The following is a 47,039-nucleotide window of genomic DNA, read 5'->3' as shown; positions in this document are numbered from 1 at the left end:
GTAGGGGCAATTCATGAAGCGGCGGTTTTATTCTGGGGTTCCCCCAGAATAAAAAACCGACAAGACAGCGGCTCGCGCTCGTCGGGTTCCCCGACGGTTGAGCGAGACAAGACAGCGGCGGTTTTATATCTCCTGTCGGAGCGACCCAAAACACGCGGAGGTTCCCTCCGCATGTGTTTGGGTCAAGACAGAGGCTCCGCCAACGGAGGTTCCCTCCGAATAAAAAAACCGACAAGACATTGCCCCTACCCTGAATTTTGCCAGAAAATAGCGATCGCCAAATATCGGCTACAGAGTTAAAGATTGAGTATTGGTTTCGAGTAATAGAGCCAAATCCTTGAGGAAATTTGCCGCATCCGCACCGTAAATAACCCGATGATCGGCGGTCATATTTACCTGCATTTGACGACGGATGGCAAATGTTCCCTCCTCACTGGCGACAACTGTCGGTTGGGATGCCCCAACTGCTAGAATCGCACCCGTACCTGGGGGTAGAATCGCGTCAAACCGATCGACTCCGAGCATTCCGAGGTTGGAGATGGTAAAGGTGCCAGAGCTGTATTCCTGGGGCTGCAATTGCTTGATCCGGGCGCGATCGACTAAATCTTTCCACATCCGGGAGAGGGAGTAAAGATCGAGTCGATCGGCATTTTGCAGTACGGGGGTAATCAAACCGCCATCGGGCATGGCAACAGCGACGGCGATGTTAATGCCGCCGGGATGATTGACTCCAGCATCTGAGTAGCAGGCATTGACGATCGGATGTCTGGCGAGTGTCATGGCGACTGCTTTGGCTAGCAGTGCCGTCATGGTGACACCTTTAGATTTGACTTGCTTATAAAGTTTATCGAGGTGATTAGTTTCGATCGTGTAACCGACGCGGAAAGTGGGGATTGCCAAACTCGCCACCATATTCCGGTTGACGGCAGCTTGGAGCGTATTGAAGGGGACGACTCGCGCACCCGCCGCAACTGTCGGTGCGACTGGGTGCGTAACTGCGGGTACGGCGGCAACTGGAGTTGCTGGTTGGCTCTGGATGACGGGAATTGGTGCTTTACCTGCGGCGGTACTAACATCATCGGCGGTAATGCGACCGTTAGGGCCAGTACCCTGAAGCGTTTCGATGGCAATACCGTATTCTTTGGCTAATTTCCTGGCGCGCGGCGATACCACAGGTCGATCGCTTCTGAGGGTTGTGGTAGTTTGCGCTACAGGTGCGAGATCGGCATTCTGGATGGCTGCGGCTGGTGTTGGGGCTGCTGTCGTTGGTGCCGCAGATGGCGATTTACCTTGAGCTTGCTGTTTGGCAGTTTCAATTTCGGCTTCGGTTTCAGCAACTAGGGCAATTGCCGATCCGACAGGCGCGGATTCTCCAGCTTGGACGATGATGGTAGCGATAAAGCCGCCATAAAAGGTTTCTACGTCCATATCTGCCTTGTCGGATTCGACCACGACAACGATTTCACCTTTTTCGACTTTATCACCGGGCGATTTCTGCCAGGAGACAATCTTGCCTTCAGTCATCGTAGAACTCAAAGCAGGCATGAAAACTTCGCGTATTGCCATGGGGAATCTTCTCGAATCAAACAATTAGGTTGAGCTTGCAGCTTCCCATCTTAGCCTAATTAGGGGACGGGGGGACGGGGGGATGGGGAGACTGGGGGACTGGGGAACTGGGAGAGGTGTAGGGAGTAGGGCGTAAGGAGTAATTCTTAATTTCCTTCACCCTTCTTCCCTAAAACCTAAAACCTAAAGCCTAAAACCTAATCTAGATATTTCCCCGAATCTCCATGACGACTCCATCATGAAGGAGGACTTCGACGTTCATTTTAGAAATCAGATTGTCGCCGAGTTTGACTGAGAAGTAGCCTTCCACTTGACCTTGACTGACTTCTTGTTTGAGTTCGAGAAATTGAACTTGTTGAAGTTGTTGAAGAGCCATATTTTTCTGTTCCAGCAATTCGCTTTTCTGCTGATTTACTTGCATTTGAATGCTTTCGATCTGCTGGACTACTTGAGGTCCAGGCGGTTGCAGATTTTGTTTTTGAATTTCGGCGACTGCTCTTTGTCCCTGAATTTCTAGTTGTTGGAGTTGTCCGTCGAGTTCGCTAATTTGGGTTTGTAATAGTTGCTGAGTTTCGTCTTTCCAACGTTGAGTAACGACAGCTTTGATACTGACGACACGTTTGAGTAATAATTGAGAGTCTGGTAGATCCATGATTAGGTAATTTTGGTGACTATATAGTTGTCGATCGACTGTGCGGTCGATCGACAGAAGATAACGAGCAGTTACTGAAGAAGAAACAAGGTACAAGATATCGCCCTTTGCCGCTGTCCCATCATTAGCTCGAACGCAGGATCGTCGCTCTGGCGTTTGGGTGAGTAGCTAGCGGCGTTACCCCGTAACCTATTTTCCCATTCAACGAGCGAACATCTCGTCAATCATAGCGTGATACCGCTCCATCACAACTGGACGACGAATTTTCAGGGTTTGGGTGAGCAGTCCATTTTCGATGCTAAATGGCTCGGCAATTAGTTTAATTGCCGCAATCCGATCGTCAACTCGATAGCCAGGGCGGTTTTTGACTTCGCGGTTGAGTTCGTCGCGATAGAGGTCGATAATTTGAGTGTTATCGAGAGTGGTGGCATCGATCGAGGGTAATGGTAAGCCTTGACTATCCGCCCAAGCTTGTAAGGCTTCGGAATTGGGGACGACTAATGCGCCGAGCGATTTTTGGTCTTGACCGACGAGGACGATTTGACTGATATACTGGCTCCGCAGGCAAGCATCTTCGATCGGGGTGGGTTCGATATTTTCGCCATTGCTCAACACGATCGTATCTTTGGCACGTCCGGTAATAGTTAAATCGTTATTAGGGGTGAGCATTCCCAAGTCGCCACTATTAAACCAGCCTTCAGGATCGATCGCTTTGGCAGTAGATTCCGGATCGCGGTAATATCCTTGCATAATCTGAGGGCCGCGAATTAATACTAATCCTTTTTGACCGATCGGTAGCGGCTGGCGAGTTTCAACATCGACAATTTTAATTTCGGTACCGGGTAAGGGTTTCCCAGAAGAGAGGCGGAGGTTTTGCCACGGACGACGGACGTTGGTAATCGGTGCGGTTTCGGTTAATCCATAGCCGACAAGGATATCTACGCCGATAATCTCAAAAAATAGATCGAGATGTTTGGCAAGCGAACCGCCACCGCTGATGATATTTTTAATTTTGCCGCCCGTCGCCGCCCGGATTTTACTGTAAACTAGCTTATCGGCGATCGCGTGAATGGGAGCTAGCAGTGACATCTGGATGCGCGCAGTTAACTTTTGACCAGCAGTAGGTTCCAGACATTCTAAACTCAATCCTTGGACGATCCGGCGCGCTTCGATATATTTTTTGCTAGTATCTAGCAGCGTATCGACTAGCTTTTGTTTGTTAGCTGGCTGTTCCCGAAATTGTTTCTGAATGCCCTCATAAATCGACTCAGACAGTCTGGGAACTGCGACGAGGTATTCTGGCTGATATTCTTTTAAATCTTGCTTGAAATAGCGAATATTGGTGTAAGTCTGCGTACACCCTTGCGAGAGCAGATAATATTCGCACGATCGCTCGTAACTATGCCAAGAAGGTAAGATACTCAACACGCGCGATCCTGGCGTGGCGGGAATCACCGTGCCGCAGGTATTGACCTGATGGAGTAAATTACCGTGGGAGAGCATGACACCTTTAGGATTGCCCGAAGTACCAGAAGTGTAGATTAGGGTCGCCAGATCGGTTTTTTTGAGAGCTACGGGTGTAAACTCGGCACTTCGACCCAGCTCGATAATATTACTAAAGTTGACGAGTTTAATCGGCAATTCAAGATCGGTGCGTTCGTCAGATAAGAGTGCGATTAACTCGATTGACAAATCGCCGATTTTATCGCTTAATTTATTCAGAGTTTTCAGATCTTCGACTACTAATATTTTTGCCTGACTATTAGCTAAGATCGATATTAACTCAAGAGTTTCAGCTTGCGAACTCCGGACGGCATTAAACGCACCCATTAACATGATGCCTTGATCGGCAACCAACCAGCGCGGACTATTATCGGCAAATAGGGCAACCGCCTGATATGGCTGGACTCCCAAACTTTGCAGCCCAGTCGCAAATAGTTGAATTTGAGTAGCTAGCTCTCGATAAGTAAAGCTAATTTCTGGCTTGCTATGCGGCGCATTAACAGCCACTATGTCTCCACATTTCGCCGCCACGATCGACCAAATTTCGGGAATAGAATTTATCTGCGTATAATCGATCGTCCGTTCGATATTTTGCCGCTCGCGATCTGCAAGCGCATAAGGATAATTGGCAAATTTAGCAGTTGTCATAATAATTACTCACTCAATTTTTATAATGCCAGGTTTAGTAAAACAGCTAGCGTTCGATATATTTATAGATTAACTGTCGATCGACCCCGATCGGCAATCGATTGTGACAGAACGTAAGGTGGTCGATCGCTCCTTTGGGGAATCGCTTAATTTATGGGAGCGCATCTCCCGCGATGCTGATGGCAAAGTTGCTAATGTATTTGAGATCGCCCCTGACTGGACGATTGAGATTCTCTCCCCCGACCAAAGCCAAACCAAAGTCGTCCGCAATATCTTATACTGCATCAGCAACGGCACCCAAATGGGCTGGCTCATCGATCCAGCCGAAGAACTAGTATTTGTCTATCGAGCCGATTACCTACGGTAGGCTTTGCCAACGAACGATCTCTGTCTTTGAAGAGCCGGACGAGCTATTACCCGTTCCTGAATTTGCCGCATCATTTCAATTAACTATCGGGAAACTATTTAGTTGGCTAGAAGATTAAGCCGATCGTCACTGAGATTTTTGACTCTGAGATCGATGAGTGACACAAAATTTGGACGTATTTACAGCGTAATTTGCAAAATGCAAATTACGCTGTAAACAACCTACTCGCTGGCATAAACGATAAATAACCGCCACGATCGCTTTTAAGTTGATGATAAAGATAAGATCGGGAAGGTCATCTTATCTCCAAGCTCATGAAACAAGTCAAATCCTGCGGTTTTATATTATTTCGCGGAGATCGATCTCAGCCATCTTTTTTGTTGATGAAACACCCCGATCGCTACGATCTTCCCAAGGGACATATAGAACCGGGCGAAACCGATTTAGAATGCGCCCTCAGAGAGATGAATGAAGAAACGGGTATTCCGGTTAGTGCCGTGCGTGTCGAGCCAGATTTTCAGTATCGATCGGTCTATTATCCTCAATATTCCCGATTTGATAACGAGGTTGTGGAGAAGACTCTGATTATTTTCTTGGGCTGGGTAGATTCACCAACTGTAATTGCCTCCAGCGAACATCTCGGTTTTGAATGGATCGATTGGCAGCCGTCTCACCGAATTCAGGCTCAAACGATCGATCCGCTACTCGCAGAAGTTGATGTTTATTTTGGGGCTGAATTGACATCTAGTTAAACTAAATGTTAGTATTTTATTCACATCCCCAGGGCGATCCCAAGGGATTACTGTAAGTAATTTTAGATTTTAGGTGCCTTTTATCGATCGATACAAAGTTGTCATATAGTGTTTAACATTGTTTCAATCGAGCTAACACCACCATAATCTCATCGATAACTTTCGTCATTTGCGATGTAGGTCGATCGTGTTGATTTAAAATGATACTAAATACTAAAGGCGAGTATTGAGGTGGATTGATATAGCCAGATAAACTGGCAACACCGCTAAGGCTGCCAGTCTTAGCGCGAACTATGCCCTGCGCGACAGTGCCTTTCATCCGATTTTTCAGACTACCGCTCGTGCCCGATAAAGGAAGAGAATCGCGGTAGATTTGTCCCATTGGTGTTGTCGCCATTGTGGATAATACTCGCACGAATGCAGTCGGCGCGACTAAATTATGTCTGGATAAACCAGAACCATCGCTGAGACGATAAGCTTGGGAATCGACACCTATTGATGTGAGATTTTGTTTGACTAAAGCGATACCTAAATTACTGGTATCTTCATTACTCGTATAGTGTTGGGGATGAGTGCGCCCGATCGATTTGAGTAAAACTTCTGCGTAGATATTATTACTGCGCTGATTAGTTTCGGTAATTAACTCGCTAATTGTCGGCGAATTAATAGCTGCTAGTTCTGGTAGATTAATCGTACTTTGCCCCGATATCGATCGGACGCTATCGATCTTGATGCTCGATCGAATCAAAGTTTGGCGAAAGGCACTAATAAAAGATTGCGCGGGATCTGCTAATGGTAAATCGATCTGAGTCGGTGGGGCATCGATCGCGAGTTTACCAGTCAACCGAATTACTGGTTTGCCAAAAATTGCGGTCGCACTAATGTTACCTTCTTGACTGGCGAGAACCGTTATACTTTGATTATCTACCAGCCAAGTATTTAAACTCGGATCTTTCCAGACATATTTTAATGGCATCCCGACTTGCTGAGAACTTACCGTTAATGGATTGGAATTTTGATTCAACATCAAACCATTAATCGCAGGCGCGTAATCAGTCGATAAATCGCCCCATTCCCAATCGCCATTAATCTGTTCCCCTCGAAAATAACCATCGTCGAAACTAATTTGCCCGATCTGTTTTATCCCCCGCTGCTGGAGTTGTTGACCGATCGATTGTAAGCCACTCACCGTCAGACTAGGATCGCCCCTACCAACAACTAAGAGATTGCTGAGATTCCCATTACCGGGCAGTTGATATACAGAAGTCCGCAGCCGCGTCGTCGCCCCCAGTTGGCGCAGAGCCACTGCTGTGGTAATTAACTTGACATTAGAAGCTGGAATGAATAATCGATCGCCATCCCGATTATAAAGTTGCGTATTCCCATCTAAAGTCTGGACGACAATGCCCCACCGATAGCGGCGCAATTCCGGTCGATCGATTATCGCACTGATAGCTGTCGAAATTTGGCTGGTACAGACAGCGGCTAATGGTGCTGGTGGTGCTGGCGGGGCTACTTGTGGTTGCTGCGCTCGTACCGATAGCATCGTGAATAATTGCACCAATAACCACCCGCAGGTTATCGCGATGGTTTGACGAAAGAGAAATAATTGCGGCACGATCGACTTACACCTGATTTTTTCGATCCTCAGTCTACTAGATCGATCGCCAGTTCGATCGCATCTGGCATCAACGACAAAATCTCTAGAGGAATAGGGAATAGAAAATAGGAAATAGGGAATAGGGGAAAGGATCGGACTGACGCTCGGCATTCAAGCTGCGATCGAGAATGGTAGTTTATGAGTTTTTAAAAAGTTTTCGTCTCAAACCTATTGGTTTCGTAGATCGGCACCGATGGTAATCTGGAACGAGAAGATCGACCGTCGATCGCGAAGCATCGCTCCAGACAATTTACCATCTAGATTAGATGGCGTTCTTAGTTCGCAGGCTTACTGTTTGTTAGAACCTTGCGCTAAACTGAGGAATCAGAAGGTAATTCTAATTGAGCTAGTCTCTAATATCTCCCCAATCCTCGGACTCGATTATGACCAATGTGCCTGTTTCGCGAATTCGTAACTTTTCGATTATTGCCCACATCGACCACGGTAAATCTACCTTAGCCGATCGATTGTTGCAGGATACAGGTACGGTCAGCAATCGAGAAATGAAAGAGCAGTTTCTCGACAATATGGATTTAGAGCGTGAGCGGGGAATTACGATCAAGCTCCAGGCGGCACGAATGAATTATACCGCCCTAGACGGTCAAGAATACGTCCTCAACCTAATCGATACTCCCGGACATGTGGATTTCTCTTATGAGGTGTCTAGGAGTCTCTTAGCTTGTGAGGGAGCCTTATTAGTAGTCGATGCATCCCAAGGTGTGGAAGCGCAAACTTTAGCGAATGTCTACCTGGCATTGGAGAGTAATTTAGAGATTATCCCCGTACTCAATAAGATCGATCTCCCTGGAGCCGAACCAGAGCGGGTACGCGCGGAGATTGAAGAGATTATTGGATTAGATTGTAGTGGGGCGATTTTAACTTCTGCCAAACAAGGAATTGGGATTCAGGAAATTTTAGAATCGGTAGTTTTATTAGTCCCACCACCTAGAGATACAATTAACGAACCTTTACGCGCCCTAATTTTCGATAGCTATTACGACAGCTATCGCGGTGTGATCGTTTACTTCCGCGTCATGGATGGGAGTGTTAAACGCGGCGATAAAGTGCGGTTGATGGCGAGTGGCAAAGAATATGTCATCGATGAACTCGGCATCCTTTCACCCACGCAAGTACAAGTAGACGAGCTACACGCTGGGGAAGTAGGTTACTTCGCCGCATCGATTAAAGCCGTCGGCGATGCGCGGGTGGGCGATACGATTACGATGGTGAGCAATCCAGCAGCTACAGCTCTCGACGGCTACGCAGAAGCCAAGCCGATGGTATTTTGTGGACTATTTCCGACGGATGCAGATCAGTATCCAGAATTGCGCGATGCGTTGGATAAATTACGGCTTAATGATGCGGCTCTCAAATACGAGCCAGAAACTTCGAGCGCGATGGGGTTTGGATTCCGGTGTGGATTCTTGGGATTACTGCACATGGAAATCGTCCAAGAACGCCTCGAACGAGAATATAATCTTGACTTAATTACCACCGCACCTTCGGTAGTTTATCGAGTCACCGATAATCATGGTACAGAAACTTATATCGACAATCCCAGTACGCTCCCCGATCCCAATCACCGTCAGAAAATTGAGGAACCCTACGTCAAATTGGAGATGATTACCCCGGAAGAATATGTAGGAACATTGATGGAATTGTGCCAAAATCGACGTGGTGAGTTCAAAGATATGAAATATCTCACCAAAGGGCGAACCACGGTAATTTATGAAATGCCTTTAGCTGAAGTCGTGACCGATTTCTTCGATCGGATGAAGTCAAATACGCGCGGTTATGCGAGTATGGAATATCAACCGATCGGTTATCGCGAAAACCATCTGGTTAAATTAGACTTGATGATCAATGGCGATCCCGTCGATGCCCTGGCGATGATCGTTCACCGCGATAAGGCTTATAATGTCGGTCGAGCGATGACTGAGAAGTTAAAAGAATTAATTCCCCGTCACCAGTTTAAAGTACCAATTCAAGCTGCGATCGGTAGTAAGATTATCGCTAGTGAAAATATTCCCGCACTGCGAAAAGACGTATTAGCAAAATGCTATGGCGGTGACATTTCGCGGAAGAAGAAACTGCTTCAAAAGCAAGCTAAAGGTAAAAAACGGATGAAAGCTGTCGGGACGGTAGATGTACCGCAAGAAGCATTTATGGCGGTGCTGAAATTGAATAAAGATACCTAAAGCACCGATAGAATGAGATGGTGCGTTACGCTTGGGCGATAACGCACCCTACAAGAAAAAATGACCCAAACCATTAATCTCAAAGTATACGGACAGCTTGTGGCTGAAGTAAAGCCAAAAGTAATCGAGACAGAAGATGAATACGAACAGTTTTTAGCTGTAGCAGAACGGTTGACTTTTAAGCAAAATCAAACACCTGAAGAGTCAGCATTGTACGACTTGGTGACGATGTTGGTCGAGACATACGAGGCAGCTCACTATGAGATCGATCGAGCTTCGCCATCTGACGTATTGCAGCATATCATTGAATCTAGTGGGATCGATCGAACAGAATTAGTTAGTATTTTTGGTTCTAGTGAATCGGTGGAGCAAGTTTTGGCAGGAACGAAATCGATCGATCCAAGTTGGGCACAGGCTCTAGGTAATCGATTTAAGTTATCGCCTAAAATATTCTTACAATCATAATTAAATTAGGTAATAGTGCAATTACATAAATTTGACTCGATCGATAAATTCTGGGATAAAACGCAGGCTTACTTGCTACAGTATGAAGCGGAAAATAACCTGTTGTTGGGAATTATCCATACACTGCGGCATAATCCAGATCGCTATCCAGAACCGCCTTATTTAGCAATAGTTGAAATTGATGGAGAGATCGTCGCAACTGCCATCCGTACCCCTCCTTACAAACTTTTATTATCCAAAGTTAGCAATCTGGATGCCTTAACTTTAATTGCTGAAGATTTACGTCAAGAACGATTACCTGGCGTGATGGGATTGCTGCCAGAGGTAGAGAAATTCGTGCGATCGTGGCAAGCAATAACGGGACAATCTTCTCGACTGTCAACAGCCATGAAAATTCATCAGCTCCAAGCCGTAAAACCTGTGGCTAATGCGACTGGATCTTTAAGATTGGCAACTGAAAGCGATCGCGCCCTATTATTAAAATGGTTGCCTGCTTTTAATACCGAGATTGGTTTTGGGGTAATTGAAGATCCCGAACTTTTAGTTGTTAATCGGTTAAAGGAGCGGCATACTTACATTTGGGAAGATAACAGTACCCCTGTGGCACTAGCAGCAGGTAGGCAATTTACAGACACGGCGAGTCGGATTGGTTCGGTCTATACGCCACCAGTATATCGTCGGAAAGGTTATGCTACTGCCTGTGTCGCAGCTTTAAGCCAACAGCTACTAGATGAAGGATGCGATCGTTGTTTCTTGTTGACAGATTTAGCAAATCCAACATCTAACCATATTTACCAACAGATCGGTTACATTCCAGTCTGCGACTGGCATGAATACTCATTTATCTTTGAATAGAATGACTGATAAATATTCATCAGCAGACTTTAAAACCGATCGAATTGTTTGCATCGATCGAGAGAATTTACATCTGTTTGCTGAAGTTATCGATATCATCGAGCTATCGTCTCGCTGTTGGGTGAAACCGCTAGCGATAGCAAAATCTAATCCCGAAAGTTTTAACTTAGAATTTCTTCACGATCTACGCGATGCGGCGCAATTAATTTTACCGACATACTTATTTCGAGATGCTTTAGATACGGAAGTTTTACCGCTGATTTCTGAGTTATTTCATCCAACTAAAGATTCAATTCGATCGACAAATGCTCAAAGAATATTATATCAATTTATTGCCGACCTCTATCGCCCATCCTGAAGCTCTATCTCGATCTCAGTAGCACGGTTGGCAATACCTAGCTATATTGTACTAAGTAGCGATCGCTAAAGCGGATCGACTGAAGATTTTATCCAATATTGTGATGGCGATTAGAAAAGATACATTGTGGGAGCAATTTCTCTCGCCTGTGATTCAGAGTTTACTAGATAAAGAGCAAATGATGGCAGTGCGCGATCGGATCGACTGGCAAGGTACGATCGATCGATATCAAGCCCCAGAATTTAGCTATCCCAGCTATTATTACACCCAAAATTATCACGGGATTGAAGGTGGCTATCTCACTCAAACAGCCGCAATTACCTACGATCCGATTACTCAGTACGTTTTGCCCCCGCACGAACCGTGGGTGCGTCAGGGTTTAATCGATGGCATCCGCACTCAGCCGCGCAAAATCCTCGATTTGGGCTGCGGTACTGGTTCGATGACTATTCCTCTCAAACAAGCCTTTCCAGGTGCGGTGGTGACGGGTTTAGACTTGTCTCCGTATATGTTGGCGGTGGCGGAAGATCGCGCTAAACAAGCAGGTGTCGCGATCGAATGGGTACATGGTACGGCAGAATTGACTCAGTTTGAGGCTGGTAGTTTTGACTTGGTTACGGCTGCATTACTATTCCATGAAACCCCGCCAGCAGTGGCTCAAACTATTCTCGCCGAAAGTTATCGCCTCTTAGCTCCAAGCGGCGAAATCGCCATTCTTGATGGAAATCAGCAGACGCTCCGCAATCTGGCTTGGTTGAATAATGTCTTTGAAGAACCCTACATCCAAGCCTACGCCGCAGGTAATCTCGATGCTTGGCTGGGCAAAGCTGGATTTGACGAGGTGCGTACCAAAGATGTATTCTGGCTCAATCAAGTCACCTGTGGGGTTAGGCTTTAGGTATTTAAAAACCAATTATCAATTATCAATTATTAATTCTCAATTAATTAAGCGTGGTTTTAAAAGCGGTTCTGTTCGATTTCAATGGAGTAATTATTAAAGATGAATCAATTCATCGGGAGCTAATTGACGAGTTATTATTAGCCGAAAATTTACCGCCTCAAGGTAAGGAATTCTGGCAAATATCGGTAGGTAGGAGCGATCGCGTTTGTATTAAAAAATTATTAGAATTGCGCGGGCGATTCGTGACGGATGAGTATTTAGATAAATTAATAGCTAAAAAAGCGATCGCGTATCAACAGCGGATGTCTCAAGTTGCGACATTACCGATTTATACTGAAGTCGTCCAGTTTATTCAACAGATGTACGATCGCGGTTATAAATTAGCCATAGTGACTGGCGCAATTCGATCGGAAGTCGAGTTAGTATTACAGCAATGTGGAATTGCCCGCTATTTTGAAACGATCGTGTCTGGAGACGAAATCGAGCAAAGTAAGCCAGATCCAGAGGGGTATTTGTTAGCTGTAGATCGATTGAACAAATTAGATTCAGATCTAAATTTATTACCATCTGAATGTCTGGCGATTGAAGATACTTTTGCCGGATTAGAAGCTGTTAAAGCTGCGGGTATTCAAGCAGTGGCGATCGCGCACACGTACCCATTTCATATGCTGCAACGCCGCGCCAATTGGACGATCGATCGATTTGCCGATCTGGAATTCGATCGAGTCACTAAATTTTTTGAATCTACCGATTCTAGAATTTAGAGCAATTTATGGTGTTGCCGATCTAAGGTACGGTTTTCTGTTTTAGCAACAGAATTATCTGTCTTTTACCCGCTCCCCGCTCCGATCTCCCCGCTTACATTTTCATAGCCCAATTCAGCAACGCCATTTTTTGAATCTACTAAATCCAAAATTTAGAGCAATTTACTTGGCAGCTTTAAGACTCGCCCGATAAGCTCGATGTACTTCTTGCACGCTATATTGATTCAGGAAAATTCGGGCAAGTTGTTCGGCTAATTGGGGATTGCCAAGATCGATCGACAATTTTAATAATGGTTTCATCGTCCGTTCGTTAAGTGCCCCGCCGAGCGATAAAATATTCCAGAGGATGCGATGAAATATCGTCATTTGAATCGTGATTTTTACATCTAAAGTGGGATGCTTTTGATAAAAAACCACGCCCATTTGACCGCGTTCTAATTCTTGTTCGATGAGGCGCGGAATCCGATCGAGAGAAAATGCTGGATGCCAATGATAACCAACCGCTTCGGGACATTTAATCATTTTAATACCCCGATTTTTAAGCCGAACGCCTAACTCTAAATCTTCCCAACCGTAGAGATCGAAACCGAGATCGAACAAGCCAACTTCTAGCAACCAATGTTTGGAGATCGCGACATTAGTAGTGGCAAAATAAGCATTAGAAAAATCGAGTAATTTATATGGTTCGCTCGTTGGCGATTCAAAATTAGCTGTATTAATTACTGCCCCATAAGTAAAAATGCGATCGTCGCCGCGTGCTTTTTGCTCTGCTACTAATACATCAGCATGACACTGTAAAAATGTGGGCGTGACGACAATATCGCTATCGATAAAGACGATCGTATCGCCCTGCGCTCGCTCTACGCCCATATTTCTGGCGGCGGATGCGCCTTTATGCGCCTGCTCGTAAATTTTGAGATGGGGTAATTCGGCGGTGCTAGCTTGCAACCACTCGATCGTACCATCGGTCGAACCATCATCGACAACGACAATCTCGTAGCCCGTCACGATTTGAGGGTCGATAGTTTGCACTTCCAACGCTCTCAAACACTTTTGCAGAATGGGCAGTCGATTGTAGGTAGGAATTACAATACTAAAAAACACCGTTATTGTCCTCAAAGATGGAGACTATCGATCGACAGCGATTGCGCGCCCCGACTTTACACTATTTTAAGACACGATCGACCCTCAAAGAGTTTCCCGATCGGGATAACCGATCGAAATTAGCGATCTGCGGCTGGCTGCTGGCTGCTACGGCAATCTGTACGGAATTACCAGGTTAACTAGTGATGATAAAATAGTGGCTCGTTAGGCTCGATCCTACCGTGCTACTCAACCTCGAACTTTGATGGGGTTACCCTAGTGTCTTTGTACCGCCTCAGCTCGTCACAAACTGTCACAAACTCCAGAACGATTGTGGTATCTGTAACGACAACCAACCTAGTCGTTCGCTCGATCCGATCTTACGTCAAAATACTCAAAATCTCCGAACCCACTGCACGATCGTAAATTTGACTGGCTAAAATTAGGGAACGAAAGCTCCACCATCTGGAGTGCGAAATTGTAACCACTACCAGGCGATAACCAAGCTTGGATTTAATAACTTTATACAGCGTAATTTTGGCTGGTGTGACCCTATGGCAGACGCAGATCGTATATCCAATAGAACTTTGAATCTTACCGATGAAGAAATCCAGATCGTTGGATATTTTGCTCAAGGTCAAAAACACTTCATCACCAGCCCAAACTTGAAGTTAGAATATACCGATACTTCGATTAGGTTGAGCGATCGCGATGGTAAATTACTAGGCATTAGCAAGCAAGTAAATCAGTGGCAGCGGAAAGTTTTAGTTAGTAACAACTCAGTCTACAGACCGAGTATGACTGAAGCTTTGATAAAACTAGGATTCATTGATAAGCAAAAATCTTCGCATCCAGAATTTAGCGAACACCATCTTTATCAAGTTCCCAATCTTTATAAATTAAACTATACCGAAGTAATTAAGTTGTGGAAAGTTTGGTGGAATAACAAACGCTATCAACTAGATCGACCCAATCCACCGATCGACGTACTCACCTTTACTAAAGGTAATTGGTATCTAGTTAGAGATTTACAACCCAAACAGGGAAATTTTGTAATTCGGACCGAACGGGGCGAAATGACGATCGAGCCAGAAGAATATGTAGTTTGGCTCGATGCGATCGACGATCGGCACAACGAGCCAAAACCAACCAGTTCTACGCCATCATTCACACTAGAACCACCTCGAAATTTATCTGCAAATCTAGCAGTACCGATCGATTCAAATATTCTATCTAGCACGAGTTTGACGACTACAGGTAGCCCGAAACCTCCTAGTTTTAGCAATTATGTCGAACCGATTGAAGAACTAGATCTAGAATCATATTTGAATACTTTTAATACCGAAGATAGTGAAGATATCGATCGGATCGAGGGCATCTATAATATCGGTGACTTGCTCAGTGGCAACACCATTGAAGAAAACGTGCTCCCACTAGCATCGCTACCGACACCAGATCTACCCGTCGAGCCAGCACCCGCAGTTGAGTCGCCTATTCCCACTAAACCAGTTATGTCAATGGCACAGCGTCAAGCCGAACTCAAGCGTAAAGCAATGACCGTACTGGCTAAGTATCTGCAAGAAGGCGATCGGATTACCCATACCGAAGTATTAAAAAATGCTCAAGGGCAAGAACTCAATCGCAAAATTACTCAAATTCAGCGGGGTTGTCCCAGTTGGGCGATCGACCAAATTCAAAAACTTCAAGAGTAATTTTAGCCGATCGCGGTAGTGAGATCGGTTGCTCGGTAAATCTCCCAGTAGATTTGCGGCTGGTAGGTTGTCAATTTGCGTACCAATTTGGCGTTAGTAGTCATCGCTACAAAATGCCAAGTATCTCGTCAATTAGTCAAGAAGAAGGGTAAAGTTGAGGTATCTGAGGAGATAGGTTTATTAGAATGATCGGTCAGTTACTAGCGGGACATTATCGCGTACTCCAAATCTTAGGTGTTGGGGGATTCGGGCAAACTTATATTACCGAAGACTTGCATCTACCGGGAAACCCTAAGTGCGTACTCAAACATCTCAAGCCAGCTAGTACGGATCGCACGGTACTAGACATCGCGCGCAAATTGTTTGAGAAAGAAGCCATTGTGATGCAGCAATTGGGAAATCACGATCGGATTCCGCGATTACTGGCTTACTTTGAAGAGCAACAGGAATTTTATTTAGTTCAGGAATATGTCCCCGGACATCCGCTATCTGCCGAACTTAAAGATAGTACCAAGTGGGGCGAACAAAAGGTCATCGAACTACTGCAAGAGATTTTGGATATTTTAGTGTTTATCCATTCTCAAGGCGTAATTCATCGCGATATCAAGCCCGATAATATCATGCGCCGCCAAGTCGATCGGCGGTTGATTCTAATTGATTTTGGAGCGATCAAACAAGTCCGCAATCAGCACGCCCAGAACGCACAACAGACGATGACAGTTGCCATCGGGACTCCCGGCTATATGCCGATCGAACAAGCCTCTGGCAATCCTCGCGCTAGTAGCGATCTCTTTGCCTTAGGATCGATCGCCATTCAAGCTCTAACTGGTGTCAATCCCTACGATCTCGCTAGCGACGATCGCACGGGCGAACTTAAATGGGAACATCTAACTGCCGCTAATCCCCACCTAATTGCCATCGTGCAGCGGATGACGCGCTATCACTTCAAAGATCGCTATCTAACCGCTACAGAGGCTCTCCAAGCCCTTGCAGGGCTAATGGGGGGTGAATCCTCGCAGTCTAAACGAGTTATGCTTGCAGGTGCCGCCCCACAGACTTACGTTCAGACACCGCCACCGCGAGAATCGCAGGCAAAGACTGTCGCGCCTAAAACCAAGCTTGCCACCCCAGCAGGTTCGCAGGCGCAGGCTCTAGCACCACCACCCACCCGCAGCTACTTTCCGATCGTTGCTGGAATTGCCACCATCGCCGCCGCAGTCGCCAGTTTTGTCTGGTTTAGCACCAGAATCATCACCCAGCGAGATTTTGCCACAGATGTTAAATCCGAGCTGTGTCGGATCGCCACTCCCACAGATTTACCTTCGACGCGAGTGCGATCGCAACCGCAGCGGGATGCCAAAATTCAAGTCAGCCTCGCACGGGGTACCAAAGTTGTCTATTTAGCCGAACAAGATGCTTTTATTCAAATCCAGATGGCAGATCGATCGACTGGGTGGGTATTCAATAATCAAGTTGGGAGCTGTAATGCACCCGTGGCAACACCATCACCAAAACCGACTCCAGCAGCAACCAAGCCACCCACACCCATTCCCGTGCCCACGCCGAAAGTCGAACGCCCGCCCGCAGTTGCGCCAACTCCAACAATAACGCCAACCCCAACCCCTTCAGTTACACCGACACCCAACCCATCAGAGTCGCCAACACCGATCGAAGTACCGACACCATCATCCTCACCAACACCAACGCCGACTACGACACCATCATCACCGATCCCAACACCTACACCTACTCCATCGCCAACGCCTTCAGTCATTCCAGCGGGAACTGGAAAACCATCCGAAACTAACAGTAATCCCGATCGTTGTCTGGCAAATCCACCACCCCCGGATTGCTTATGGTAATGAGAGTTCGATGACAATCTACAAAACCGATTTTTAGAAAAATTCGGTTTTGTGTCTCAGCGATGCAGTCAATTGATTACACTTATAAGTCGAGGATGAATCTGATGATTCAGACAAACCCAGAACGCAAAAAAAGTTTTTCGAGTTTTTCTTATAAAGAAGCCTTTAAACAATTGGGATTGCTGGAGCTACAGCGGTGGTCGATTGAGGCTGAACCCCTACCGATTAGCGATTTTTTCAGGCAGCGACTAGATCGCCTAAACAGGTTCGATCTGGAGAGTTTAGAAGTATCTAAGACATTGCTAATCGATGCAATTTGTGAGGAGGGATTAGAGGGATTCGATCGATTGAAGGTGTGGAAAGGTGCTTACCTAGAGGGTGAGAAAACTTGTGGTAATGCAGACTATTTAATTGCCGAGCGGCGGGGCTACTTAGAAGCACCTTATGTATGTGCGATTGAAGCGAAGAAGGATGACTTCGAGCAGGGGGCGGCACAGTGTTTGGTAGAAATGCAGGCTTGTCAGTGGGTAAATCGACAGTTGGGGCGAGAGATCGCAATTTATGGAATTGTTACCAATGGTGAGGGTTGGAAGTTTTATCGGCTTCAGATAGATGGTGTGGTGTCGGAATCGCTATTACACGGGATTGGGGAAATGTCGATCTTATTGGGGTTGTTAAGAGTTTTCTTTGGATTGTGCGAACAGAATTTAAACTAGGCAATAATTTCAGCAACTACAGCCATAAAAATAGCAGAAGGGGCAATTCACGAATTACCCCTTCTGCTGCGGATAAATTAAAGAAAACTCTGTCGATTATTCTAAGCCAGCATAAATCGCCAGATCGCCTAATTCATCTTCGATTCTTAACAGGCGGTTATATTTTGCCACCCGTTCGCTACGACATAACGAACCAGTCTTGATTTGTCCCGCGCGAGTCGCGACGGCTAAATCGGCGATGGTGGTATCTTCAGTTTCACCAGAGCGGTGACTGATAATCGATTTAAAGCTATTGCGAGTAGCCAGATCGATCGTTTGCAGGGTTTCGGTAAGAGTACCGATTTGATTGAGTTTAATTAAAATGGCATTCGCCGATTTTTCCTTAATGCCTTGACGCAAGCGTTCGGTATTAGTCACAAATAAATCGTCGCCGACTAGTTGGACTTTCGAGCCAATTTTCTGGGTGAGTAATTGCCAGTTTGCCCAATCGTCCTCATGCAGTCCATCTTCGATCGAAATAATCGGATACTTGGTAGTTAAATCGGCTAAATAGTCGATAAATTCACCAGGAGTATGGCTGCTACCGTCGTAGATATAGCTACCATCTTTATAAAACTCACTTGCCGCGACATCTAGCGCGAGGGCAACTTGTTCCCCCGGTTTGTAGCCTGCGGATTCGATCGCCGCCATTAGCAACTCTAATGATGCCTGATTGGACTCCAAATTGGGCGCAAAGCCACCTTCATCGCCCACACCAGTCAGGAGACCCTTTTCATCCAAAACTTTGCTCAGAGAGGCAAATACTTCGGCTCCCCAGCGGAGAGCTTCTTTAAAGGAAGTCGCACCCACAGGCACGATCATAAACTCTTGAAAATCAATATTATTAGCAGCATGAGAGCCACCATTGATTACATTCATCAATGGTACTGGCAGTAAGTTAGCCAGTGGGCCGCCTAAATAACGGTAGAGTGGCACTCCCAGGGCATTAGCGACAGCTTTGGAATTAGCTAAAGATACCGCTAGAATAGCATTAGCCCCTAGTTTAGATTTAGTCGGCGTACCATCTAATTCAATCATCGATCGATCGATCGCGATTTGATCGAAACCATCCATCCCTTCCAGAGCTGGCGCGATTTTATCCTGAATATTGGCAACAGCCTTGAGGACACCTTTACCCCCATAGCGACTGGGATCGTCATCCCGCAATTCATGAGCTTCAAAACTGCCTGTCGAGGCACCACTGGGGACTTGAGCTAGCCCAAATCCACCATTGGCTAAGTATACTTCGGCTTCTACTGTCGGGCGACCGCGAGAATCGAGAATCTCTCTGGCTCGAATTTCCGCAATCGCCATATCTGGCATATTCATAGTCATTCCCTCATCCTTACGATCGCGATCGATCCTTCCTTAACAATGTAGCTTGACACCCTAATTATCCGTTCCTCGGCAACAATCGGTGCCAACAGGTAATCATACGTCCTGACGACACCTTAAATAGCAAAATTAATCACCAAATTTTTAAATAAGGCGATGCGGTTATTACATACAATGCTCCGAGTCGGCGATTTAGCCGCTTCAATCCGGTTCTACTGCGAGGTTTTAGGCATGGATCTAATCCGCAAACAAGATTTCCCCGATGGCAAGTTTACCCTAGCTTTTGTCGGCTATGGGGCAGAATCTGACAACACGGTCATCGAATTGACCCATAATTGGGATACCTCAGCCTACACGATCGGCGATGCCTACGGTCATATCGCGATCGGGGTGGATGATATCTACGCCACCTGCGATGCAATTGCAGCTAAAGGTGGAAAAGTCATCCGCGCTCCAGGTGCGATGAATCATGGGACGACGGTAATTGCTTTTGTTGAAGATCCGACAGGGTATAAAGTCGAATTAATTCAAGTCGGGAAATAAACGTAGGGTGTGTTATTGCGTAGTGTTAGCTTTTGTTTATCACCCGCCCGCGACTGAAGTGCGGGCTAGTAGCTCAAGTCCACTTCAGTGGACTATCAGATTCTTTAGTCCACTTCAGTGGACTTTTATGGTTAGCCTGGGGATTCATCCCCAGGTGGTGCCCAAACGAAGCCAGTAGTCTTTGATTGAGATCCTTAACTGACATTAAGTACATGCCATCGTGAATTAAAGCATCAATTATGTCTCAAATACCGAACACAGTCGAAGTAGAAAGACATCGCGCCGCCATGACGCGGGTAGAATTATCTCGTCCGGTGCGGTTGGCGATCGAGTCGGGTATTATTACGATAGAGACAACTATTTTTGACTATGGTTGTGGGGTTGGGGGCGATGTTAAAAGATTGAAATCATCGGGTTATAACTGCGAGGGATGGGATCCGTATTATTTTCCAGATGATGAGATTCGATCGGCTGATGTTGTTAATTTAAGCTATATTATTAACGTCATCGAAAATCCGATCGAACGAGATCGAGCATTAAGTCATGCTTGGGAATTAACTCAAGGAGTATTAATTGTTGCCGCACAGATTTTAGTCAACGATCTCAGCGGAATGTTAGCTTATAGCGATGGAATTTTAACTAAGCGCAATACCTTTCAGAAATATTATCAACAAATCGAATTAAAAGAATATATCGATCGCGTTTTAGCTGTTGACTCTATTCCGATTGGTTTGGGGATATTCCTAGTATTTAGGCATGAATCTCAAGCCGAAAGTTTTCGAGCCGCACGACTATATATGCGGATGAGTACGCCGCGCGTGCGAATTGAGAGCAAACGATTTGAAGACTATCAAATTCAACTCGCGCCACTGATGGAATTTGTGAGTCAACGGGGACGGATGCCGATTAAAGGCGAACTGGAAGCCGAATCAGATTTAGTCGCAGAATTTGGCAGTTTAAAACGAGCATTTCAGATTATTTTAACGGCTACCGACGAAGCTGAATGGGATGCGATCGCCTATCAACGATCGTTAGATTTACAAGTATATTTAGCTCTATCGCAGTTCGGGCAAAGACGCAGTTTGCGGAATTTATCGGCATCGATTCGGGCAGATATTAAAGCCTTCTTTGGCAACTATGAAGAAGCCTGCGAAGTTGCCGACAGATTACTATTTAAAATTGGCGAACCGGGCGTAATTAAAAAGGCTTGCCAGCAGAACAAAATCGGCAAATTATTACCCGCTGCGCTCTACGTCCATATTTCCGCTCTCAACGAAATCGATCCCAAACTGCGATTGTATGAAGGTTGTGCCAGTCGGAATATCGGCGGGACGGAAGATGCAAATATTATCAAATTTCATACCGAAAAGCCCTGTATTTCTTATCTGTACTATCCTGACTTTGAATCGATCGCCCATCCAGCCTTACAATGGGCAATGTTAATCGATCTCAGAGATTTGAGCCTAACATTTCGCGATTACTCAAAACAAGAAAATTCCCCGATTTTGCATCGTAAAGAAACATTTTTAAGTGAAAATCATCCGCTTTACGCGAAGTTTTCTAAGTTTACTAAGTCTGAAGAAAAAGCAGGATTATTTAGTGAAACTAAAACGATCGGCAATCGACAGGGGTGGGAGCGACGACTTAAAGAGTGCGGAGTTCAAATTAAAAATCATCGCCTAATTCGGCAAGTATGAAGCAGCCAAAATTTCACCTACTCAAATCTCCCAAGATCGGAAAGATATCTTTGCTTGCATTGATTGTTTATACGTTGTTAACGATTGCTGGAATTGGAGGCATCTTATTCTATTTTGGGATCGTTAGTATTAATTATCCAGATCGCAACCGATTTCCGATTCGTGGCATCGATATCTCCAGTCATCAACAGCAGATCGAGTGGGAGCGGTTAGATCGATCGACAATAAACTTTATTTTAATGAAAGCAACTGAAGGGGGGAATTTCAAAGATGCTCGCTTTCAAACTAACTGGCAACGGGCTAGTCAGCAAGGCACAATCGTCGGTGCTTACCATTTTTTCACATTTTGTAAATCGGGACGCGAACAAGCTCAGAACTACATCGATACAGTACCGAAACAAATCGGGACATTACCGCCAGTTATCGATCTAGAATTTAGCGGCAATTGCCAATCTCGACCGACACAAGCCGAATTAGAAACAGAATTAAATACATTTATTGCGATCGTCGAAAAGTATTATCGCAAGCGACCGATTTTGTACGTTACCTACGAATTTTACGATCGATATCTCCACAATCGTTATACCCAGCAGCCGATTTGGATTAGTGATTTTTATAGCTTTAATAAGCTACCCAAATTAGCCGATGGGAAACTCTGGTTATTCTGGCAATACAGCGAACGTGGTAGAATAGCTGGAATTCCGACGCTAGTAGATCTCAACGTTTTTAGTGGCGATAAAAATCAATTCGATCGATTAGTAAACGCAGAGGTTCCGTAGAAGCGATCGGCATAAGTCTAACTTACCTCTGGATGCTAATATCATCGCAATCGATTAACTATCGATCTCACTTAATCTGTAGTTTAAAAATTTTCGGGTGCGACTAGCATTAAGATTGAATAGGGTAAATAACCACCCCGACAAACCAGCAATATTTTTGTCCTAATTGTGAAACTATATACTTACCACACTCCCGAACGCACCCCCACAAACGAACTTCCTGTCTGTGCGATCGCGATCGACGTACTACGAGCTACCTCGACGATCTCAGCAGCACTTCACGCTGGAGCCGAGGCAATTCAGGCTTTTAGCGACATGAATACGCTCATGCAAGTGAGTGACAAGTGGGCACCTGAATTACGTTTGCGCGGTGGAGAGCGGGGTGGTGCGAAAGTCACTGGTTGCGATTTAGGAAATTCGCCGTTAGACTGCACGCCAGAAGTAGTCAAGGGTAAACGTTTATTTATCAGTACCACTAACGGTACTCGTACCTTGCAGCGCGTACAAGACGCGAAAATTGTCCTCGCCGCAGCTTTAGTCAATCGTCAGGCGATCGTCGATTACGTCATCTCTCAGCAGCCAGAGACAGTGTGGATGGTAGGATCGGGATGGGAAGGAGATTACTCTCTAGAAGATACCGTCTGTGCGGGCGCGATCGCCGATAGTATTATTACTAAGTTGGGCGTATCTTTGGCAGATGTAGCAGGCAATGATGAGCTAGTCGCCTCGATCGCATTGTACCGCCAGTGGAAAGATAATCTTTTGGACTTATTTTATATCGCCAGTCACGGACAAAGGTTGGTAAGACTCGAATGCTTTGACGATCTCAAATTCTGTGCGACTCCCGACACGTTAGATATTATTCCGATTCAAACCAGTGTAGGTGTGTTGCAAGCACTTTCTCATTAACAATACTGTGATGTTATGTTCCCAGCTTCTTGGAGGAAGTTGGGTTCTATAATTGAGCGAATTTTTCAGCTAAAATTTAAGAGTATCTAAAGCGGCGTAAGGTCGCCAACTTAATTATGACGCAAGCCACAGACATAGACATGAGAGAGTTGAAAAGTGCGATCGAAGCTAATAGTCGTCAGATTGCTGAGTTAACAACGGAAATGCGAGTAGGCTTTGCAAATATTGATGCCAAGTTTTCCAATGTCGATACCAAGTTTGCCAATGTCACCGCAAATGTTGATGCCAAGTTTGCTAGTGTCGATACCAAGTTTGCTAATGTCGATACAAAGTTAGCTGAAGTTCGAGGCGAAATTACAGAGGTTCGAGGTGAAATTAAAGAAGTTCGAGGTGATATAAAAGCACTCGACAGCAAATTTGACGAACGGACTAAGGGATTTGCACAACGGTTGGATAATAAGGAGTTTATTATTCGTAGCACGATCGCGGCAGTACTGAGCGGTTTATTATTAACTTTTACTAAATTTCTGTTTTTTGGACTTACACCTTAAAGCGGTAGGGTAGACAGAGCCAGCCCTTCTAACGCGAACGCTTGCTATAGCCTATTAATTGTAAACTCTAGATATTCATGTCTCAATTAATTAACACGCTGAATCATATAGAATCGTTAATACAAAAATACAAGCCAGATGAATTAGAACGGGTGAAGGCACGTCCAGATTTAACACCTAAGCAGATTGAAGAAAAACTTTCCTGCTTACCTTATCAAGTGCCTGTCGAAATTGTAGATCTTTATAGATGGCATCATAGCGGACATAAATGTTTTGTTCATCTATTGAACATCTGGCAATTTTTAGACTTAGATGAAGCCATCTCGACTGCTCTAGACTGGAATAACAGCACTTTCTTGAATATGAGTGCATTTCCAGTTTTCTCAGTAGAAGATGTTATTTATTGGACTGTTGGGAATATAGAGCAACAAAATCTAGCACCGATTTGGAGCAATGATGAGGCTACTTTTCCACCTAATCCTGATGCTATTAGCTTGACTGTATTTTTTGAAGAGAATATCGAGCAATTAGGCTTCAAGTAAAACGAGCATCAAAGTAGTTGCGGTAGCAGTAAGTTGGGCAGTATCCATCATTTAAATTATCGGCGATGTTCATTCAGTCTTGTCAATATTTAAACCCTAATTGGTGGGCTACATAAGTATGGTAAATACAAAACATTTAGTTTATATTTTACCTTATCTAAATCAGGGTGGCACCGAAAGACAGGCATTAAGTCTCGTTAAAGAATTTCAGCATCGTTATCGGGTGACATTACTCGCGCCGACAGGGAAAGGGTTACCACCTTTTCTAGACCAACAACTCGATTACTGTGAATTTACAGCCTGGGAACGCAACTTCTTCAAAGGTTTGCGAGAACTAACTGCCGGAATTAAAGCCGCTCAAAAGCGTCAACCGATCGATCTAATTCACGTTCATGGCGCACACGAATTAATGATTCCCGTGCGGTTACTATTTCCCAAACTGCCGATCGTATTTACCGTACATGGCTATCATGGAGCCAGCGCAGATGTTAGCTATCGCCTCGCCTGTTTGTTTGCTAACTTCTGGGCAACTAAAGTAATTTCTGTCTGTCAAACCGAGTCCGATATTCTATTAAAATTTGGTATGAAGCCCGCCAAACTACAGATGATTTATAACGGCGTACCGACACCAATACTCGATCGATCTAAAGTCACATCGCTAGCTAATCAATTCAATTTAGATCCTACCACCCAAACAATTATCGGTACCGCAGCCAGACTATCTGAAGCTAAAGGATTGACTTACTTATTACAAGCATTCGCTAGAGTGGCACAAGGTAAATCAAATTTACGTCTGGTAATTGCAGGCGTAGGTGAATTAGAGCAACAACTAAAACAACAGGCTCAAGATTTAGCAATTGCCGATCGCACTATTTTTGCAGGATATGTTAACGATTTACCCGAATTAATGAGCTTATTTAACTTCTTTGTTTTACCCTCGCTTCAAGAAGCATGTAGTTTAGCATGTGCAGAAGCAATGGCTCAACAAAAAGCAGCAATCGGTACCACAATCGGTGGTATTGTCGAACAAATTGTCGATGGTAAGACGGGTTTTCTAATTCCGCCTAAAGATGTAGATACATTAGCTAATAAAATGCAGTATTTAGTCGATCGACCAGAATTAGTCGATGAATTTGCGCGAAATGGAAGGGCAAGGTATGAAGAATATTTTGCACTCGATCGAATGCTAGTTAAAACCGAAAATTTATACTCTAAACTTCTAACTTAGTCTTTCTCTCTGCGCTCTCTGCGCCTCTGCGGTTAAAAAATGAACAGCTCAGACTCACAGCAACCAACTAAAAAAGTTTTATTTATCAGTAACGGACATGGTGAAGATCTCAATGCAATTCAAATTGTGAAAGCCTTACGCCAACAACAACCTCAAGTAGAAATCGGCGCAATGCCGATCGTTGGATATGGGAATGCTTATCGCAATTTAAACATCAAGATTATTGGCCCGACCGAGCTTTTACCTTCCGGGGGTTTTGTTTATACTAGTACTTTTAAATTATTAACAGACATTCGATCGGGTTTATTTACATTATTATGGCGACAGATCCAAGCTATTCGTCAATATGGTGCCGATTGTGATGCGGTTTTTGCAATTGGTGATGTCATTGTCCTAGTCGGTGCTTATCTATCTGGTAAACCTTACATGGCGTTTACTTCGTCTAGTTCGGCATATTATGAAAATCGGATGAAATTCGATCTGGTGACTAATTGGCTGCTGAAATCCGATCGGTGTCGGCAGATATTTACACGCGATCTTTACACGGCACAGATGTTAAATGCTCAAGGTTATAGTAAAGCAATCTGTGTTGGGTTGCCTGCGATGGATGCTTTGGAAATAACCAATAAAGATTTACAATCGCAACCTAACTTGCCTTTTATTGCCTTATTACCAGGGAGTAGATTACCAGAAGCTGGTACTAATTTACAGTTACTATTAGATTTAGCGATCGCCACAACACCTTTATTTCCAGAGGGTGTTCAGTTTTACGCAGCGGTAACTCCCAATTTATGCGCTCCCGATCGAAATGGGATCGTTCCATTGCAACAATTGGCAGAGCAACACGGTTGGGAATATCACTCCGCTGGTTACTTAATTCATCCCAAAGATCGACTAAAAGTCCGGTATAGATATGATGCTTTTGCCGATATCTTAGCTCAAAGTGATTTGGTGGCAGGGATGGCTGGCGCAGCGATCGAGCAAGCGGTTGGTTTGGGTAAACCAGTGATTCAAATCCCCAGTGCAGGGCCACAATTTACCTATGCTTTTGCTGAAGCTCAGATGCGGCTGCTGGGGTCATCAGTGCAAACGATTGGGACTAAGCCAGCTACGATTGAAACTATAACCCAAGCGGCGCAAGTGATTCACCAGACGTTAGCCGATGCAGAATATCTCGAACAATGTCGGGTAAATGGATTGGAGCGAATTGGCGGTGCGGGTGGTGGCGAAGCAATGGCGCGGATTTTTGCCGATCTATTTTTAAAAACCAATTTATCCTGAGAACTATATCATAAAAACGATGTTTGATTTCTTAATTGTTGGAGCTGGTTTTGCTGCTTGTACTTTGGCAGATTGTATCGCGACAAAGTTAGGACGTAAGGTTTTAATGATTGATACTAGAAATCACATCGGTGGTAACGCTTATGACTACTATGATAATGCTGGAGTATTAGTTCATCGCTATGGAGCGCATATCTTTCACACTAATAGTAAAAAAGTTATTAATTATCTATCGCAATTTACAGAATGGCGAGTCTATCAACACGAAGTCCTAGCAAATCTTGACGGGGATCTATATCCGATTCCAATTAATTTAAATACGATTAACAAACTATATGGATTAAATATAAGTAGTCAAGAACTTGAAGGCTTCTACGAACGAGTTCGACACAAATATGACAGAATTGAGAATTCCGAACAGGCTGTGATTGGTAAAGTAGGCGAAGACTTGTATGAAAAATTCTTTAAAAATTATACATATAAGCAATGGGAATTGTGGCCCCACGAACTAGATGCTTCCGTATGTGCGCGAATTCCAGTCAGAACCAACAGAGATAATCGTTATTTTGGTGACAAATATCAATTAATACCAGCACATGGATATACAAAGATGTTTGAAAAAATGCTCTGTCATCCAAATATTAAAGTCATGCTAAATACAAGCTTTGAAGAGGTTGAAGGGTGGATAAAATTTGACCATTTGATCTACACTGGTCAAATCGATCGATTCTTTGACTATCAGTTTGGTAAACTACCCTATCGCTCACTGAGGTTTGAGTTTGAAACCCACGATACTGAGTACTTTCAACCAGTCAGTGTCGTCAATTATCCCAATGACTATGACTTCACTCGCATTGTGGAATCTAAGTATATTACTGGGCAAAAGCATCCTAAAACAACTATCTACTATGAGTATCCAGAAGCCGAAGGAGATCCGTATTACCCAGTACCGCGACCAGAAAATCGTGAATTATTCCAAAAATATAAAGCTGAATCAGAAAATCTTCAAACAGTTACTTTCGTGGGTAGATTAGCTCAATATCAATATTACAACATGGATCAGGTTGTTGCTGCTGCTTTAACTGTATTTGAAAATCGAATTAGTCAGCTTTAAACTAGCAAATCTACAAACAGTTACTTTTGTGGGCAGATTAGATCAATATCGATGTTACAACATGGATCGAGTTGTTGCTGCTGCTTTAACTGTATTTGAAAATCGAATTAGTCAGCTTTGAACTAGCAAATCTACAAACAGTTACTTTTGTGGGCAAATTAGCTCAATATCGATATTACAACATGGATCGAGTTGTCGCTGCTGCTTTAACTGTATTTGAAAATCGAATTAGTCAACTGAGCCGATCCTAAATTTCTTGACTGAATTGTCTAGCATAAAACTGAGCATATCGTCCGGTTCGATCGAGTAATTCGCTATGCGTTCCAGCTTCGATAATTTCGCCATTTTCAATGACTAAAATTCGATCGGCTTTGCGGACTGTTGCCAAACGGTGAGCGATAATAAATACCGTGCGATCGGCCATGATTCTTTCTAGTGCTTCTTGAACTAAGGCTTCAGATTCAGAGTCTAGCGCGGAGGTTGCTTCGTCGAGAATCAGAATGCGCGGATTAAATAATACGGCTCTAGCGATCGCAATTCGTTGTTTCTGACCGCCGGATAATGTCGTCCCTTTTTCGCCGACATAGGTATAGTAACCTTGAGAAAGTTGAGAAATAAATTGATGAGCATTGGCGATTTTTGCGGCCTCTTCTACTGCTTTAATATCAAACTCAGTTTGACCGAAAGCGATGTTTTGAGCGATCGATCCAGATAATAACACTGTATCCTGAGGGACGATCCCAATTTGCCGCCGCAGACTTTTAAGAGTGACATCGCGAATATCGATACCATCGATCGATATACTGCCAGATGACACGTCATGAAAACGATTTAGTAAACTTAGAATTGTACTTTTGCCTGCGCCAGAAGCTCCGACTAGGGCGATCGTTTCACCCGATCGGACATTTAGGTCAAATGATTTGAGAATCGGTTTATCGGGTGTATAACCAAAGCTGACGTGATGATAGTCAATCCGACCCGTGATGCGGGGTAATTCGATCGCGTCAGCTTTTTCAGTGATGGAGATTGGAATATTAAATAATTCAAATATTCGATCGACTGAAGCCTCTGCCTGTTTAATATCATTAAAATTACCAGTAGTCATTGAAATCGGATCGATTAATAAAACGATCGCGATTAAATAGCTCACAAAATTACTGCCAGTGAGATATCCCTGAGAAATCTGCCAACCAGCCAGCACAACTAAAAATAGAATGCTGGCAGCTTCAATCAAGCTAATAATTGGAATTTGAAAAGCCTTGAGATTTTCAGTGCTATATTTTGCTTGATAATTTAGTTCGGCTTCTTGTCCAAATCGGAAACTAGCATAATCTTCTGCTGCAAATGCCTGAATCGATCGCATATTGCCAGTAAATTCAGTAATTAGCGAAGCTAGATCGGACGTGCGATTTTGACTACGGAGCGAAAATTTCTGCAATTGTTCGCCAAACCAAGCAACAATCGCTGCGATAATTGGTGCGAGGACAAATACCGCAATTGTTAATTGCCAGTTAACCCATACTAGATATCCCAAAATTAGGATTAGCTGCAAGCTACAAGGAATAAATTGATGAAAAATCTTATAAATAACTTCGGCGACCCGATCGATATCTTCCGTCAGTCGATAGGCTAAATCTCCAGTTTGTAATTTCTGGGTGTATGCCGAACCTACTTTCAGCAGATGTGTATAGACTCGTTTGCGTAAATCTAATGTCACGGCAAATGCGACCTTTGCCATGAGTGAATCTTGCCCATACTGCACGATACCTCTAATTAAAAATACCCCACCACCGACTAGTGCATATTGAGTCAATAATTCGACTTTGCCTGCTCCTAGATATTTAGAAATATCACCTGCTAAAGATGCCATTAGCGGCGAAAACAGACTAAAAGCAATGACACAAAATAAACCGAGGCTAATCGTCTGCCAATGAGGATTGAGATAAGGGAGAAGTTGCCAATAGTTAGAACGCTGTTTCAAAAGACTCACTCGATCTCTAGATAATTTATTAATTCGACGCGATCGGATTTTAATTTGTTCGCAAAGTCAAGATCGCATGTAGAAAGATCCTAGCTTAGATCGGGTCGGTAAAATAGACTGGCGCAGAGCGACGACGCAATGACGCGGATTTTTGCCGATCGGTTTTTAAAAACCACTGAATCTGCCGTCAATTTAACTTAGCGATCGAACCCTGCTTCACCAACACCCGATTAGTCAATAAATCCGTTACCGTAACGACTAAAATTCGCTGCTCGGTTACTGCAAATTCGATCGCAATCCGATCGATCCCTAATTCCCCTGGGGGTTCTAATCTCGCCAAGCAAACAGAATTACGATCGCGTTCTAACGATCGATATTGAGATTGTTTATTTACCGGAATACTATTCATCCGCCCCTGCGCGTCATAAGTGACTTCTGCGGTGCTAATTTCGGCGATTTCACCGATATCTAAGCGAATTTCGGTTTGCCCTTCCAAGGCAACTTGAAGGGTAAGCGGTTCCTCGCGTTGACAGGGGTATTTAATCCCCGCTTCAAAAAGGGGAAAATAATTATAAGTCCGAGTATAAGGTTCCCACAGCCGGATGCAATATCCATGTCGCAGATAATCTTCCAAGCCCGCAATTTGGGTGAGTGCTAAGGCTCCATGCGCGACGGCTTCAAAGGGTTTGTGGAGTTGCACCCGCTGTTTGCCAAAGTAAGAGGTAAATAGTTGTTGAATTGCCTGAAGCTGACAGCTTCCGCCGACTAATAATATCTGCTCGATATCGACTTTCTGCACGCCTTTTCGCAAGCCCAGAGTCAGGATTTCATCGATCGCATCGCGAAATTGTTCGAGTAATTGTCTTTGTTCTAATAACTCCTCTAATTGCGATCGATCTAAAGTCAGATCGTAGGACATAAAAGTATCCTCATCCAGCCAACTTTCGCGTGCTTCGGTATCGTTCGTCAATCTAATTTTCAAGCGTTCGGCGATCGCAAGTAAATTTTGCCAACCGACTTCGCCGATAGTTTCTCTGTCGCTAGTTAACTTTACCAAATAATCTTCAATAATCCACCGATCGATATCTTCCCCGCCGACATATACATCCGTTTTGGCTAATACCTCCGCTTGCAATTTAAGATCGTCAATTCCCAAAGGTGACGTTCTCACCAAACTTAAATCCAGCGTGCCCCCACCAAAATCAGCCACTAGCACGATCGATCCCGGACGTTGCACCGCATAACCCAAAGCCGCAGCAGTAGATTCATCGACGAATTTAACCGTAGGTAACTTTAACTCGATGGCGACATCCTTAAACCAGTCTAAATATCGCTCGAAAGTACCGACGGGAACTGTAAAAATTACTAAAGATGGTTCGATATTAGCCGCTAAAACTTCTTGCCAAATCTGAGTCAGAAATTCGATCGCCACAGCATGAGAATCAAAAATTCTATCTTCGATCGTACGCGGTGGAATCTGAAAATCTGCCGCCAGATCGCGTTTAAACGCTCTAAAAAATCGTTGCGGTTGCGACAATCCCAATCGCTGCGATCGCACTTTCTCCCCAACGATAATTTCGCGCCCATTACCCACATATACCAAACTAGGAATGACCGCGATCTCTGCACTTTTACCGATCGTATCTCCCAAGCTAAATACCCGCGACAAGCCTGGAAACCGCAATGTTTTCGGCGTTTGGGTATCGGGTTCTATAATGCTAACTACCGTATTGCTAGTGCCGAAATCGATCGCGATGGCTGTCATAGATATTTTAGATTTTGAATTGCAGATTGTGGATTGCGATCGAGATTTTGGATTATCCGAACGAGCAACTATCTATTATTAATTTACTGCAAACTCGGTAAATTGTCGCTTAAATGGAGAATGAAAGCCAATAATTATATCGTGCTTAGGAATGCCCTTGCTTACTAAATCATTTGCGATACCGACCTCAGTACCATCATGTTGAATCCAGATTTTTTCATTTTTAATATCCAAATGCAAAACACAGCCATAAACTCTGTATTTATGCGACCAACCAACATGAACCACCTGATATCGATCGCGCTCTAGATCGAAAATTAATTCAGCCTCTACCTCTTCGTTTGCTGCTTTAATTTGGCTGTATTCGGTTAATAGATCTCGGACTATTTGCCGATATTCATCTATTTTTGCCATCTGACTATCTCCTCATCCTCTGGTTCGTAAACAATTAAGTTGACTTTATATTTTTCGATCAATCTACGAGGTAGTTCTAGTGAGAAAAAACCTCGATCTACATCTATGGGTATAGCCAGATACAAGATGCGATTTGGATCTCGTTCTTCCAAAGCTAATTGATACTTGAGGAATTGTCCTAATGCAGTACTAAATTCTGTTGTTGCTGAAACTCCAATAAAACTCTTGATTTCAACAGCAATTTTTTCGCCATTTTTTTCGGCACTCATTAGTTGCTCTGCCGCCAGATCTACATACATATCTACTCCACCAAACCGTAAGAATAGAGGATCGTCAGTAATTATCCATTGCTCTTTTTCCAGCGCATGTCTTACCGCATCATGAAAAATATCTTTAGCTGGCACGATCGATTTTCTCAAACAGTGACTTCATAACTATTATAACCTCATAACTAGTAAATTTTTGATGGGAGAACTGCGTTACTAAGCCTTTGTACTAGCAGGTAAAGTTCGGCTTACCTTCGCTGGAATCAAAATACGATCGCCTTTCTGATAGCCTACAAACCGGACGTAAACTGATTCACCTATCTGAATATCCCCCGCGTCACCTTGATGGATTTGCGGGTCGTATAGCACCATTTCCCAGGGCTTACCGATCGATTGACACTCCCAGAATTTAACGAGATTTTCCAGAGATGTTAATAAAGCGACGATATTTCGTGCGGGTAAATCTGGCTGACTTTCTACCATCTTTCGCACGCTGGGATATTGAGTTAAGAGAGTTTGAATCTGCTCGAATCCACCGTCGATCGCATCCGATTTAACTCGATCTGATTGAGTCTTTAATTCCTCCCGCAATCGCCGACATTGCTGTGTTAATGCGATAATTTCTTCTTCTAATTTTACTCTCTTAACTTCGCTGGTTTGCAGTTGAGATTTGACTTCTGTAAGTTGAGTTTGCAAGTTTAATTCTATTGCTTGCGATCGCTCTTTTAAAGTAGTAATTTCCTCAGTTAAACGCCTCTCTAAGTCAACACGATCGCTCGTCGCCTGTCGATGCGATCTCCAGTAAAAGAATGCTAAGATTGCCAGACTCGCCACCCAACCACCGATTAATTCTCGTTCCATCGCTAATATCCTTGATTCTCATTAGATTGAGACTGTTCGTTGACGAGAAAATTATCTGCACCATCATCATGATATTCAGGTAATATTTCCCGCGATTCGACTTTACCCAAGGATGCTTCGATATCTTGAGTAGCGAGGGTGCAGGTTTCGCCGCTACCATTAATGACAGTTTCGGTGACTTTGCCGTCTTTGCCGATGCGGTATTCGATTTTTTGATATTCTGCCATTATTTTATTTTGGATTTTGGAGTTAATTTGCGAGGGAAGATGTTAAGACACCAGACAATTGTGTTAAAACAGAAGTTTGCCCCCATTGCAAACTACCAGCTCGATTCCTATGTCTTCAACCGACCGAGACACTATTCGCATCCGTGGTGCCAAACAGCACAACCTCAAGAATATTAGTTTAGAGCTACCGCGCGATCGATTGATAGTGTTCACAGGGGTGTCTGGTTCGGGCAAATCATCCCTCGCCTTCGATACCATCTTTGCAGAGGGACAGCGGCGGTATGTGGAGTCTCTGAGTGCATATGCGCGGCAATTCTTGGGACAGTTAGATAAGCCAGATGTGGATGCGATCGAAGGTTTGAGTCCAGCAATCTCGATCGATCAGAAGTCTACTTCTAATAATCCCCGATCGACGGTCGGAACTGTTACGGAAATTTATGATTATTTTCGGTTATTATACGGACGCGCGGGTACGCCTCACTGTCCGCAGTGCGATCGATCGATTGCGCCCCAAACGATCGATGAAATGAGCGACAGAATTCGCGCGCTCCCCGAACGGACTAAGTTCCAAATATTAGCACCGATCGTCCGGGGTAAAAAAGGGACGCATCAGAAGGTATTATCTAGCCTTGCATCTGAAGGTTTCGTGCGGGTGCGGGTAAATGGGGAAATTCGCGAATTAGCCGATCGGATCGTATTAGATAAAAACCAACATCACACGGTCGAAATTGTGGTCGATCGACTGGTGAATAAGGAAGGCATCGAATCGCGATTATCCGACTCTTTGACCACCTGTTTGCGGCACGGAGAAGGTATAGCCGCCATTTCCATTATAGCGGATGAATCTGAGGAAAACAAGGAAGAATCGCCCACGGAACTAGTCTTTTCAGAAAAATTTGCCTGTCCCGAACACGGTGCGGTCATGGAAGAATTATCGCCGCGATTGTTTTCATTTAACTCACCTTATGGTGCGTGTTCGGCTTGTCACGGATTGGGAAGTTCGCGCACATTCGACCCAGATTTAATTATTCCCGATCCGGCGGCGGCAGTCTATCACGCGATCGCACCGTGGTCGGATAAAGATAATTCTTATTATTTATCCTTATTATATAGCCTGGGTCAAGCGGCGGGATTCGCCCTCGATACCCCGTGGCAAAAATTGACCGACGAACAAAAAACCTTAATTTTAGAAGGCAGAGACGAACCGATTTGGATGGAAGATATCGGCGAAAATCGTCGGTTTCGGGGAGTAGTAAAAATTCTCGATCGGCAATACAATGATGCTTCAGAATTGCAAAAGCAAAAACTCGAACAATACCTCACAGATCGACCTTGCGAAGCTTGCGGTGGTAAACGGTTAAAAGCCGAAGCTCAATCGGTAAAATTAGGACAATATGGCATTCTCGATTTTACCAGTACTGCGATCGATGAATGTTTGGCAAGACTTGAAAAGTTAGAACTTACACCAAAACAAACTAAAATTGGTGAGCTAGTGCTCAAAGAAATCATCGCCAGACTGCAATTTTTACTCAACGTCGGGTTAGATTATCTTACCCTCGATCGAGCCGCGATGACGCTCTCTGGTGGCGAAGCGCAACGAATTCGCCTAGCTACCCAAATCGGTTCCGGTTTAACAGGCGTATTATACGTCCTCGACGAACCGAGTATCGGCTTGCACCAACGCGATAACGGGCGACTCTTAGACACCCTCACCAAATTGCGCGACTTAGGCAATACCCTCATCGTCGTCGAACACGACGAAGACACCATCCGCGCCGCCGATCATTTAGTCGATATCGGCCCAGGTGCGGGCGTACATGGTGGTAATATCGTCGTCGAGGGAGATTTAGATGCTCTCCTCAAATCTGAAGATTCGATTACAGGTGCGTACTTATCGGGACGCATAGGCATAGAAACACCCGCCGCACGGCGCGAAGGAAATGGACGCAGTTTAATACTTAAAAACGCCAACCGCAACAACCTCAAACATCTCGATGTCGAATTCCCCTTGGGAAAATTAGTCTCAATTACAGGCGTATCCGGTTCGGGAAAATCCACCCTCATCAACGAACTATTGCACCCCGCCTTACAGCACCACCTCACCAAACGGGTACCATTCCCCAAAGATGTAGACGAACTACAAGGCATAAGTGCGATCGATAAAGTCATTATCATCGATCAATCGCCGATCGGACGCACCCCGCGATCGAATCCCGTCACCTATACAGGCGTATTCGACACCATCCGCGAAGTATTCACCCAAACTATCGAAGCCAAAACACGCGGCTATAAAGCGGGACAATTTTCCTTCAACGTCAAAGGCGGACGCTGTGAAGCCTGTAGCGGACAAGGCGTAAATATCATCGAGATGAACTTCCTCCCCGATGTCTACGTGCAATGCGATGTCTGTAAAGGCGAACGCTACAACCGCGAAACCCTCCAAGTTAAATATAAAGGTAAATCGATCGCTGATGTCCTCAATATGACCGTCGAAGAAGGCTTAGAATTCTTCCAAAATATCCCCCGCGCCGCCACCCGCCTGCAAACCCTCGTCGATGTCGGCTTGGGCTACGTCAAACTCGGACAAACCGCCCCCACCCTCTCCGGCGGCGAAGCCCAACGCGTCAAACTCGCCACCGAACTCTCCAAACGCGCCACGGGCAAAACCTTATATCTAATCGACGAACCCACTACCGGACTCTCATTCAACGATGTCCACAAGCTCCTAGACGTGCTGCAAAGACTAGTCGATAAGGGCAACTCCATAATCGTCATCGAACACAACCTCGACGTGATTCGCTGCTCCGACTGGACGATCGATCTGGGGCCAGAAGGTGGTAATAAGGGAGGAGAATTAGTAGCTGTCGGGACACCAGAACAGGTAGCGAAGAATCCTAAGTCACATACTGGGAAGTATTTAAAGCAGGTGTTGAAACAACACGCGCAATCTGTGAAAAACTAATAATTATCGAGCTTTATTCACCAAATCATGGATGCGAAAGCTCTGTCTCTGAGCTAGGATATCAGAAGCACTGGATACACATATTAACTTCACAGAATGCAGATATGTTGCAATCGATCGCTGGAACTTATGAAAATGGAACTGTCCAATTAACGGAGATTCCGCCAAATATTCGATCGAGTAAAGTAATTGTTACCTTTTTAGATTCTGTAGATACTAATCCGACAAATCGATTTATCACTCTTGGCATGTTTTCAGGTAACAAGCAATCTACCACCGAAGATTTTAAAATTGCTGAGTTCCAGGGAGATATAGATGATTCTCTCGACTGGAGTTGAAATGCAATACATCGTTGATACTCATGCGTTAATTTGGTTTCTAGAAGGTAATCCTCGGTTGGGAAACGCGGCAAAGCAGGTTTTGGAAAATTAGGAAAGTAAATTAGTTTTACCCGCCATTGCGCTAGCTGAAGCATCTTTTATTGTCGAGAGAGGGAAAACTTCCATTCCTTCAGTTAACGATTTACATACCGCAGTTAATGGCGATCCAAGGATCGTTGTTTATCCACTCGGTCGAGCAATCATTGAAGTTACCAATACTTTGCTTAGTATCAATGAAATGCACGATAGACAGATTGTAGCTACTGCGATAATCTTGAAAAATACTGGAGAAGAGGTTAGTGTTCTGACTTGCGAGCGAAATATCACTACGTCGGGCGTAGTGATATTATTTGGTAATCATCCCCAATGTGACTGGACGATTACCTCCGGTAGGCTACGCCAACGATCTCGGCCCCGAAGGTGGTAATAAGCAGGAGAATTAGTAGCAGTGGGAACGCTGGAACAAGTGACGAAGAATCCTAAGTCGCATACTGGAAAGCATCTCAGGCAAGTGCTGAAATAACATACTCGTTAAGACTACATCAAGTTCGCTGAGGCTGGCAATCACTCTGAGCCGAAGCTGGTTGATTCTGTCCAGGTGCGCTTGCAAAGCAGATCGATCGATTGCCGCGATGTTTTAAAAAATAATTGTGGGGCACCTGCATCAATATCCCTGCCCCATCGCCCGTATTAGTCTCGCATCCACACGCGCCACGACGATCGAGATTAACCAAAATTGTCAGTGCTTGCGTCACAATCTCATGCGACTTGACCCCTTTCATCTGTGTGATAAAACCGATACCGCAAGCATCGTGCTCAAATATTTAGAGATATAGCTAGGATCTGATCCTGTGTAGCCTTAAATTCTGAATTAGACATATACAATGCGTAAGAAAAGATATTTCTGGGTATTCTAAATTAGTAAGCTGTGCAAAACTATCTTAGAGTCATTCAACTGCTATGGCTAATTGTCCTAATTGCGGATCTTCAGATATAACCCTTAAACAAGAAACGAATGTAAGCTGGGGTCGTGCATTTGTGGGATATGCTTTATTTGGGGTAGTAGGTGGTGCAGTGGGAGCAGTTACCGGAAACGATAGAACTGTGAATGCTTGTCTTGATTGTGGATCTACCTGGAAAGCTGAGACGCTCTACCAGATTTTGCAGATGATAAAGATTAGTACTAATACAATCCTTGATTTAAGCATAGAGAGAGATCGCATATACTTGAATCAATTTATAGAAGATATTACGCCGTACATTGAATTTGCTAGCAGAGCAAAAGCTGATGCTGAGAAAAAATGCAAAGAGGCTATTTACAATGAAAGTGCAGGAAGCCTGAACCTCGGCTGTATATTTCCCATTGTAATCGGTGGGGGTTTATTATCTACAGGGATTTTTTTTAAAAGTCCATTATCCTTTTTCATCTCTCTCGTAATAACTATTAGTCCTATATTTATTGCATTAGCTATAGAAAAGCTGACAAAGACAGAAAGGGACAAAAAAGTAAAAAAATTTAAAGCTATAAAAGAAAATACGATAGTTGAAGCCGAGAATAAGTTACAGTGGGCTATTTCAGAATTTCGAGATAAACATCAATGATGATTATCGATCAATGTTTAAATTAGATTATTCGCTCGACTGGAAATTGTTATCTCGATCGCTGTATGTTTGGTTGAAACCCGCGAAACCCAGCAATCCCAGTATTTGTGGCTCGATTCTCGCGTCGAGAGGCTACGCAAACGAGCACTATTGAGGAGCATCTTTGTACCCTGTCGAAATTATCGATCGATCGTAGTCTATTCGTTCGCGAAGCGTGGGCTTTGCCCAATCGCCCTACTCGCTAGCGGAGACTGTCATGAGAGAGAATCGGGTAAAATTAGGAGGCTGTAGTAAATTGCGGTGTAAACTATGACAGAACTGCTTCAACAGGTAATCGCCCAAATCGAACAACTGCCCGTCGATCGACAAGATGCGATCGCGGCTCGGTTTCTGGCAGAATTGGCGGAAGAACAAGCTGAGAACGTATGGGTTGAAGATGTCCGAACGAAAATTGATGCTGCCATTTCAGCCTCAGAGCAAACACCACCGCTCGATGGCGAAACATTCGTCAACCAGATTTTAGAGCGGTTTCAACGCGGTCGAGTGTAAGCATGAGTCTCTATGTTATTAACGTTCTTGCTAGTCGAGATCTGAATGAAATCGCTGACTACTTTGCCGAAACCAATGTAGAAGTAGGCGAGCGATTTTTTAAAGAATTTAACAGCAAGTGTCAACAACTAGTCTCCTTTCCGCGCAGTGGCAAAAGCTATGGAGCAATTCGCCCAGATCTCAGAGGATTATCTCTCGAAGGTTATATTATTTTCTACCGTATTCTCGATGATGGGATCGAAATTCTAAGAGTTGTCAGTGGTCGCCGTAATCTTCCATCTCTTTTCAGCGATCCAAACTGATTCAAGATATCGAGTTCGCCTTTGCAAAGGCTTAAATCGGCTCAAGAGCATCAGATGATAGCTACCTTAGCTGGAGAAGTATTATGGGATTTGATTTAATGTAATTCTAGCGACCTCAACCATTAAGCGGACTTTGACCATAAAGCTATGCGTGAGACTCATAATGCTGTCGATTGATACCTCCGTTTGGATTACTGTTTTTCGAGATCGCACTGGACAAGTACGCCAACAACTGGAAACCCTCATCGACGATCGTGAGGTTTTACTCACCCGTTTCACTCAACTCGAACTACTCCAAGGAAGTTTGGATGAAAAAGAGTGGAATCTCCTCTCCACCTATCTCGACACGCAAGATTATATCGAACCAAGTAGTTAATCTTGGCAAGCAGCAGCCCATATTTACTACGACCTGCGCCGGAAAGGACTCACCGTTCGTAGTCCAATCGACTGCTGTATCGCTCAAGCTGCTTTAGAACATAATTTACTGCTAATTCACAACGATCGCGATTTTGAAACGGTTGCTAAAGTACGATCTCTTCAGCACTTACGTTTTCAGCCTTGAGTCTCGATCGCCGAATTCTATATAAATTGAGTAGTTAATTTATGGCAACGTTTACCTCTGAAGAGTTAAACGCTATTGCTCAAGCTCCGATGTCATCGATCGATTCCCCATCGGACGCACCCCGCGTTGGCGTAGCCTCTCCCCTGGAGAATCGAATCCCGTCACCCCTTCAAGCGTATTCGACACCATCCGTGAAGTATTCACCCAAACCATCGAAGCCAAAACACGCGGCTATAGCGATCCTAAATGAAACGCTTGACCCTCTTTTTCTTACCTCTGCGCTCTCTGCGCCTCTGCGGTTAAATTCATTAATATTTAAATACTAATGAGCAAGGAAATGATTTAGGATTGCTATACTACCGTTCATCTATTGGTAGAAGAGTTAAATCAGTATATTCGCTGATTTATATAATTAGGATGTCGAATCGGGTGCGGGTGAGAGATCTAATCGATAGCGATACAAGGCTACTGGCTGATTTCCGAGTTTGCCAATCGCCCGAAAATAGTCGGGATCTTGCAGGGGAAGGTAAATTGGATATAGCGAACGGGATGAAGTTATTTCTTTACAAGCCCTTAACTTTTGCCCAATTCATTACTTCGTCTGGATTTGCTTCCTAGTCATCAATGCGTCGATCGAGTTCCCGTTTTGTGGTATAGATCGATCGACTAAGAAGATTGTAAAAATAATTTTATGAAATCAGTGTGGTTTCGTTACTTGCTGTCTTTCGGTTTTCCGATATTGCTAACAGCTTGTACCCAAGGCAATAATGCTCCCAGTTCGGGCGGAAATGCTCCTAGTTCAGGGGGTAATAGCGGTGGTGCGATTTCGATCGGAATTGCTGTCGCGCAGACGAGTAATGTGGCTCTATTGGGGCAGGAGCAGGTTGCGGGAGCCAAATTAGCCGAGAAATATTTTAATGAAAAAGGGGGCATTAATGGTACGCCAATTAAGCTAGTATTACAAGATACTGCGGGTGACGAACAGGGGGCGATTAATGCCTTTCAAACTCTCATCAATCGTGACAAAGTAGTGGGTATTGTCGGCCCAACCCTGTCACAGCAAGCTTTTAGTGCCGATCCGATCGCCGATCGTGCTAAGGTACCCGTACTCGGCCCTTCCAATACTGCTAAAGGTATTCCAGAGATTGGCGACTATATCGCGCGGGTATCAGCTCCAGTCGCTGTAGTGGCTCCGAATGCTGTTAAAGCTGCGCTGAAAATTAATCCCCAGATTAAGAAAGTGGCGGTATTCTATGCCCAGAATGATGCCTTTAGTAAATCTGAAACTGAAATTTTCCAGCAAACAGTCAAAGAGCAAAAGCTAGAACTCGCTACGGTTCAGAAATTTCAAACTACCGACACTGATTTTCAATCTCAAGCCACCGCTGGGATGAATGCCAAACCCGATTTAGTCATCGTTTCTGGGTTGGCAGCAGATGGGGGAAATCTCGTTCGGCAATTGCGAGAACTGGGCTATAAGGGACTAATTATTGGCGGTAACGGCTTGAATACTTCCAACCTGTTCCCAGTTTGCAAAAAACTCTGCGATGGTATTTTAATCGCGCAAGCTTATAACCCCTCACAACCCAATGCCATGAATAAAGGCTTTAGGGATGCGTATTTAGCGCAGTACAAGAAAGAACCGCCCCAATTTAGCGCGCAAGCGTTTACTGGCGTGCAAGTTTTTGTCGAAGCACTCACCACGATGTCTAAAGCAAATCCAACGATGAAAGTTAACGCTCAACCGATCGCCGATTTGCGGGTAGGATTGAATAAACAATTGCTGGCGGGTAAATATAGTACGCCGCTAGGTGAGATTTCGTTTACGCCGACGGGTGAAATCGTCCAAAAGGATTTCTATGTGGCGCAGGTGAAAATGGATGCCGATGGCACCAATGGTAAGTTTACGTTTCTGAAATAAGTTCTATTATCTCCAACCAGAGTAGTAGGGGCAATGTCTTGTCTTGCTAAACCGTCGGGAAACCCGACGGTTTAGCAAGCCGCTTCATGAATTGCCCCTACTACTCTGGCTACCGTGTATACACATCTCTGGTGAGAAGCGAAATTGGTGGGAATCCCCCTGTCTTGTCGGTTTTTTATTCTGGGGTTCCCCCAGAATAAAACCGCCGCTGTCTTGTCTCGCATAATCCGGGAGGGAACCTCCCGGCTGCGAGCCGCTAAATCCCCCTTAAAAATGGGGACTTTGACCAGATCTGAGCAAGCTTAAAAAGGGGGTTTGGGGGATTCAGATCTCGAAACGAAGCCCAGCCGACTTGTGTATACACGGTAGACTACTCTGGTGGTGACGAAGGCTGATAAAATTACTATCATGACGGTATTTCTACAGAATTTATTAGGCGGTTTATCGATCGGTAGTGTCTACGCAATTTTCGCGTTGGGCTATACGTTGATCTTTTCAATTTTAGGGATTATTAATTTCGCTCACGGAGCTATTTTTACCCTTGGTGCTTATTTTACCTACGCCTTAATGGGTGGGAAATTTGGCTTTAATGGCTTGCTGGCAAATTTTTCGTTAGGCATTCAGCTTCCCTTCTGGCTGGCTGCAATTATAGCCGCAATTTTAGCAGGTGGAGTCGCGATCGCGATCGAACGACTTGCCTATCGTCCCCTGCGCCGCAAACAGTCAGATCCTCTACTGATGGTGGTTTCTAGCTTGGGTGTAGCGGTAGTATTGGTGAACCTGATTCAATACCTAGTGGGAGCCGAAAACTACACGTTTCCAGGCAACACCTACGGCGATTTGCCTACAGCGATTAATTTTGGGAGTTCGGAAAATCCGATCGCCATTCGGACTGTCCAGATTATTATTTTTGGAGTGTCGGGACTAATTCTGGCAGCGTTAACCTATTTTATTAGCGGTACCAAGTATGGTAAGGCGATGCGTGCAGTAGCCGAAGATCCGACTACTGCGAGTTTGCTAGGCATTGATACCGAACGGTTTATCGTCCTCTCGTTTTTTGTCAGCGGCTTTTTGGGTAGTATTGCGGGTACGTTAGTCGGTTCGAGTTTCGGGATTGCAGGGCCGTATTTTGGGATTGGCTTTGGGTTGAAAGGTTTGGCTGTCATTGTATTGGGTGGATTGGGGAGCATTCCTGGTTCGGTACTCGGCGGTTTGCTCATTGGCATGGTGGAATCATTTGTCCCAGATTCGGGGTATAAAGATGCTGTGGCTTTTGCGATTTTATTTATCATCCTGTTGGTACGTCCCCAGGGGATACTGGGACAAAAACTCATTCAGAAAGTTTAAAACCCATGTCCGATTTTCTATCTACTTATGGCTTCCTCATCGTCTCGATGCTATTTGGCTCGATGCTGGGAATTTCTCTTTATCTACCACTAATGGCAGGACAATTATCGCTGGCGAGTCCGGGGTTTTATGCCGTTGGCGGTTACATTGCCGCAATTTTATCGACCAAAGTATTCGTGACGACGGGTGCGTTTCCCATTCCCTTATTGCTGCTAGAAATGGCGATCGCGGGGATCGTTTGCGGAATTTTGGGAATTTTAGTCGGAGTGCCTGCGCTGCGGTTACGGGGCATTTATCTAGCGATCGCGACAATCGCTTTTATCGAAATCTTGCGAATTCTTTCCCTCAATCTCGAAATAACTGGCGGCGCAGTCGGTATTTTTGGGATTCCGCAGCCATTTAATAGCCCGATCGAGTATTTGTGGATTGCGTTACCGTTACTATTACTGAGCATGGCATTTGTCTACCGACTCGAAAATATTCGCGTCGGACGCGCTCTAATTGCAATTCGGGAAGACGAACTAGCTGCCGATGCGATGGGCATCAATCCTACTTATTACAAAGTGTTGGCTTTCACTCTGGGCGCAATGCTCGCAGGGATCGTTGGTGCCGTCAGTGCCCACTTTTTGAATACTTGGAATGCCCGTCAGGGTACTTTCGATGCGAGTATTATCTACCTGACTTTCGTGTTAATCGGTGGTTCGCGCAGCTTTTTGGGTGCGGTTTTAGGCGGAATGGTATTTACAGCGATGCCAGAATTGTTGCGGTTTGCAGCAGATACGCCGAATTTACCGTTATTTGTGGCTCAGTTTCTCAGAGATGGGCGATTGATGATTTTTGGATTGTTAATCGTTTTGGGTACGATCTTTTTCCCTCAAGGGTTAGTTCCAGCGGGGCTATTTAAGCGGAAATAGATCGAAGATTATTACCAAAACCTAAATACCAGCCGAATCTGTGAGGGTTCGCCGTATTGTTGCAACTGCTCCAAGAATTCTATAAAATCTGGTGCAGCAGCAGCATAAGTATCAGTCCAGCGCACGGTTACGCCATCTCGATCCCAAGTAGCATAACCGATCGGGATGTCTTTTGGCCACTTATCATCGGCTGGAAACGGTTTACTCTCTTCAAACAGATGAGCCACCCGCGCATCTACCATCGCCTCATATTGCATCACCTTCCCATACCAGTCAAATTCCAAAACTTCCGCTAGCAGCAGCCAGCTAGCAATTTTATCGCCGCTGAGGGCATCGCCAAGTTCTAGACTCAAATCTGCGGGTAAACCACGCGGCTGGGCAATAACATCAAACGATCGATTGTCTACCGTTCTCCCGCTCGGATTCCGTTCGTCTGCCAGCATCGCAAACAGATCGTAATTTTGATTGCTGTAATATACCTCGATCGACTCATGAGGTGGTGAAGTTTGGGCATCCGCAGGGGTGAACTCGACCTGAGGGGGCGGTGCTGTCAAGATTTGCCAAGTGCCATCGATCTGAATTTCCGCATACATCATGATATCAGTACTCATAAATCGACAAATATTTATAGTTTAAGGTCGAGAAGATCGAATTTTGGCTTAATATGTAGTGGTCGATCGAGTACCCCGTTCAGATTAGTAGATTGATGGCATCTATCTCGCTCCAGCCAAATGTTGTCCTCACCGCCCAAGGGCTGACTCGCCGCTTTGGCGGACTTGTGGCGGTTAATAATGTGTCATTTACCGTAAATGAGGGAGAAATTTTTGGACTGATTGGCCCCAATGGTGCGGGTAAAACCACAACTTTTAACCTGATGACAGGACTAATTCGGGCATCGGGCGGACAGATGCTGCATGACGGGGTAGATATCTCTCGGCTGCGACCATTTCAAATTGCCAAACGGGGCATTGCGCGGACATTTCAAAATATTCGCTTGTTTGGTAACCTATCGGTACTAGAAAACGTCACGATCGCACACCACATTCAGACTCGGAGCGGTCTATTTCAAGGCATCTTCAATTTACCACCCACCCCCGCCGAAGAACGGGATATTCGCGATCGATCTGTTGAATTACTAGCATTGGTAGGCTTGAAAGATCGAGCTACTGTAGCGGCGCGCAACCTCCCCTACGGCGACCAACGTCGCTTAGAAATTGCCCGCGCGCTGGCTTTGCGACCCCAGATTTTACTATTAGACGAACCAGCAGCGGGGATGAATCCCAGTGAAAAGGGTCAACTGAGTGACTTTATCCGTCAAATTCAAATCCAGTTCGAGCTAACAGTATTATTGATCGAACATCATGTGCCGCTGGTCATGGGTTTATGCGATCGCATTGCCGTGCTAGATTTCGGACAACAGATCGCCATTGGCAATCCCGAACAAGTCCGTAACGATCCGGCGGTAATTGAAGCATATTTAGGAGGCGAATAGCAATGATGACCACAGCCGCCGCCCAGCATATACCACCCATTCTCGAAGTAAAGGATCTCAATGTCAACTACGGGGGAATTCAGGCTCTGCAACAGCTAGATCTGGTCGTCAAAGCTGGCGAAGTCGTAACCCTAATCGGCTCCAATGGTGCGGGTAAAAGCACCACCCTGCGGGCGATTTCACGGATTGTTAAACCCATCAGCGGACAAATTATCTACAATGGGCAAGAAATTACTCGCCACTACGCTCATGCGATCGTCAAGCTGGGTATCGCGCACAGCCCCGAAGGTCGGCGGGTATTGACCAAGCAAACAGTCCTGGATAATTTAACACTAGGAGCCTATTGTCGCCACGATCGACTCGGCATTAAGTCGGATTTGGAGCGGCAATTTCACCAATTTCCCCGACTGGCAGAACGTCGCCATCAGTTAGCCGGAACCCTTAGTGGTGGCGAACAACAAATGCTGGCGATCGCGCGTGCGCTGATGAGTCGCCCTCAACTATTGCTGTTAGACGAGCCGAGTCTGGGCTTGGCACCCTCGATCGTCCGGGAAATCTTTGAAATTATTAAAAATCTCCGCAATCTGGGGGTGACAATTCTGCTGGTAGAACAAAACGCCAATTTAGCACTACAAATTGCCGATCGTGGTTATGTGCTGGAAGCGGGACAGATTACGCTAGAAGGGCGGGCGGCGGATCTTTTGGCAGACGAGCGCGTGCGGCAAGCTTACCTGGGCTAGGTCGGCTCAACTATCGATCGTCAGAGGGTGTTTGAAGAGTGGAGTTGAGTTAGAATTTTAGGTGCGAGTTTTAAGATTCTGTAGCTGTAATTTTGTCTGTACCAATTGTTTACCACCCCGATTATGTCGTCCCATTGCCCGATAGCCATCGCTTTCCGATGTCCAAATTTCGGATGCTGTACGAGCTATTATTAGCAGATGGATTAGTCACCGCAGAAAAAGTATTCGCCCCTACATTACCACCGACGGAATGGCTAGAATTAGTCCACGATCCGGCTTATATTCAGGCTTACTATACTGGCACATTAGATCCCAAAGCACAGCGAAGGATCGGTTTACCCTGGAGTATCGAACTAGTCAATCGGACTTGTATCGCTCTGGGTGGCTCGATTCTAACTGCCAAACTCGCGATCGAACATGGCATTGCCTGTAATACAGCAGGCGGCACCCATCATGCTTTTGCTAATCTGGGTTCGGGCTTCTGTATCTTCAACGATCTGGCGATCGCATCTCGCGTCATTCAGAAATTAGGGTTAGCCAAAAAGATCCTCATCGTCGATCTCGATGTCCATCAAGGCGATGGTACTGCGGCAATTTTTCAAGGCGATTCGAGTGTATTTACCTTCTCCATGCACTGCGACATCAATTTCCCTAGCAAGAAACAAACCAGCGAT

44 protein-coding genes and 4 pseudogenes are annotated in these 47,039 nt (G+C 44.9%); 34 read left to right on the top strand and 14 right to left on the bottom strand.

The genetic code is table 11. From position 1 onward, the window contains the following. Nucleotides 1-288: 288 nt before the first annotated feature. The 3 genes from RMO79_RS17220 to RMO79_RS17210 all read right to left on the bottom strand — a co-directional run bounded on the left by RMO79_RS17220 (nucleotide 289) and on the right by RMO79_RS17210 (nucleotide 4,369). Nucleotides 289-1,566, bottom strand: coding sequence for a dihydrolipoamide acetyltransferase family protein (locus RMO79_RS17220; protein ID WP_310484454.1), 1,278 nt, complete (start codon nucleotides 1,564-1,566; stop codon nucleotides 289-291). Nucleotides 1,567-1,768: 202 nt separating this feature from the next. After that, nucleotides 1,769-2,218, bottom strand: coding sequence for a YlqD family protein (locus RMO79_RS17215; protein WP_295613698.1), 450 nt, complete (start codon nucleotides 2,216-2,218; stop codon nucleotides 1,769-1,771). 201 nt (nucleotides 2,219-2,419) lie between these two features. Then, nucleotides 2,420-4,369, bottom strand: coding sequence for an AMP-binding protein (locus RMO79_RS17210; protein ID WP_310484453.1), 1,950 nt, complete (start codon nucleotides 4,367-4,369; stop codon nucleotides 2,420-2,422). Nucleotides 4,370-4,511: 142 nt separating this feature from the next. Here RMO79_RS17210 and RMO79_RS24630 point away from each other — a divergent pair. After that, nucleotides 4,512-4,854, top strand: a pseudogene (locus tag RMO79_RS24630) (Uma2 family endonuclease); the annotation flags it as partial. A 196-nt stretch (nucleotides 4,855-5,050) separates the two neighbouring features. After that, complete coding sequence (locus RMO79_RS17195; protein WP_310484450.1) at nucleotides 5,051-5,488, top strand: NUDIX domain-containing protein; 438 nt, start codon at nucleotides 5,051-5,053, stop codon at nucleotides 5,486-5,488. Nucleotides 5,489-5,600: 112 nt separating this feature from the next. Here RMO79_RS17195 and dacB read toward each other — a convergent pair whose 3' ends face one another. After that, the gene (dacB, locus tag RMO79_RS17190; protein ID WP_310484448.1) at nucleotides 5,601-7,259 is read right to left on the bottom strand and encodes a D-alanyl-D-alanine carboxypeptidase/D-alanyl-D-alanine-endopeptidase; all 1,659 of its coding nucleotides are present in this window, start codon (nucleotides 7,257-7,259) and stop codon (nucleotides 5,601-5,603) included. Nucleotides 7,260-7,531: 272 nt separating this feature from the next. Here dacB and lepA point away from each other — a divergent pair, with 272 nt between their 5' ends. From lepA to RMO79_RS17160, 6 genes are all read left to right on the top strand, one after another. After that, a complete protein-coding gene (gene lepA / locus RMO79_RS17185) occupies nucleotides 7,532-9,346 on the top strand; it encodes a translation elongation factor 4 (RefSeq protein WP_310484446.1) in 1,815 nt (604 codons plus the stop codon). A gap of 60 nt (nucleotides 9,347-9,406) precedes the next feature. Continuing rightward, nucleotides 9,407-9,811: a transcriptional regulator gene (locus tag RMO79_RS17180; RefSeq protein ID WP_310484444.1), complete on the top strand. Its 405-nt coding sequence runs from the start codon at nucleotides 9,407-9,409 to the stop codon at nucleotides 9,809-9,811. Between the two features lie 15 nt (nucleotides 9,812-9,826). After that, a complete protein-coding gene (locus RMO79_RS17175; protein WP_310484441.1) occupies nucleotides 9,827-10,666 on the top strand; it encodes a GNAT family N-acetyltransferase in 840 nt (279 codons plus the stop codon). Nucleotide 10,667: 1 nt separating this feature from the next. Beyond that, a complete protein-coding gene (locus RMO79_RS17170) occupies nucleotides 10,668-11,024 on the top strand; it encodes a hypothetical protein (RefSeq protein ID WP_310484439.1) in 357 nt (118 codons plus the stop codon). Nucleotides 11,025-11,127: 103 nt separating this feature from the next. Continuing rightward, the gene (locus RMO79_RS17165) at nucleotides 11,128-11,922 is read left to right on the top strand and encodes a class I SAM-dependent methyltransferase (RefSeq protein WP_310484438.1); all 795 of its coding nucleotides are present in this window, start codon (nucleotides 11,128-11,130) and stop codon (nucleotides 11,920-11,922) included. A 53-nt stretch (nucleotides 11,923-11,975) separates the two neighbouring features. After that, the gene (locus RMO79_RS17160) at nucleotides 11,976-12,689 is read left to right on the top strand and encodes an HAD family phosphatase (protein WP_310484437.1); all 714 of its coding nucleotides are present in this window, start codon (nucleotides 11,976-11,978) and stop codon (nucleotides 12,687-12,689) included. A gap of 162 nt (nucleotides 12,690-12,851) precedes the next feature. On the opposite strand, the gene RMO79_RS17155 is transcribed toward RMO79_RS17160, so the two are convergent. Continuing rightward, nucleotides 12,852-13,793: a glycosyltransferase gene (locus RMO79_RS17155; protein ID WP_310484436.1), complete on the bottom strand. Its 942-nt coding sequence runs from the start codon at nucleotides 13,791-13,793 to the stop codon at nucleotides 12,852-12,854. Nucleotides 13,794-13,810: 17 nt separating this feature from the next. Here RMO79_RS17155 and RMO79_RS17150 point away from each other — a divergent pair, with 17 nt between their 5' ends. The 4 genes from RMO79_RS17150 (at nucleotide 13,811) to RMO79_RS17135 (ending at nucleotide 18,062) form a co-directional block, all read left to right on the top strand. Further along, nucleotides 13,811-13,972 carry a hypothetical protein gene (locus RMO79_RS17150; RefSeq protein ID WP_310484435.1) on the top strand — a complete coding sequence of 54 codons (162 nt, stop codon included), beginning with the start codon at nucleotides 13,811-13,813 and terminating at the stop codon, nucleotides 13,970-13,972. A 354-nt stretch (nucleotides 13,973-14,326) separates the two neighbouring features. After that, entirely contained in the window at nucleotides 14,327-15,484 is a 1,158-nt protein-coding gene (locus RMO79_RS17145; RefSeq protein WP_310484434.1) for a hypothetical protein, read from the top strand. Nucleotides 15,485-15,669: 185 nt separating this feature from the next. After that, nucleotides 15,670-17,346, top strand: coding sequence for a serine/threonine protein kinase (locus RMO79_RS17140; RefSeq protein WP_310484432.1), 1,677 nt, complete (start codon nucleotides 15,670-15,672; stop codon nucleotides 17,344-17,346). Nucleotides 17,347-17,450: 104 nt separating this feature from the next. Beyond that, nucleotides 17,451-18,062 carry a hypothetical protein gene (locus tag RMO79_RS17135; RefSeq protein ID WP_310484430.1) on the top strand — a complete coding sequence of 204 codons (612 nt, stop codon included), beginning with the start codon at nucleotides 17,451-17,453 and terminating at the stop codon, nucleotides 18,060-18,062. A 96-nt stretch (nucleotides 18,063-18,158) separates the two neighbouring features. Here the strand turns inward: RMO79_RS17135 and eno are convergent, their stop codons facing one another. Beyond that, nucleotides 18,159-19,424, bottom strand: a complete 1,266-nt coding sequence (eno, locus tag RMO79_RS17130) for a phosphopyruvate hydratase (RefSeq protein ID WP_310484456.1) — start codon at nucleotides 19,422-19,424, stop codon at nucleotides 18,159-18,161. A gap of 168 nt (nucleotides 19,425-19,592) precedes the next feature. On the opposite strand from eno, the gene gloA reads away from it, so the two are divergent. From gloA to RMO79_RS17080, 10 genes are all read left to right on the top strand, one after another. Then, complete coding sequence (gene gloA, locus RMO79_RS17125; protein ID WP_310484429.1) at nucleotides 19,593-19,979, top strand: lactoylglutathione lyase; 387 nt, start codon at nucleotides 19,593-19,595, stop codon at nucleotides 19,977-19,979. A gap of 239 nt (nucleotides 19,980-20,218) precedes the next feature. After that, on the top strand, nucleotides 20,219-21,676 hold the full coding sequence (locus RMO79_RS17120; protein ID WP_310484428.1) for a DNA phosphorothioation-associated putative methyltransferase: 1,458 nt from the start codon (nucleotides 20,219-20,221) through the stop codon (nucleotides 21,674-21,676). Further along, the gene (locus RMO79_RS17115) at nucleotides 21,673-22,455 is read left to right on the top strand and encodes a GH25 family lysozyme (RefSeq protein WP_310484427.1); all 783 of its coding nucleotides are present in this window, start codon (nucleotides 21,673-21,675) and stop codon (nucleotides 22,453-22,455) included. The genes RMO79_RS17120 and RMO79_RS17115 overlap by 4 nt, the downstream gene beginning before the upstream one ends. Before the next feature lie 168 nt (nucleotides 22,456-22,623). Next, a complete protein-coding gene (locus RMO79_RS17110) occupies nucleotides 22,624-23,364 on the top strand; it encodes a 2-phosphosulfolactate phosphatase family protein (RefSeq protein WP_310484426.1) in 741 nt (246 codons plus the stop codon). Between the two features lie 116 nt (nucleotides 23,365-23,480). Continuing rightward, nucleotides 23,481-23,915 (top strand): hypothetical protein, encoded by a 435-nt coding sequence (locus RMO79_RS17105; protein ID WP_310484425.1) that lies wholly within the window; start codon nucleotides 23,481-23,483, stop codon nucleotides 23,913-23,915. A 77-nt stretch (nucleotides 23,916-23,992) separates the two neighbouring features. Further along, on the top strand, nucleotides 23,993-24,457 hold the full coding sequence (locus RMO79_RS17100; RefSeq protein WP_310484424.1) for a hypothetical protein: 465 nt from the start codon (nucleotides 23,993-23,995) through the stop codon (nucleotides 24,455-24,457). A 118-nt stretch (nucleotides 24,458-24,575) separates the two neighbouring features. Then, nucleotides 24,576-25,685 carry a glycosyltransferase family 4 protein gene (locus RMO79_RS17095; protein WP_310484422.1) on the top strand — a complete coding sequence of 370 codons (1,110 nt, stop codon included), beginning with the start codon at nucleotides 24,576-24,578 and terminating at the stop codon, nucleotides 25,683-25,685. Nucleotides 25,686-25,724: 39 nt separating this feature from the next. Further along, complete coding sequence (locus RMO79_RS17090; RefSeq protein ID WP_310484421.1) at nucleotides 25,725-26,966, top strand: lipid-A-disaccharide synthase-related protein; 1,242 nt, start codon at nucleotides 25,725-25,727, stop codon at nucleotides 26,964-26,966. A 19-nt stretch (nucleotides 26,967-26,985) separates the two neighbouring features. Beyond that, nucleotides 26,986-28,080, top strand: coding sequence for a UDP-galactopyranose mutase (gene glf / locus RMO79_RS17085; RefSeq protein WP_310484420.1), 1,095 nt, complete (start codon nucleotides 26,986-26,988; stop codon nucleotides 28,078-28,080). 95 nt (nucleotides 28,081-28,175) lie between these two features. Continuing rightward, nucleotides 28,176-28,331 carry a hypothetical protein gene (locus tag RMO79_RS17080; RefSeq protein ID WP_310484419.1) on the top strand — a complete coding sequence of 52 codons (156 nt, stop codon included), beginning with the start codon at nucleotides 28,176-28,178 and terminating at the stop codon, nucleotides 28,329-28,331. Here RMO79_RS17080 and RMO79_RS17075 read toward each other — a convergent pair. The 6 genes from RMO79_RS17075 to RMO79_RS17050 form a co-directional block, all read right to left on the bottom strand. Then, on the bottom strand, nucleotides 28,328-30,061 hold the full coding sequence (locus RMO79_RS17075) for an ABC transporter ATP-binding protein (RefSeq protein WP_396136619.1): 1,734 nt from the start codon (nucleotides 30,059-30,061) through the stop codon (nucleotides 28,328-28,330). The genes RMO79_RS17080 and RMO79_RS17075 overlap by 4 nt on opposite strands. 187 nt (nucleotides 30,062-30,248) lie before the next feature. Beyond that, complete coding sequence (locus tag RMO79_RS17070; RefSeq protein ID WP_310484417.1) at nucleotides 30,249-31,826, bottom strand: Hsp70 family protein; 1,578 nt, start codon at nucleotides 31,824-31,826, stop codon at nucleotides 30,249-30,251. A gap of 78 nt (nucleotides 31,827-31,904) precedes the next feature. Next, nucleotides 31,905-32,240: a XisI protein gene (locus RMO79_RS17065; protein ID WP_310484415.1), complete on the bottom strand. Its 336-nt coding sequence runs from the start codon at nucleotides 32,238-32,240 to the stop codon at nucleotides 31,905-31,907. Further along, a complete protein-coding gene (locus tag RMO79_RS17060; RefSeq protein ID WP_310484414.1) occupies nucleotides 32,228-32,644 on the bottom strand; it encodes a XisH family protein in 417 nt (138 codons plus the stop codon). The genes RMO79_RS17065 and RMO79_RS17060 overlap by 13 nt, the downstream gene beginning before the upstream one ends. A 78-nt stretch (nucleotides 32,645-32,722) precedes the next feature. Next, complete coding sequence (locus RMO79_RS17055; protein ID WP_310484412.1) at nucleotides 32,723-33,367, bottom strand: molecular chaperone GrpE; 645 nt, start codon at nucleotides 33,365-33,367, stop codon at nucleotides 32,723-32,725. Nucleotides 33,368-33,369: 2 nt separating this feature from the next. Then, on the bottom strand, nucleotides 33,370-33,594 hold the full coding sequence (locus tag RMO79_RS17050; RefSeq protein ID WP_310484411.1) for a DUF2997 domain-containing protein: 225 nt from the start codon (nucleotides 33,592-33,594) through the stop codon (nucleotides 33,370-33,372). Between the two features lie 109 nt (nucleotides 33,595-33,703). Here RMO79_RS17050 and uvrA point away from each other — a divergent pair, with 109 nt between their 5' ends. Both uvrA and RMO79_RS17040 read left to right on the top strand, forming a co-directional pair. Further along, the gene (gene uvrA / locus RMO79_RS17045; protein WP_310484410.1) at nucleotides 33,704-36,556 is read left to right on the top strand and encodes an excinuclease ABC subunit UvrA; all 2,853 of its coding nucleotides are present in this window, start codon (nucleotides 33,704-33,706) and stop codon (nucleotides 36,554-36,556) included. Nucleotides 36,557-36,660: 104 nt separating this feature from the next. Further along, nucleotides 36,661-36,894, top strand: a complete 234-nt coding sequence (locus RMO79_RS17040) for a hypothetical protein (RefSeq protein WP_310484409.1) — start codon at nucleotides 36,661-36,663, stop codon at nucleotides 36,892-36,894. Between the two features lie 677 nt (nucleotides 36,895-37,571). On the opposite strand, the pseudogene RMO79_RS24625 reads toward RMO79_RS17040, so the two are convergent. Beyond that, nucleotides 37,572-37,760 (bottom strand): annotated as a pseudogene (locus RMO79_RS24625) (hypothetical protein); the annotation flags it as partial. A 136-nt stretch (nucleotides 37,761-37,896) separates the two neighbouring features. On the opposite strand from RMO79_RS24625, the gene RMO79_RS17030 reads away from it, so the two are divergent. The 7 genes and pseudogenes from RMO79_RS17030 to RMO79_RS16995 all read left to right on the top strand — a co-directional run bounded on the left by RMO79_RS17030 (nucleotide 37,897) and on the right by RMO79_RS16995 (nucleotide 44,133). After that, nucleotides 37,897-38,538 (top strand): hypothetical protein, encoded by a 642-nt coding sequence (locus tag RMO79_RS17030; protein ID WP_310484407.1) that lies wholly within the window; start codon nucleotides 37,897-37,899, stop codon nucleotides 38,536-38,538. A gap of 309 nt (nucleotides 38,539-38,847) precedes the next feature. After that, complete coding sequence (locus RMO79_RS17025; protein WP_310484406.1) at nucleotides 38,848-39,087, top strand: hypothetical protein; 240 nt, start codon at nucleotides 38,848-38,850, stop codon at nucleotides 39,085-39,087. 2 nt (nucleotides 39,088-39,089) lie between these two features. Continuing rightward, nucleotides 39,090-39,389, top strand: a complete 300-nt coding sequence (locus RMO79_RS17020; protein WP_310484405.1) for a type II toxin-antitoxin system RelE/ParE family toxin — start codon at nucleotides 39,090-39,092, stop codon at nucleotides 39,387-39,389. Nucleotides 39,390-39,552: 163 nt separating this feature from the next. Then, nucleotides 39,553-39,951: pseudogene (locus RMO79_RS24620) on the top strand (PIN domain nuclease). Between the two features lie 691 nt (nucleotides 39,952-40,642). Next, nucleotides 40,643-41,872, top strand: a complete 1,230-nt coding sequence (locus tag RMO79_RS17005; RefSeq protein ID WP_310484402.1) for an ABC transporter substrate-binding protein — start codon at nucleotides 40,643-40,645, stop codon at nucleotides 41,870-41,872. A 408-nt stretch (nucleotides 41,873-42,280) separates the two neighbouring features. After that, nucleotides 42,281-43,219: a branched-chain amino acid ABC transporter permease gene (locus RMO79_RS17000; protein WP_310484401.1), complete on the top strand. Its 939-nt coding sequence runs from the start codon at nucleotides 42,281-42,283 to the stop codon at nucleotides 43,217-43,219. 5 nt (nucleotides 43,220-43,224) lie between these two features. Continuing rightward, a complete protein-coding gene (locus RMO79_RS16995; protein ID WP_310484399.1) occupies nucleotides 43,225-44,133 on the top strand; it encodes a branched-chain amino acid ABC transporter permease in 909 nt (302 codons plus the stop codon). A gap of 11 nt (nucleotides 44,134-44,144) precedes the next feature. Here RMO79_RS16995 and RMO79_RS16990 read toward each other — a convergent pair whose 3' ends face one another. After that, entirely contained in the window at nucleotides 44,145-44,744 is a 600-nt protein-coding gene (locus RMO79_RS16990) for a hypothetical protein (RefSeq protein WP_310484398.1), read from the bottom strand. Nucleotides 44,745-44,839: 95 nt separating this feature from the next. Here RMO79_RS16990 and RMO79_RS16985 point away from each other — a divergent pair, with 95 nt between their 5' ends. The 3 genes and pseudogenes from RMO79_RS16985 to RMO79_RS16975 form a co-directional block, all read left to right on the top strand. Beyond that, entirely contained in the window at nucleotides 44,840-45,625 is a 786-nt protein-coding gene (locus tag RMO79_RS16985; RefSeq protein WP_310484397.1) for an ABC transporter ATP-binding protein, read from the top strand. 2 nt (nucleotides 45,626-45,627) lie between these two features. Further along, nucleotides 45,628-46,365 carry an ABC transporter ATP-binding protein gene (locus RMO79_RS16980; protein WP_310484396.1) on the top strand — a complete coding sequence of 246 codons (738 nt, stop codon included), beginning with the start codon at nucleotides 45,628-45,630 and terminating at the stop codon, nucleotides 46,363-46,365. Between the two features lie 92 nt (nucleotides 46,366-46,457). Further along, nucleotides 46,458-47,039 (top strand): annotated as a pseudogene (locus tag RMO79_RS16975) (histone deacetylase); the annotation flags it as partial.

The organism is Chamaesiphon sp. VAR_48_metabat_403, from assembly GCF_031422475.1.
In the GTDB taxonomy this organism is placed as follows: Bacteria; Cyanobacteriota; Cyanobacteriia; order Cyanobacteriales; family Chamaesiphonaceae; genus Chamaesiphon.
The sequence above is the reverse complement of the archived record's forward strand: the minus strand, read 5'-3'. Positions and strand labels throughout refer to the sequence as shown.

What these genes read in the sequence shown, in the direction of transcription:
- RMO79_RS17220 (WP_310484454.1), bottom strand. Translation starts at nt 1,566, where the DNA reads ATGGCAATACGCGAAGTTTTCATGCCTGCTTTGAGTTCTACGATGACT.
- RMO79_RS17215 (WP_295613698.1), bottom strand. Translation starts at nt 2,218, where the DNA reads ATGGATCTACCAGACTCTCAATTATTACTCAAACGTGTCGTCAGTATC.
- RMO79_RS17210 (WP_310484453.1), bottom strand. Translation starts at nt 4,369, where the DNA reads ATGACAACTGCTAAATTTGCCAATTATCCTTATGCGCTTGCAGATCGC.
- RMO79_RS17195 (WP_310484450.1), top strand. Translation starts at nt 5,051, where the DNA reads ATGAAACAAGTCAAATCCTGCGGTTTTATATTATTTCGCGGAGATCGA.
- dacB (WP_310484448.1), bottom strand. Translation starts at nt 7,259, where the DNA reads ATGCCGAGCGTCAGTCCGATCCTTTCCCCTATTCCCTATTTCCTATTT.
- lepA (WP_310484446.1), top strand. Translation starts at nt 7,532, where the DNA reads ATGACCAATGTGCCTGTTTCGCGAATTCGTAACTTTTCGATTATTGCC.
- RMO79_RS17180 (WP_310484444.1), top strand. Translation starts at nt 9,407, where the DNA reads ATGACCCAAACCATTAATCTCAAAGTATACGGACAGCTTGTGGCTGAA.
- RMO79_RS17170 (WP_310484439.1), top strand. Translation starts at nt 10,668, where the DNA reads ATGACTGATAAATATTCATCAGCAGACTTTAAAACCGATCGAATTGTT.
- RMO79_RS17165 (WP_310484438.1), top strand. Translation starts at nt 11,128, where the DNA reads ATGGCGATTAGAAAAGATACATTGTGGGAGCAATTTCTCTCGCCTGTG.
- RMO79_RS17150 (WP_310484435.1), top strand. Translation starts at nt 13,811, where the DNA reads ATGGAGACTATCGATCGACAGCGATTGCGCGCCCCGACTTTACACTAT.
- RMO79_RS17145 (WP_310484434.1), top strand. Translation starts at nt 14,327, where the DNA reads ATGGCAGACGCAGATCGTATATCCAATAGAACTTTGAATCTTACCGAT.
- RMO79_RS17140 (WP_310484432.1), top strand. Translation starts at nt 15,670, where the DNA reads ATGATCGGTCAGTTACTAGCGGGACATTATCGCGTACTCCAAATCTTA.
- RMO79_RS17135 (WP_310484430.1), top strand. Translation starts at nt 17,451, where the DNA reads ATGATTCAGACAAACCCAGAACGCAAAAAAAGTTTTTCGAGTTTTTCT.
- eno (WP_310484456.1), bottom strand. Translation starts at nt 19,424, where the DNA reads ATGCCAGATATGGCGATTGCGGAAATTCGAGCCAGAGAGATTCTCGAT.
- gloA (WP_310484429.1), top strand. Translation starts at nt 19,593, where the DNA reads ATGCGGTTATTACATACAATGCTCCGAGTCGGCGATTTAGCCGCTTCA.
- RMO79_RS17120 (WP_310484428.1), top strand. Translation starts at nt 20,219, where the DNA reads ATGTCTCAAATACCGAACACAGTCGAAGTAGAAAGACATCGCGCCGCC.
- RMO79_RS17115 (WP_310484427.1), top strand. Translation starts at nt 21,673, where the DNA reads ATGAAGCAGCCAAAATTTCACCTACTCAAATCTCCCAAGATCGGAAAG.
- RMO79_RS17105 (WP_310484425.1), top strand. Translation starts at nt 23,481, where the DNA reads ATGACGCAAGCCACAGACATAGACATGAGAGAGTTGAAAAGTGCGATC.
- RMO79_RS17100 (WP_310484424.1), top strand. Translation starts at nt 23,993, where the DNA reads ATGTCTCAATTAATTAACACGCTGAATCATATAGAATCGTTAATACAA.
- RMO79_RS17095 (WP_310484422.1), top strand. Translation starts at nt 24,576, where the DNA reads ATGGTAAATACAAAACATTTAGTTTATATTTTACCTTATCTAAATCAG.
- RMO79_RS17090 (WP_310484421.1), top strand. Translation starts at nt 25,725, where the DNA reads ATGAACAGCTCAGACTCACAGCAACCAACTAAAAAAGTTTTATTTATC.
- glf (WP_310484420.1), top strand. Translation starts at nt 26,986, where the DNA reads ATGTTTGATTTCTTAATTGTTGGAGCTGGTTTTGCTGCTTGTACTTTG.
- RMO79_RS17070 (WP_310484417.1), bottom strand. Translation starts at nt 31,826, where the DNA reads ATGACAGCCATCGCGATCGATTTCGGCACTAGCAATACGGTAGTTAGC.
- RMO79_RS17065 (WP_310484415.1), bottom strand. Translation starts at nt 32,240, where the DNA reads ATGGCAAAAATAGATGAATATCGGCAAATAGTCCGAGATCTATTAACC.
- RMO79_RS17055 (WP_310484412.1), bottom strand. Translation starts at nt 33,367, where the DNA reads ATGGAACGAGAATTAATCGGTGGTTGGGTGGCGAGTCTGGCAATCTTA.
- RMO79_RS17050 (WP_310484411.1), bottom strand. Translation starts at nt 33,594, where the DNA reads ATGGCAGAATATCAAAAAATCGAATACCGCATCGGCAAAGACGGCAAA.
- uvrA (WP_310484410.1), top strand. Translation starts at nt 33,704, where the DNA reads ATGTCTTCAACCGACCGAGACACTATTCGCATCCGTGGTGCCAAACAG.
- RMO79_RS17040 (WP_310484409.1), top strand. Translation starts at nt 36,661, where the DNA reads ATGTTGCAATCGATCGCTGGAACTTATGAAAATGGAACTGTCCAATTA.
- RMO79_RS17030 (WP_310484407.1), top strand. Translation starts at nt 37,897, where the DNA reads ATGGCTAATTGTCCTAATTGCGGATCTTCAGATATAACCCTTAAACAA.
- RMO79_RS17025 (WP_310484406.1), top strand. Translation starts at nt 38,848, where the DNA reads ATGACAGAACTGCTTCAACAGGTAATCGCCCAAATCGAACAACTGCCC.
- RMO79_RS17020 (WP_310484405.1), top strand. Translation starts at nt 39,090, where the DNA reads ATGAGTCTCTATGTTATTAACGTTCTTGCTAGTCGAGATCTGAATGAA.
- RMO79_RS17005 (WP_310484402.1), top strand. Translation starts at nt 40,643, where the DNA reads ATGAAATCAGTGTGGTTTCGTTACTTGCTGTCTTTCGGTTTTCCGATA.
- RMO79_RS17000 (WP_310484401.1), top strand. Translation starts at nt 42,281, where the DNA reads ATGACGGTATTTCTACAGAATTTATTAGGCGGTTTATCGATCGGTAGT.
- RMO79_RS16995 (WP_310484399.1), top strand. Translation starts at nt 43,225, where the DNA reads ATGTCCGATTTTCTATCTACTTATGGCTTCCTCATCGTCTCGATGCTA.
- RMO79_RS16990 (WP_310484398.1), bottom strand. Translation starts at nt 44,744, where the DNA reads ATGAGTACTGATATCATGATGTATGCGGAAATTCAGATCGATGGCACT.
- RMO79_RS16985 (WP_310484397.1), top strand. Translation starts at nt 44,840, where the DNA reads ATGGCATCTATCTCGCTCCAGCCAAATGTTGTCCTCACCGCCCAAGGG.
- RMO79_RS16980 (WP_310484396.1), top strand. Translation starts at nt 45,628, where the DNA reads ATGATGACCACAGCCGCCGCCCAGCATATACCACCCATTCTCGAAGTA.